Here is a 56,899-nt window from a genome sequence, read left to right as displayed (position 1 = left end):
GAAACTCGATCTCGAACTGTTGAAAACGGCACTGCCGGAAGGTTTCTCGCCGCGTGAGACCTCGCCGGGCTGCTACCTGGTCGAGGGCGAGATCGATCCGCAGGTGCTCGCGACAGTGACCGCGTGGTGCGCCAGGGTCAACGTGCTCGCCACCGATATCCGGATCGACCAGCGCCGCCTCGAAGACGTCTTCCTGGAACTCACCGGACGGGACCTACGCGGATGAACCAGCCCGATCTCGCCGGAAACCGATTCGCGCCCGGCACCTTCACCCCCGACCCGCGCCCCAACGGCTGGGTCTCCATGATGCGTGCGCAGACCAGACTCGAGCTGATCCTGTTGCTGCGCAATGGCGAACAATTGCTGCTGACCATGTTCATCCCGATCACGCTGCTGGTCGGGCTGTCCCTGCTGCCCTTCGGCGACCTCGGCAACGACCGGGTGAACAAGCTCGTGCCCGCGGTCATGATGGTTGCCGTGATGTCCACCGCGTTCACCGGGCAGGCCATCGCGGTCGGCTTCGATCGTCGCTACGGCGCGCTCAAACGTCTCGGCGCGACCGCGCTGCCCCGCTGGGGCATCGTCGGCGGCAAGTGCGCGGCGGTGCTGATCGTGGTGGTGTTGCAGGCCATCCTGCTCGGCGTCATCGGCTTCGCGCTGGGCTGGCGGCCCGATCTCGGCGGACTGGCGCTCGGCGCGCTGGTGATCGCCGTGGGCACCGCGACCTTCGCGGCTATGGGGCTGCTGCTCGGCGGCACCCTCAAGGCGGAAATCGTGCTCGCTCTCGCCAATATCCTGTGGTTCGTGATGCTCGGTGTCGCCAGCATCGTCTTCGCTTCCGACGATCTGCCGACCGTGGTGAACGTGCTGGCCAGGCTTGTCCCCTCGGGTGCGCTGGCGGTCACTCTCGAAGACGCGATGCGCAGCAGCGTCGACTGGTTCGGCATCGCGGTCCTCACCGCGTGGGGCGCGGTGTCCGCGCTCCTGGCAACCCGTTTCTTCCGCTTCGACTGAGCCACACAACGACACCACGTAGTAGACCGGGTGAATCGCCCCGCCCCGCTGCCGCTACCATCGTTCGCGTGCTGTATCGCGCATTTTTGCGACTCGTCGACAAGCTTCCGCTCCCCTCACTGAAGGCGCAGCGTTGGATCGCGGTCGCCGTCATCCTGTCGCAAGCAGGCATTGCGGTCACGGGCGCGATCGTGCGCGTCACCGCTTCCGGTCTCGGCTGCCCGACCTGGCCGCAATGCTTTCCCGGCAGCTTCACCCCGATCGGCGTCTCCGAGGTCCCGGTCCTGCATCAGACCGTCGAGTTCAGCAACCGCCTGCTGTCGTTCGCGGTGACCCTGTGCGCCGGACTCATCGTGCTGGCCGTCACGCGCGCCCGCCGCCGCCGCGAGGTGCTGGTCTACGCGTGGTTGATGCCGGGCGGCACCGTCCTGCAGGCGATCATCGGCGGCATGACCGTCCGCACCGGCCTGCTGTGGTGGACCGTCTCTGTGCACCTGCTCGCGTCGATGCTCATGGTCTGGGTTTCGGTGGTGATGTTCGCGAAGGTCAGCGAACCCGACGACGGCATCGAAGTGATCCAGGCCCCCGCCCCGCTGCGCTGGCTCACCGCACTCAGCGGCGTCGCCCTCGCCGCCGTGCTCGTCGCGGGAACCCTGGTCACCGGTGCCGGTCCGCACGCGGGCGACAAAAGCATCGAGCGCCAGGTCGAACGCCTGCAGGTCGAGATCGTCACCCTGGTGCACCTGCATTCGCAACTGCTTGTCGGTTACCTGGCTCTGCTGATCGGCTTGGCCTTCGGGCTGTTCGCGGTCGGCATCACGCCCGCCGTCCGCTCCCGGCTGTTCGTGCTGCTCGGCCTGGTCGGCGCGCAGTCGCTGATCGGCGTCGTCCAGTACTTCACCGACGTGCCCGCAGCTCTCGTCGCGATCCATGTCGGTGGCGCCGCCGCCTGCACCGCCGCCACGGCCGCCCTCTGGGCATCATTGCGCACCCGCGAACACGTCTCGGCGACACTGCCGGAATCCGCCGCTCGGTCCGCGTAGGACGCCGAGCCGCGAGCTCGCTCGCCGCATCCCTGTTCATCGCTGCTTGCCCGATGAGCTGTGGGCGGTTCGAGCGCATCTCGCCGAGCCATCAGGATTTCGATGTCTCTTATAGTCGATCCTATTGGTGCCCCGATGAATCGCTGCCTACCGTTGTCCTAGCGACGGACTGACGATCTGGATACGAACTGTCAGCACGTCGACAGAATCCCCGATCAGGAGGCAACTGATGTCGAAGATCCTTTTCGTCATGACCGGCGTCGACTATTGGACGCTGGCCGACGGAACCAAACACCCGACCGGCTACTGGGCCGAAGAGGTGGTCGCGCCGTACACAGCGTTCAAGGCCGCCGGCCACGAGATAGTGGTCGCCACCCCGGGCGGTGTGGTGCCGACGGTCGACAAGGGCAGCCTGGCACCCGAGGTGAACGGCGGCCAGGAGGGTGCGGCCGCGATTGCGGCGGTGCTGGACGCGGCGACCGAGCTGCGGCAGCCCATCCGGCTGGCGGAGGTGAAACTCGCCGACTACGACGCCGTCTATTACCCCGGCGGACACGGCCCGATGGAAGACCTGGCCGTGAACGCCGAATCGGGCGAGCTGCTCAACGCGGCGCTGGCCTCGGGCAAGCCACTCGGCGTTGTCTGCCACGCTCCGGCCGCCCTGCTCGCCACGGCCGTCGACGGCAGCTCACCGTTCGCGGGCTACCGGGTCACCGGTTTCACCAATGCCGAAGAGACCCAGGCCGGCTTCGCGGACAAGGCCAAGTGGCTGCTGCAGGATCGGCTCGTCGACCTGGGTGTCGACTTCCGCGAGGGCGCGCCGTGGGCTCCGCACATCGAGGTCGATCGCACCCTCTACACCGGCCAGAACCCGGCATCGTCGGCGCCGCTGGCGGCCGAGCTGGTCAAAGCATTGGGCTGAAGCACGGTGGCCGCCGACCGGACCGACGAGGTGCTCGACGCCACGGCGCGCTGCCTTGCGCGCTACGGCGTTCGACGCACCACGATGGACGACATTGCCGGCGAGATGGGTATGTCGCGGTCGGCGGTCTATCAGTACGTGCACAACAAAGAAGACGCTGTCCGCCGCCTGAGCGCGCGCTTGCACGACCGAGCGCTGCGGCGGGCACGCCAGGCCGCGGCCGAGCACGCGCCCGTCGCCGAACGGGTGCACGAAATCCTCACGGCCAAGCTCGATCTCGCCACCGGACCGTTCGCCGACTCCCCGCACGCCGCCGAATTGCTCGATGAGCACACACGATTGAGCGGCGACATCTGCCGTGGCTTCACCACTGAGCTGCTCGCGTTGCTCAGAGCGGTGTTCGCCGAGGCGGCCGCACCGAGTCCCGACGACGCGGCGCAGATCTGCTTGGCCGTGCTCGTCGGACTGATCGCCGCCGACCGCACCGAACTGCTGCGCCCGGCCGTCGGCGCCGCGGTTTCCGGGCTCGGTGTTCCAGCCGATGTCGAGCTCGCCGCGACCAGCCCGGTCCGATCGCGGGTGCGTGGCTAGCGAGCCGGTGCGCCAGCGTGCTGGAGCCAATGCACTATCCACCCCGTCCGCGGCGATGCCGTCCGCGCAGGCGCGGACGATGCGTGCCCGCCGAAGGCGCCGCCGGGCATATCCGGGGCGGTTGAGGTGTTGCCCGCAATGGTGGAACGCGCCATCCGCGCCGCCCCACACCACGACGTGCGCGCGACATTCGATGAATCAACGACGTGATCAGGGAGTTACCGTATGACCGCACAGACAACGTCTCGCCCGGCCGACGCCTCGGGCACCTTCGCGCTCGGCGGCGACCTGCCGATCAATCGCCTCGGGTACGGCGCCATGCAGATCACCGGTGCCGGCGTCTGGGGCGACCCCGATGACCCGGCCGAAGCCGTTCGCGTCCTGCGCCGCGCGGTCGAGCTCGGCGTCAACTTCATCGACACCGCGGACTCCTATGGACCGTTCGTCAGCGAGAGCCTCATCCGGCTCGCCCTGCATCCCTACACCGACGATCTGGTGATCGCCACCAAGGGCGGTCTGACGCGGTCGGGCCCCGGCGACTGGCGGCCGGTCGGCAGGCCCGAATATCTGCGCCAGCAACTGCATTTGAGCCTGCGCCACCTCGGGCTCGAACAGATCGATCTCTACCAGCTGCACCGTATCGATCCGGCCGTCCCGCTCGCCGATCAGCTCGGTGCGCTCGTCGAACTACAGCGAGAAGGCAAGATCCGCCACATCGGGGTCTCGGAAGTGACCGTCGAACAGCTGAAGCAAGCTCGGGAGATCGCCGACATCGTCTCGGTGCAGAACCTCTACAACCTCGCCAATCGCAAGGCCGAAGATGTGCTGGACTACGCGACGGCCGAAAACATCGCCTTCATTCCCTGGTTCCCCATCGCAACCGGCGAGCTCGCCCGCCCCGGCGGTCCGCTCGACACCTTCGCCGCGGAGCACGGCGCGAGCCCGTCTCAGCTGGCACTGGCCTGGTTGCTGCGCCGCTCCCCTGTCGTGCTGCCGATCCCCGGCACCTCCAGTGTCGGGCACGTCGAGGAGAACACCGCGGCAGCGACGATCACGCTCTCCGATGCGGAATTCGCTGCGCTCACCGACTCGGTCTGACCGACGTTCGCCGGGGCGGCGCCGATCGACGCCGCCCCCGCGAATGGGCGCCCGCTTCCCGCGCGCAGTGCGACCTGCGGTCTACTACCTGGGATCAATCCGCAGCCACCGGGAGCACGCATGGAAATCGGGTTCAGCACGTTCCTGACCGACGAGGGCATCAGCCCGGCCGAATTCGCCACCGGCGTCGAAGAACGTGGTTTCGCGGCACTCTTCCTGGCCGAGCACACCCACATTCCGGTCGCGCGGCGCACACCCTACGGCTCCGGCGAACTGCCGCGCGCCTACTTCCGTTCACTCGACCCCTTCGTCGCACTGTCGGCCATCGCGGCGGTCACCGAACGAGTGCGGATCGGGACTGCGATTGCTCTTGTCACCCAACGTGATCCGATCATCTTGGCCAAAGAGGCCGCCACCCTCGACCGGATCAGCGGCGGCCGATTCGAGCTCGGCGTCGGCGCGGGGTGGAATCTCGAGGAGATCCGCAACCACGGCACCCGTCCGGGATCACGGACACGGCTACTGCGCGAGCGGGTCCTGGCAATCAAGGAACTCTGGACGCGGGAGCAGGCGGAATTCCATGGCGAATTCGTCGATTTCGATCCGGTGTTCCAGTGGCCCAAACCATTACAGCGACCGCACCCGCCCGTCCTCATCGGCGGCATGGGCCCCACCGTGCTCCAGCGCGTGGTCGACTACGCCGACGGCTGGATGCCGTTCGTGTCCTCGGTCGGGGCCATCGATAAGCTGGCGCACCGCATCGCCGAGCTCGACAACCTCGCCGCGCACCTGGGCCGTGCACCCAGAGTGGTTTCCGTGGTCGTGACCACCGCTGTGTCCGCGGATGACGCCGCGCTCGTCGTGGACCGACTGGCCGAACTCGGTGTGCACCGAGTGATCTTCAACCTCGACGCGCTGCCCGCTGCGGAAACCCACGCGCTACTGAACACCTACGCTGCTGCCTGCGCGGATCATCTGCCTCCTGCCGAGTAGCACTCCGCGCGCAGAACTCGTCAGCGCAGACGGCGTACATTCGGCCGTAAGCGAACCGTAAAGACCGAGTGCGGGAAGCGGTTTCGGAGTTCGCGAGGTCTACCGTGAAGAAGTCGAACCGCGGTGGGGTCGGAGGTGTTGGTGGCGACGGACGTGATCGGCAAGATCGCACGCGTGACAACGGTGATCAGGCCGGACCACCTCGGCGAGGTATTGATCGAGGTGCGGGCCGCAGGGGGTGACCTCGGCATTGGCGGAGATCATCCAGCAAGCCGGCGCTCTTACGTCCATCGCCCGCGAATCACTGCTTCCTGCAATGAATCTCAATCGGGCATCCGTCAAGGAAAACGGCCAGGTGGATCTCGACCTGCCAAAGTAGGCGACCACGAAGCGGTCCCGCGCGTGACGTCCGCCCTCCCGGGCATGAAGTCCGGGAGAGACGGATAGACCGGAGCCACCGGCTGAGGACTATCTCTTCCTGGCGCGGTAGGCCGCGACGGCGTTTCGGTTTCCGCACGCGGTGCTGCAATAGCGGCGAGATCTGTTGCGAGACAGGTCGAGAACGAGGCCCGCGCACATACTGTCGGCACAGAGGGACAGTCGGCTCAGCTCGTCGGAACGGATCAGATCTATCATCGCCATCGCGGTCTCGACGGCGATCCGGACGGGCAGCGGAGCCTCCGCGGGCACCGCGTGAATGTGGTAGTCGATATCACCGTGCCGGACGAGTTGCGGAACCGCCCGATGCTTCGCCAAAGTCTCGTTCACCAGCTGGACTGCCGTGCCGCGGTCGCTGGTGAGCATCCGACGTAGTGGCGCCCGCAATGCACGCACCGCCCCCAGCTCCGCGTCGTCGCCGGTGTGCACACCGGTATAGACATGTTTGACGAAAAACTCATCGAGCTGGGCGATCTCAGTCAATGTGTCCGGCTCCTCCGCCGAGTTCACCAACTCCACCGCCGCAAGCAGCGCCGCTTCGGTGTCATGAGCAAATGTCATGTTGACATATTACCAACTCGATTCTAGCGTCATTACTCATGGCGACGATGACTCATGACAGTGCCGCACAGCGGCGACTGCGCTCCGGACTGATCTGCGCGGTGCTGTCGGCATCGTCGTTCGGGCTTTCCGGACCACTGGCACGCGGCTTGATGAACGCGGGATGGAGTTCGGCGTCCGTGGTGGCCGTCCGCGTGCTCGTAGCCGCTGCCGTGCTCGTGCCGATCGCCGCGGTGCAGCTGCGCGGCGACTGGCAGCTGTTGCGCCGCAACGCCGCCCTGATCACCGCCTATGGACTGCTCGCCGTCGCAGGCACCCAACTGGCGTATTTCAACGCGGTCGCCCATATGGAAGTCGGAGTGGCACTGCTCATCGAATACACCGCCCCGATCGCGGTGGTGAGCTGGCTGTGGTTGCGCCATCGCCAACGCCCCGGCGCGGCGACGGTCGCGGGCGCCGTGCTCGGTACCGCCGGTCTCGTCCTGGTCATCGATCTGCGCTCCGGCCTCACCACCAGCTGGGTCGGCATCGCGTGGGCCCTCGCCGCCATGATCGGGGCGGCCGCCTATTTCATTCTCTCCGCCCACGGCGACGGCACGCTTCCTGGCACCGTCCTCGCCGCGGGCGGACTCCTCATCGGCGGACTCGGCCTGCTGGCAGCGGGCGCGATCGGCATCGTCCCCCTGCACGCAACCACGAATCCCGTTGTCTTCCAAGACTTCACCATCGCGTGGTGGCCACCGGTCCTGGCCCTCGGCGTGGTGACCGCCGCCCTCGCCTACGTCTCCGGCATCGCCGCCACCCGCCTTCTCGGCTCCCGCCTGGCGTCCTTCGTCGCCCTCTTCGAAGTCCTGGCCGCCCTCACCTTCGCCTGGGCCCTCCTCGGCGAGGCCCCCCGCCCGATCCAACTCCTCGGCGGCGCGCTCATCCTCACCGGCGTCGTGGTCGTCCGCCGGGGCGAACCCACCGGCGCCTCCGACTCCGGCGACGCGCAATCACTGTCCGTAGGACAAGCGAAGATTCGCGAAGAGCAGGTGATTGAGCCGACGTCGTAAGTGTCCGACCTTGCTCTGGTCCGGCGCTTCGTCCGATGTGAGCACAGTGAACCGGAGCAAGGTCTCACCGTTCCGGACAGCTGTGAGCTCGAAGTGCACCCGGTCGGCGGGCCTGCTGGGCCACAGCGATGACCACACGACGCTGCCGGGTCGCTGCGCCTCGAGGACGCTGGGCTCGACTTCGTCGGGCAGCAGATCCAGCCACGACCGAGTAGCAGGCCGACGCGGCTGCGTGAGCGAGTCCCACACAACGTGCGGAGGCGCGGGCAGCCTGCGCGCCCGCGAACCTAGTGTGATCACCACAGCAGCGTAGGGGGTGGGTGGTCATGAGCAGTGCGAACGAGCGCGTCCGGCTGCGTGTCTGTGGCACACCGAATCGGAGAACGTCACCGCGGGCGTCACCGCAGCTGTGCCGTGGTCGCCGCCGACGCTGCCCTGTTCTCGGATGGCGAGCACTTGGCCATCGCCATACGGCCCACTACTTTCCAAACGCGGGCCGCAGCACCGTCATCGATCAGTAAGCGATGAACAGGATCTCGTCGCGCGAGTACTCGTGGCCCGGGTGGTTCGCGGCCAGATGAGCCTTCGTCTTCTCGACGAGATCGTCCTCGTCGGTTCCGACGATGGCTTCCCCGCAGGGGCAGTTCAGGTTTCGCTTCATCAGCTGTCCTTCCTTCTCGGTCGAGAGTCTAGGCGTGCGGTCCCAGCGCGGCGTTGCGCAACCCCGCCGACCCTGGCCCACCGGCTCGACCGCAGGCAAGCGTTCGGCCAGAAGCCCGCCCGTCCGGGGTCGATCGAGGGTGGCAACAACGTATGCGGCCGCCTCGGCGATGAGGGCCTGGTTGCATTCGGCATCCTCGGTCGTTTGCTGGACATGATCGCAATGACGAGCGGAGCCGAATGATCCCATGAATACCGGAAACACCCGGCCCACCGCACCGCCGATCGAGGACCGACAGCTTTCGGTCACACTGGATCTGTGAAGCGCGTCCTCGCATTCGCCGTCTTGGCGCTGGCCGCCGGGCTGGCCATCGACTACGGGCGCGCCGACGGCCACTCCGGAGTCGCGGTAGCACTCGCGGTAGCCGCAGTGGTACTGCTGCTCGATCAGCTCGCCCGCATGGGCAGCCGCTGACAACGCACCCGACGTGGCATGAGCGTGCGGACCGGCGAGGGCGAGTGCTGCCCGAATTCCGACCCGGTTGATCGGCGAACTCCGGCATCGGATGTACCTGTTCGAATGTCGATGTTCGCAGTGGAAGGCGCGCGTCTCGGCCTTGCCCGAAGCGGGAGCCGGGACCCCTGGTCAGTGGGCCTTCTGGATCCAGTCCCGGTAGTGCGTGGGCGCCAAGTGCGCGTCCGGTCCGGCGGTGAGCACATCGCCGGTGACGGCCCCGAACATGCCGGCCGTGTCGTCGGTGATGACGGTCCGGCTGTCGTGCTGCGCCGCCAGGGTGATCCTGCCGAGTTCGTCGAGGGGGAAGACGTCCGGGCCTGCCACGTTCCAGATCCCTCGCAGCGGAGCGCCGGTAGAGACCTCGACGACCGCGTCGACGACGTCAGCGGCGGCCATCGGCTGGAGGCGGGTGGCGGGCAGGCGCACGGTGGCGCTGTCGGAGGTCCAGGACAAGACCGCGTCCATGAACTCGAAGAACTGGGTGGCACGCACGATGGAGTACGGCGTCGGCCCCTGCCGGAGCAGGTCTTCCTGCAGAGCCTTGGCCCGGTAGTAGTCCAGCTGGGGCACCTGATCCACCCCGACGATCGAGAGGACGACCTGGTGCCGGACACCGGCACTCTCTCCTGCGGCGAGCAGGTTCGTCATGGAGGTGCGGAAGAAGTCGAGGGACGCCTCGTCGAAGGTCGGCGAGTTCGCCAGGTTGATCACGACGTCGGCGCCCTCCAACGCCTTGTCCAGGCCATTCCCCGAGATCAGGTCGACACCGGTGGACGGTGCCGCGGGGACGGCCTCGTGTCCGGCCGCGGTCAGCTTCTGTACCACCTGGGAGCCGATCCGTCCGGTACCGCCGATGACTATGAGCTTCATGGTTCTCACCTTTCACGGCGTGCCACCTGGGCATGCCGGAGGTTCATCGAGGTCGATTGCACTGATATACGAAGTCGTGTTCACTGCGGCGGCCCGACGTCGATCCGACCCTTTCCCACGGCCGTCGGTACGAGTGGTCGACTACCTTGCCACGCTTACAGCATCCCACCAGCAAACAGGTGGCGGAATGTGTTCTGTCAGAAGTCGATGAATTAGAGCCCTGCGACGTCATGTCGGGGTAGACCCCGAGTGCCACGCTGTCGGCGAGCCGAAAGCCGTCCTACGCTGCCCTGAAGGCTGCGGAGGGGAGCGACCGAGCGGCAGGTCGGCGTGTGATACCTGCCGTAGAGCGGGACTCCCGGTACGACTGAGGTTTCCACACCACATTGCCGCCACCGAGAGGCCCTGTGCCGGGTCGCTTACCTGGCTACGGGTGCCATGGAAATGTTCCAGAAATCGGCGTAACGGCCGCCGCGGCGTAGTAGCTCCTCGTGGTTGCCTTCCTCCACGATCCGGCCGCCGTCCAGGAAGGCGACGCGATCGGCGCGTCGGACGGTGCGCAGTCGGTGCGCCACCATGACCACTGTCCGGCCTGCCATCAGACGCTCGATACCCGCGTGGACGGCCGCCTCGTTGACCGGGTCCAGCGCGGAGGTCACCTCGTCCAGCAGCACGATGGGCGCATCCTTCAGCAGCGCTCGCGCGATCGAAACACGTTGGCGCTCACCGCCGGACAGCAGTGCGCCGCCCTCGCCGACATTCGTCGCCCAGCCGCCGGGCAGTCGCTCGATCACTTCCTCCAGCCGCGCCGCGGTCGCCGCCGCCCGCACCTCGGCTTCGCTGGCGTCGGGGCGGCCGAGACGCACGTTCTCCTCGATCGTGCCGTCGAAGAGATAGACATTCTGAAAGACGATGGCGAACTGCGACATCAGCACCTCGGTGCTGATGTCGCGCACGTCCGCACCCCCCACGCGCACCGCGCCCGCGTCCACGTCGTGGAACCGCGCGAGCAGCTGCAGCAATGTGCTCTTACCCGCACCCGACGGTCCGACAACGGCAAGCCGCTGTCCCGCCGATACGGACAACGACAGGCCATCGATCACCGTGCGAGCGTCGTGCCGGAAAGTGACGGACTCGAACTCGAGGTCATAGTGCACCGGCTGGATCAGTTCGCGGGCAGCCGGGAGCGGCTCGGTGCGCAGCACTGTGTCGAGCCTGGCCAGCTCAGAACGCGCGGCGCGCAGTTTGCCACTCATATCCACCAGCGACAACAGCGGATCGGCGCAGCGCGCGGTGAGCACCAGAATCGCCAAAACCTCTGCCGCACCAATGTTCCCGCAGAGCGCGAGGTAGGCGCCCATGCCCAGCAGCGCGGTGAACACTGCCTGCACCGTGAGCGTCAGGCCCACCACGCCGGGCAGCGCGGACAGGGTCGAACGGCGGGACGCACGGTGGAGTCCGGACAGCGCGTCGTCGAGCGACCCGAAGCGTTCGGCAGTCCGCCCGCCCGCCCGCAGCACCGGCTGAGCCTGGATATATTCGATGACTCGCCCGGCGGCCTCATCACCGCGTTCGATGCGCTCGGTATCGGCGGCGGCCATCGCCCGGCCGGTCCAGATCTGGATGGCCGCCACCACGGGTGCGGCGACCAAGGCGGCCGACCCCATCCGCCAATCGAAGGCCAACATCACCACGACAATCGTCAGCGGAGTCACCGCGGCGGAGATGAACGGTGCCAGCAGATGCGCGATCACGCTCATCGCCTGCAGGATTCCCCGGCTCGCCAGCACCGACACCTCGCCGACGCGACCGGCGGTGAACCAACCGATCGGCAATCGGGCCACATGATCACCGAAACGGTGATACACACCCCGCAACATCGCCCCCGCGGCGCGGAAACCGGCCAGATCACTGCTGTAACGCAACACCGCGTAGACCGCGACCGCGCCGCCGAATGCGATCAGCCAGGGCCAGGCGTCCTCGGGCATACTCCCGAACAGTGCCCGTAGCACCGGAACCAGCAGTGCGTAGGACAATCCTTCGACCACGGCGGTGACCGTCATCAACGTCATGGTGCGACGGATAGGCTGGGCGTACTCGTGTCCCAGCACGTGCAGCAGCATTCGAATCATCGGAGCTCATCTCCTCGCAGTACAGGGGCTTCGATCTCATCGGTGATCGCGGATCGGTGCGATCGCCAGAACTCGGCGAACTTTCCATTCCGCGCCACCAGTTCGGCGGGCCTGCCACGCTCGACGATCGACCCGTTCTCCAGCACCACGACGGTGTCGGCGTCCGCGACCGTCTCCAGGCGATGGGCAATGACCAGTACCGTTCGATCGCCGGCCAGCGTCGAAAGAGCCTGGCGCACCGCCTGTTCGGTCTGCGGGTCGGCGAAGGCGGTCGCCTCGTCGAGCACCAGCACGGGCGCGTCGGCCAGCAGGGCGCGGGCGAGCGAAATCCGTTGCGCCTCACCACCCGACAGCTCGATGTCGGCACCGATCACCGAATCGTATCCACGCGGCAACTCGAGAATCCGATCATGGATGTGCGCCATCCGGGCGGCGCGAACTACGTCATCGAGGTCGGCACGGGGCACCGCCAGCGCGATATTGTCCGCGACCGAGGCGCGCAACAGACGAACATCCTGAAAGACGAAGGAAACCATCCGGTAGAGCGCACGGCTGCCGAGCTCGCGCAGATCGACTCCACCCAGGGCGACCGAACCGCTGGACGGATCGAAGAACCGCGGCAACAGCTGAACCAGCGTGGATTTGCCACTTCCCGACGGACCGACGATCGCGGTGACCGTGCCAGGCTCGAGCACCAGGTCGATCCCGCGCAGCACCTCGCGATCGGCTTCGTAGCCGAATCGGACGTCACGCAGTTCCACCCGATGCCCCTGTGGTGCGACCGGGCGCGCGGGCTCCGGCAGCGACGGCACGGCGAGCACGTCCCGAATACGGCCGACCGCGCGCCGGGCGGCCTGCAGATCGTCGAAACCGTGGCCCAGAGCCGCAATCGGGGCAGTCACTCCCAGCCCAAGCAGCAGGAACGGCAGCAGGTCCGCCGGAGCCAGCGAACCATTCGTGATCAGAACCGTGCCGCCGATCAATACCACCAGCAACACGAATGGCGGCGACAGCACCAGCGCGAGCCCTGCGGCGATCGGGGCGAGACCGAACACCCACCGGAGGAAGGAGTCGGTGAAATCGTTGGTGGCCGTGCGGAATTTCCGGTGCGCGCGCTCGCCGCCGCCGAATGCCTTGACCACCGCGATGCCCTGCACGAACTCGATGGCCGCATTCGAAATCCGCCCCATGGCCGCATCGAGATCCACCTGCTCGCTCTGGCGCTTCGGGGTCATCATCAACGGGATCAGCGCAATCGACAGCGCCACCGGAATAATCGTGATCATCGTGAGCCGCCAGTCGATGGTGAACAGGTAGATCAGCGATATCAACGGCACCCCGAACGCGGAGACAAGCTCGCCGGGCGCATGGGCGATGAGCGGGTGCACGGCACTCACGTCCTCCCCGACCACCTTCGCCAATTCGCCGGTGCGGCGACCGGACAGCCAGCCGATCGGTACGCGCCCCAGCCGCGCGGCCAGTTTCCGGCGAAACGACAGTTCCACCCTGCCGTCGAGAAGGTGACCGATTCCGGACGATGCTGCCGTGAACAGCAGTCGGACGAACAAGCCGACCGCACCCGCGATCACGACGATCCAGACATGACCGTGATCGATCGGATTGGGCGACAACAGAGTTCGGCCCAATTCGACGACGGCCAGCAGCGGGGCCAGACCCGCGACAGCGCCGATGACCTGGAGGATCATCACGGTGGCGAAACTCCCCAGGTACGGGCGCAGCAACCCCGCAACGCTCTGTCCCGCCGCGGAATCGGCCCCTGACAATGGTGTGGACTGCGCTCTCGCCTCGGCAAGGTCGGTGGTGGTCATCGCTCTCCCTCTGCGTGAATCTCGGCGCGGTTCTACTGCGTCGGTATGCCCGAGCGCTCCAGTAGATGGCTGCGCAGGTGGGCGAGGATTTCGGCGCGTGCGGGCCGGGCCGCGGAGACCACCGACGGCATGCTCAGGAAGGCGTGCACCGCTTCCGGGTAGCGGGTCAGCGTCACGTCGACTCCCGCCTGTCGCAGGCGTTCGGCGTAGGCCGGAGCCTGATCTTCCAGTGGGTCCAGACCCGCGGCTTGGATGAGAGCCGGGGCGAGTCCCGCGAGGTTGCCGCTATCCAGCGGTGAAATCGAACGGGAGTCGAACGCGTCGGGAAGCGCGATGCGCTGCACCGCGCGGCAATTGGCCGGAGTCGCGGTCGGGGCATCCGCGTTCTCGGTGAACGAGGGATACTCGAAGGCGCGCGCGGTCCAGTCGAGCTGCGGATTGATCAGCACCTGGCTGCGCACCGACAGTCCGAGTTCATTCGCCCTGATCGCGGTGAGAGCCGCGAGGGTGGCTCCCGCGCTCGAACCAAGCAGTGCGATCCGAGCGGGATCGGCTTCCCACATCGGGGCCAGCTCGACGAGGCGGAGTACGGCATCGTAAGCGTCCTCGACCTGTGCGGGCGCGCGATGCTCGGGCGCCAGCCGATAGTCGACCGAGGCGACCACGGCTGGAATACCGGCCGCCAGGTGACTGAGGAGCCAGTCGTCCTGGTCCGGCGCGCCACCGATGAATCCGCCGCCGTGGAACGCGACGATCAGCGGCAGCGCCGACCCTCCCCGCTCGGGCTGGTATACCCGGATATCCAGCCGACGACCAGGGAGATCGAGGGCGTGTGTCGTGATTCGCGCACCACGATCGGGCTTACCGGTGACGAGCCCGCCGACTGCGGACCGGCGCTTGCGGTACTGCGCTTCGCGCAATTCGATGACCTGATCGGGGGTGATCGAATCCCAGTCCGGTGCGGTCGTGAGTGCGGTCAGAATCCGAACTCGCAGTGGAACTTTGCCTCGCATGATGTATCCTCTGGCTCTTCGTGGTGCTCGTCGGCCGCTGTCTTCGGGCGGCGTAGCGCTACCCTGGCAGCTGTGACCGTGGGTGCGCTTTCGGAAATATGCGGTCCGGCGAAATCGCCGGTGGTGTGGATGCGGACGGGTCACACCGGTTACCTCGGGCCGGAGCTCGGCGTCGACCCGCATTCGCCGTCGGTGGCGGTGCTCAGCGTCGGCTTGGAAGGGCCGTTCGTGCTGGAGACCGCCGCACATGGGGACATCCGCACCGGCAGCTCGTTCGCACCCGCCCGCGCGGTACACCGCGTCGTCGCCCCCGAGGCGTGGATCCTGCTGCTGTTCGTCGACACCGCGGGTGCGCCGGCCACCGGCATCGCGGAGGAGATGACCGCGACCGTCGGGCCATACGGACTCGGCCACCGACGGGAACGGGAGCTCATCGAGCTGTGCCGTGCGGATGACGTGGATCCGGACCGAATCTTCGCTCAGGCCACAGCTGGTCACGCACCGGCCGCCGACCCACGGATCGAACGGGTCGCCGCCGCGATCCGCCAGGACCCGAATCGCAGCTTCCGAGCCGAGACGATCGCCGCGAATCTGGGCCTGTCCACCACCCACTTCCTCCGCTTGTTCACCCAGCAGTCCGGTACCACGTTCCGCGGGTATCAGCGGTGGACCCGCGTCATGCACGCGCTCCGGGACGTCGCGACCGGCCGCGATCTCACCTGCTCCGCCGCCGACGCCGGTTTCGCCACCCCGTCCCATTTCAGCGAAACCTTCCACCACATGTTCGGAATGTCCGCCACCGGAGTGCTGCGCTCCGGTATCCGATTTGATCTCGGAACCTCTTCTGCGCCTTGATATTTCGATCAATCGCGGACTCCGCACACCCGCATCGGGCCAGCGCAAGGCGCAGAGCCGCGGCGAGTTCGGCGTGCGGCCGCTTGGACACCTCGGCGGACAAGATCGCCTGCGGTCCGTGGAATGTGCCGGGCCACCGGCGCGACTCGACCGACGCCCCCGCCTCCAGCAGCCGCGCGTAGCCGACGCCTCGTCGCGATCAGGACAGAACTCCACGGTGGCGATGTAGGCGGGTGGCAGGCCGGACAGATCGGCGGCGTGCGCGGGGGCAGCGAATTGCGCGGGAGGCGCGGTGTCCATTCCTTGACAAGAATATTCACTCTAGTGAATACTTTGGCCATGGACCAGATCGCATCAGCACTCGGAGACGGCGCGCGGTGGCGCATTGTCGAGCTCCTCGCCGATCGGCCTCGATCTGTCGGCGAACTGGCCGAGTTGACCGGCTTACGGCAGCCGCAGACCACCAAGCACCTGCAGACCCTCGCCCGCGTCGGTCTCGTCAGGGTCTTTCCCCTCGGGCAACGTCGCGTCTACGCGGTAGAGGCGGCGCCACTGAAGGCACTCGAGCGCCGACTGCGGGAACTGGTCGAGACGACCGAGGCGCACAAGGACGAGCGCAATGTCATCGCGCGTTATCGCGCCGCCATCGAAGCGGAATCCGTTGTCGCGGACCGGGAACGGTGGGCGGACGGACGTGCCTTCTCGTTCGAGCGGGTGCTGGCCGCGCCCCCGGATGTCGTCTGGCGGCATTGGGTCGACCCTGACCTGCTCGCGTCTTGGTGGGCCCCGTCGCCGATGACGGTCGCCGACTGCGCCTTCGAACCGAAGCAGGGTGGCCGCGCCGTCCTCGAGTACCGCGATGCCGAGGGGCGGCGGTACCGCTCCGAGGGACGGGTCGGTGCCGCTGAGGCAGCCGAGCGCCTCGTGTTCGACCTTTCGGTGTTGGACGCGGCGGGGGCGGTCTCGTTCACCGGCCACTACGACCTGACTCTCGCCGCGGTCCCGGGCGGCACGCGGCTACGGCTCGGCATGCGCATCACCGAGACGACCGTCGAGGCCGTCCCCTACATCGCCGGGATCGAAACCGGTTGGGGCCAGGTACTCGACAACCTCGCCGACACCGTCGGCAAATCTCCCCGCACTACCGAGGCAACGCAGACCGAAGGAAAGGAACCACAATGACCAACTCGACCGAACGTAAGGTGACCGCGAACATCAGCCTCACCCTCGACGGGCGTTACAACGGCCCCGGCGGGCCTGGCGATCTGGGCGCGATCCTCCCCTACGCAACCACCGAGGTCGCGCGAGACCACCTCACCCGCATCTGGGAGGGCGCGACGACGGCGCTGCTCGGCCGGCTCAACGCAGAGGGGTTCCTGGGGTATTGGCCGACGGTCGCCGCGGACGAGAACGCCGATCCGCGCGATCGCGGGTACGCGAAGTGGCTGGTCGACACAGAAAAGGTGGTCCTCTCGACCACTTTGACCGAAACGCCGTGGGAACGCACCCGCGTAGTGCACGCCACCGCCGCGGACGTGGTCGCCGAGCTGCGGGCTACCGGCACGGGCGACATCCTCGTCAACAGCAGCGCGAGCGTCATCAAGGCGCTGCTCGCCGCGGACCTGCTCGACCGGCTGTATCTCATGATCTGCCCCGAGATCGCCGGGGGTGGGCAGCGGTTGTTCGACGAGGGCCTGCCGAGTTCGAAGTGGAAGCTCACGCACCAGGAGATCGGCGAGCTGGGCGAGATCGCCATGGTCTACGACCGCGCACGATGATTGCCGCGGTGTGCGACCGTCCGGCACAGCGACTACGTCCGCACGACCGTCAGCTTCTCGGGTTTCGGACGCCGTAGACCACTGCCGAGATCATCGTCCGCATGGCCCAGGTGAACTCGGATGCAACCACCGGAGGTTACTTCGACACCACCGTTGCCCTGATAACCATCGGGATCGGCGATTGACAGCAAATGCCGTACCTGCCAACGTATCGAAGGACATCGAGGTACTGATTCGGCTGGCCTCGGTATCGTCGAATCGGAGAGTGCTCGATGGGGTTTCTCGAACCCGACCTACCCGTGGTCGATATGGCGGAGTGGAGCAAAGGCACTCGGAGTGCGCGAATCCGTCCCATGGCCAGGCATTGGGCCGAGGTGGGTTTCGGGACGCCGGTCGCGCTGCATTTGTTCTACGTCGGCAAGGTCGGGCTCTATATTCTCGGTGGCTGGCTGATCATGCTGTCCACCAAGGGCATCGACGGATTCACCGACGTCGGCGACTGGTGGTCGGAGCCGATCGTCTTCCAGAAGGCTGTGCTTTATACGCTGCTGTTCGAGGTGGTCGGACTCGGTTGCGGGTTCGGTCCGCTGAACAACAGGTTCTTTCCGCCACTCGGCTCGATACTGTATTGGTTGCGACCGAGGACAATTCGGCTGCCGCCGTGGCCCGGTCGTGTTCCGCTGACCACTGGCACCACCCGCACCCCAGTGGATATCGCATTGTATGCGGCGCTGCTGATGACGACGTCGGTCGCATTGCTGTCCGACGGCACCGGTCCGGTACCGTCGCTGGACACGACGGTGGGGTTGCTCCCGGTATGGCAGATCGCAGCAATCCTCGGCCTGCTTGCGGCAATCGGGTTGCGCGACAAAGTGATCTTCCTTGCGGCGCGCGGCGAGGTCTATGCCACCCTGGCAGTCACTTTCCTGTTCACCGGCACCGACATGATCGTCGCCGCGAAGGTCGTTTTCGTGGTGATCTGGATGGGCGCGGCGACCTCGAAGCTGAACAAGCACTTTCCGTTTGTGGTGTCCACGATGATGTCCAACAGCCCGGTGTTCCGGCGAAAGTCGCTCAAGCGCATGTTTTTCGAGAACTTCCCCGATGACTTGAGGCCGGGTCGGTTGTCGCGCATCTTCGCCCACGGCGGCACGGCCGTCGAGATGGGTATTCCGTTGGTGTTGTTCTTCTCGCACGGCGGTCCGCTGACTACGTTGGCCGCGTTCGTGATGGTGGGATTCCACCTGGTGATTCTGACGGCCGTTCCCATGGGGGTGCCGTTGGAATGGAACGTCTTCATGATCTTCGGTGTGCTGGTGTTGTTCGTCGCGCACGCCGACCTCGGTCTGGGCAGCCTGCACGACCCCGCGCCGGTGGCGCTGCTGTTCATCGTGATCGCGGGCATTGTGATCGCCGGAAACCTGTTCCCGCGCAAGATCTCGTTCCTGCCCGGCATGCGGTACTACGCAGGCAACTGGGATACCACGATGTGGTGCATCAAGCCCTCGGCCGCGGAAAAGATCAGCCGCGGCATCGTGGCGATCGCCAGCATGCCGCAGGCCCAGTTGGAGCGGTTCTACGGGAAGGACCGGGCCCAGATCCCGATGTTCATGGGATATGCCTTCCGCGCCATGAACACGCATGGTCGCGCGCTGTTCACCCTGGTTCATCGAGCCATGCCCGCCGGCCGAGAGGACGAGTACACACTCACCGACGGTGAGCGCATCTGCAGCACCGCGGTCGGCTGGAACTTCGGCGACGGACACATGCACAATGAGCAACTCATCGCCGCGATGCAGCAGCGTTGCCACTTCGACCCCGGCGAAGTACGCGTCGTTCTGCTCGACGCCCAGCCGATCCACAAGCAGACCCAGGAATACCGTCTTGTCGACGCCGCGACCGGCGAATTCGAGCGCGGCGTGGTGCATGTCGCGGACATGGTGACCCGCCAGCCGTGGGCCGACGATGTACCTGTGCATGTGCACCGTGGCAACCATACCGACCTCACCTGATGGCGGTCACGATCGCGGCAGCTCGATACTTCTCACACAAAGTGTTCAATGACCGACATTCCAGCGCTTCGAGCGCGAAAAGCTCACCAGCGCAGGAGAACTCGTCCGGACCGGATCGCAGGCCTACCCGGCCTGGCCGAGAACGGTGCCGGGGAACGACCGGCAGGTGTCACCGCAGCCACCGATCTCGACAGCTGTTGACGCCGACGGACGACGGGATACCTTCCGACGCAAGCAATCAGCCGGGTCCTGATCGCCGATAGCCAGGACCGTCGGGCTTGTTTACTGTCGGACCATGGCGACCCCTGACTTCATTCACACCATCCGGGCCGACGCGGGCAAGCAGCTGCTGTGGTTGCCCGGTGTCAGCGCTGTTGTCTTCGATGACGGGGGCAGGGTGCTGTTGGGGCGGCGGGCCGACACCGGCACCTGGGCGGTCATCGCGGGGATGCCGGACCCGGGCGAGCAGCCTGCGGCGTGCGCGGTTCGAGAAGTGTACGAGGAGACCGCCGTTCGCTGCGTCGCCGAGCGCATCGTGATCGTCCGCGCCATGCCGCCGCACACCTACCCGAATGGCGACATCTGTCAGTTCATGGACATCACGATCCGGTGCCGCGCGGTCGACGGCACGGCGCGGGTCAACGACGACGAGTCGCTCGAGGTCGCCTGGTTCAACGTGTCCTCCTTACCGGAACTGCCCGAGCACGATCTGCTGCGCATCGAGCAGGCACTGTCGGATGGGCCGGTGTGGTTCGAGCCTGCACCCTGAACCCGGTCGTCCATCAGTGTGCGGCGGCAGCCCCCTGCAGTACGAGATCGACTGCGCCGCTGAGATAATCCGGCGACACGGGCTGATCACGGAGCAGAATCCGGAACCAGATCGCGCCGGCCAGCAGGTCCATGATCATCGCCGGATCCGCCGTCGTCTGCAGTTCACCACGGGCGATCGCGCGCTGGAACATCGGCTGCTCGCGGGAGAGGCGCTCGGCAAAGAACGTGCGCGCCACGGCAGCCAGCTCCGGCCTGCGTGGCGCCGCGGCGAGAACGGTGGCGACGATCGGTGCGGTCTGTTCTGCGGTCAGCAGTTGGGTGATCGCCCTGGCCAGCGCGAGGAGGTCGCCGCGCAGACTGCCGGTGTCCGGCATCGCGAAGGCGAGTAGGTCGGAGTGGACCAGCGCGGCGGCCAGCACCGCGTCCTTCGCAGGCCACCACCGGTAGATGGTGGTCTTGTTGACGCCCGAGCGGCTCGCGATGGATTCGATGGTCAGACCGTCATAGCCCCGCTCGGCCAGTAGCTCGAGGGTCGCGGCGAAAATCGCCGACGCTTGCCGTGGCCCTCCTCGGGCGCGTTCTTCGCTCACTCCCTCAGAGTACAACGCAACGTTGCGTTGCATACCACGGAGGTATACCTTCAAATACAACGCAACGTTGCGTTGTCAATTGGAGAGTGGAATGAGCCTTCCCCTGGTATTCGTGCACGGCATTCGGCTGAGCGCTACGTCATGGTCAGTAGTACGCGAGCAACTCGGCGAACACCCGTCGGCGGCAGTCGACCTGCCTGGGCACGGTGCGCGGCGCGGCGAACAGTTCACGCTGGCCGCCGCCATCGACGCAGTCGCCGAAGCGGTGGACAACGTAGGCGGCCACGCCGTGGTAGTCGGGCATTCGCTCGGCGGATACGTGAGCATCGCCGCAGCTGCCCGTTATCCAGAGCGAGTGGCCGGGCTGGTGGTCGCCGGGGCGAGCTGTGTGCCGAGCCGCCGCTCGACGGTTCCGTTCACGCTGATGCATCGCGTGCTCTCGCGGCAATCGGACGGCGGCGAACGGGCCAGCGGCCGCATTTTCCACTCGGTACTCCCGCCGCGGGTGGCCGAAGCGATCGAACACGGTGGGATTGCCACCGAAGTCATCCCTGACGTGGTCCGAGAAAGCCGGCATTTCGACCCGCTCACCAATCTCGCCGAGTACCCCGGCCCCCTCTGGCTGATCAACGGCAGTCGCGATCACTTCCGCACCCACGAACGGCGATTCCTGGCCGTGAGCACCGACGGCCGACTACTCATCACGCCGCGGGCAGGCCACTACCTCCCTTTGGCCCACCCGACCGAATTCGCGCGATCCGTCCTCGACATCTCCTACGCGGTGGCCGGACAACATAGGGGTCGGTGAAGCCCGGCGGAAACTCCGAGGTGCGCGCCGATGCGACGGAAGGCGCCGGCGGCTTCGTACGCTTGTTCCGGTCGATCAGGACGTACCGCTTCGATGCAGAAGGGGCTACACATGATGTGCGACAACACCGGCCGGGGGTTCCCAGCGGACAGGTCTCGGCGATCACCGGCCCGTCTCGCGGTCCCCCTACTGTGCGCCTTGCTGCTCGGCGCGCTCGGCGGAGTTCCCGCTTCCGCCGAGGCGCGAGAGGTCAAGGAGTGCACCGACACCGGCTTCGTCCAAGAGATGCTGGACGGACTCAATACAGAACGATCTCACCACGGAGTCCCTCCGCTGAAAATCAGCAAGGAGCTGGCAGACTACGCGAAAACGCGTGCCATGTTCCACGCGGAGAACGGCTCCTTGTCCCACAAAGAACTGGATACCAGGTACGGCGAAAACGTATTCCTGGCCAGCAGCGACGACTCCAGGCCGACTCCCGCCGGCGATGCCGTCACGCATTGGAAAAATGAGCAAGAGCGCTACGCGTACGATGCCGACGGCCCAGCGCCGGGGACCGAGAACTTCACGCAGCTGGTGTGGAAGGCCAGTACCACAGTCGGTGTCGGCCGGGCCTGCGTGCTTGCACCGGAATCCGAGGATCCGGGCTGGACCTACATCGTGGCGATCTATCGGTCACGCGGCAACATCCCCGGCGAATATCGCGACAACGTATTGCGGGGAACCGACTAGCGAGGCCGAGTCGTCATGAACGAATCGCGAAAGTCATGTCGACCGGATCGACCACCACAGCGAACCGATCGCCGACCTCCCAGGCAGGGTCCCGAGTATTGCGCTCGCAGTCGGCGTCGAAGGTGCCGAAGCCCGGCCCACTGATCCGAACGGCTACGGAGTCTCGATGCGGCCGATGGACCTATCCGCCGTAGAACTTCTTGGCGCGCTCCTGGACTTCTTCCATCGACAGGTCCTCTTTGTGGGTGCAGACAATCCAGACGTGGCCGAACGGGTCCACCAGCGTCCCGCTGCGGTCGCCGTAGAACAGATCGCTCACGGCACTGAATTCTCGGGCGCCCAGCTCCAGAGCCTGCGCAAAGTGCTTGTCGACGTCCTCGACGTACAGCCGGAGACCAACTGACGCCTGGGGCTGTGCCGGGCTCGCCAGCGGATGACCCGCAGAAGGCTCGGTGAGAACCAGCGAAGAATCGCCGATCCTCAGCTCCGCATGATCAATGCGACCGCTCGGTGACTCGCCCAGGTAAAGCTCGACGGCACCGAAAGCCTTCTTGTAGAACTCGATTGCCGACCGCGCGTCCGCGACTGCCAAGTACACGGTCATGCTGTGCTGCCCGTGGGGAATCGGACTAACCGCCATGGGGACTCCTACTTCGGTTCCGGTCGTTCGGGTGGAGCTGATGCTTGCTACGATCTTGCCCGCCGGAACCCCCTCCACACCAACCGCTTCCAGCCGCCAGGCACCACGGCGGTCGCTGTGGCCAGTTCGCTGGCGGCAGAGTCCCGGCCCACCATGATTCCTCGCGGATTCGTAGGTGCCGCTGTTCAGGTCGGCCGCGGTCGAGCCACGAGCCGCCGCAAGGCAACTCGTCCGAGATGGCCTCACGCCGCGACCGGACGGCCCAGGCCTCCAGGCCCGCCTGCCGCCTGGCCGACGGTGCCGCAGATCGATTGTTCGCAAATCACCTGTCCCACAATGGAAAACAGGCTGTGAACACGATTTGCCGACGTGGAGCTCGTTGTCTGCGAACATCTCGGCGTGAGGTGTCGGTCGGGGTCGACGATTGTGCTGGCCCGGCGGCGATGAGCACCGGTTCAACACACGTCAACGGCCGTAGTGGTCGCCATGTCCCAACGGGCTACACCTTCAGAGATCCAACGGAGGAGAAGGCGGGAACACAACCGGCAACGCTGTCAATGCTCGGTGAAATGGGCCAGGGCGCCACTCGAGCTCCTCTTCGGCAACCGCTAGTTTCAATTCCGGGAGGACGTCCAGGAGTTGATCGATGACGTCCTGCGCGAGCAGAAGCCCGTACGGTCGGGCGTGAGCAGGACATGCGTGCGGGCCGGTGCTGAACGCCAGATTCCATCCGTTGTCCAGGAATTCGCCTGTGTTCATCTCTGGATCTGTATTGCAAGCGGCCATACTGATGATGACCGGCTGATTCGCCGGCAGCCACACGTTCTCGATCAGAATTGGCTGGCGAGGATAAGTAATGCAATAGTTCGCCATCGGTGGGTCGGTTGCCAGCCGCTCTTCGAGTGCGGTCTTGATTGTCAAGGGACGGCCGTTGTCATCGCTGGCGTAGCGGGGATCGGTCAGCAGCAACAGCAGGGTGTTGGCGATGAGGTTCAGTGGTGGTTCGACACCGGCCGCAAACAGCAGGACCAGCTGATGCACCATCTCCTCATCGGACAGCCCGGTGTGATGCTGGACCATTCTGGTGACCACGTCGTTAGCCGGCCGGGCGCGCTTCAGCGCGGTAAGTTCGAGCAACGCGGGGCCCATAATCGCGTTCACCGTTTCGGTATCCACACCGTCGAACATCGCAGCACTGGCTCTCGCGACCTCTTGACCGATTTCTGGTGGACAGCCGAGCGTCTGGCAGAAGACCGTGAAGACAAGCGGGAGGATGTACTGGTTCAACAGTTCGGCGTTTCCGTCCCTGCAGAACGTGTTGATGATCGGGATGGCGGAACTCGCCACCATGGATCGCAGGGAGTTCAGGTCCATCCCGGCCAAGGCGTCGGTCAGAGACTCGCGGTAGCGAGCATGCTCTGCACCGCTGGTACGTATTGCGTTGGGTCGGTACTCGATCATCGGCATGATCGGGATATCGGCAGGTGCGGTCCTCTGCCAGGCACTCGGATCGGCTGGAAAATGGTCGGGGTCGTTGAGAATGCGCACGGCGGTGCGATATTTGATCACCAGGGTTGCAGGTACTCCGGGCCACATCTCGACCGGCACCAACGGTCCGTAGTCGCTACGCATCTGGCGGTATGCCCCGTGGGGATCGGCCGCAAAATCTGCACTCCAAATCGGGATTCGAGGACCTTTGAACTCGATCGACGACTTCGAGTCGGCGGTAGCACCCTGATGCGTGTGCTGCGGATACACGTAGTCTCCTTGATATCGGTTGCGGCAGCATAGTACCCACGACGAGGGCCGTCAGGTCGCTATGTTGTTCCCTGCCAACAGGATTCCGTCACGGTGTCGGCCTCACATCGCCAGGTCTTGTATACCGTCTGCTGGTTGGCGCTGCTACGGCAGGGATGGTTTTCAACCTGGTGCGGTGTGGCTACTTCGACCAGACGAGGAGCCTCGGCGCGGTCGCTGGTTGGGGCCCGAGTACAAGATGGTGATCGAAACCTCTGTGGTGTCAGGGGGTCGGGGACGGGAAGGCACGAACGTCGGCCGATCAGCCGACGCCCCGGTACACGGCCGAGCCATAGTCGTGCGATTGCGGACCGACGGCTGATCTGTCGTGCTAAACGTATCCCGGAGGCCGCTTGCCGGCAGTGCGACTGGCGGTATTGTCCGCGCGCTACATAGCGTCCAGCGCACCTCGCCTGGCCGACAAGGCCCAATATCGCAGAGTTGCAACCCGACTAGGCAGTCACGCGAACGATGTCGCCATCTTCTGGTGGATCAACGACCCGATGCCATCGCCGTCCGCACCCCCTTACCCTGGACTTCACCGATCCAGCGCAGGCCACGGCAGCACTGGCTTACGAGTTCCGCTACGACGCCCTGGATAGGGCGCCCCCGCCGGGACGCCCTATCTATACCTGTTTGGCAGGATCAGTGACGGCGTGGGTCCTGGCAGCGGGAGTCCCACGCGGCGGGCAGATCCTCGGACAGTACCGGTGCGCCGAGGATCTCGTCATCGAAGCCGAACGCGGCCAGCAGTGCGGGCAGGTGGTCGGCGAGGTTGTCGATGGCCTGCGCGAGCAGCCCACTGCGGAGCTGCTGCTTCACGGCCTGTACGGCAGCGATGTCGAGAAGACCGTGGGTGAGATACCACGCAGACTCTTTGTTGATCTGGTCCAGAGCGAAAACGTCACGCACGGTGGCGATCTCGGGATGATGTTCGGCGTGTTCGTCGAGCAACCGCAAGGCCTGCTCGGCGCAGTAGGCCTCAGCGAGCTCGAGCGCGTCCGGAATGACCTCCAGCCGAGCGTGTAGCGCTGGATTACCGAGCTGCGGTCGAGCCTCTTGCGCGATCGTCAGTGTGCGGGCGCGGAGCAAGCGCGCGCGGTCGCCGGGGTCGGCGGGATCGTGCAGAGTGGGTTCGGGTGGCGGCGTGCCGACGAGCTGCTTGGCCAGTACACGACCGGCGACGGACCCGAGGACGAAGGTGTCACCCTCGCCGGTGATAGCGGCATGACAGACTCCGAGATAGTCGGCGACCCGGTTGGCGCTGAACATGCCTTGCGCAGCCATCTTCTTGCGACAGTCAGTGACTGTCTCCAACGCATGCTCCTGGATGAAATACTTGGCCAACATCACCGACACGACGGTGTCGCGAGCGGTGAGATCTGCGCCCGCGAGGAAGGTCTTGACCGCGTTGCCGTAAATGGTCCGGGCGACAGTGCCGGCCAGGTCGGTGAGCAGGGTGTCGCGCACGTGCGGGATATCGACCATGAATGTGCTGTTGACAGGCGTCAACGGCACTACCCGCTTGGCGGCGTAGCGCAGGGCGATGTAGAGCGACGCGCGGGCCGTGGCGTTCAAGCACGACGAGAGCGCCAAGCGCCCGACAGTCAATTGGCTGATCGCCGAGGCGAACCCCCGCTTCCGGCTGTCCTCGTCATTCCAGGTCAGCACACCCTCATCATCGATGGTGGCCAGGTCGTTGCTCAGCCAGGCAGTGCGCTCGACCCGGAGATTATCGAAGCTGATGACGGAGTTGTCCATAATGACCAGCGGCTGATGGTCGAGTTGGGTGATCGTCACGCCGGGGGCCGGGTCGCCGTTGGCGTCGCGTAGTCGCGCCGTGAACAGGTGCACGCCCTGATCGACGCCCGCCGCGTCGATGAACCGTGCACCGATGACGCAGACTCGAGCAACCGGGATACCAACGGACGGCATGAATTTCCGCGCCAGCGGGTGCGGGGTGTTGAGCACGAACCCCTCACCATCCCAGCTCGCGGTGGTCTGCATGAATCCGATGTTGGAGCCACACCCGTACTCGGTCAGTAGCATGACGCCGACGCTGGTGGCGTCATCCAGGTCCTGTAGGTACGGCTCGGCGGAGTCGGAGTCGGTCAGGGTGGCCAGGCTGCCCGACGCCAGGTTGTAGTGGCCGGAGATCAGCGGGATCAGATCCGTCGCCAGCACTGCGGACCAGTCGAACACCGCGAACAGCTTGGGCAGATCAGTCGCGACATCGCGAGTACCGATCTCCTCGACCAGATTCCGCAACTGGTGATACGCGTTCTCCCGCCGCTGATTCTGGCTCTGCTCGTCCGTGACGGCGAAGTCCGGGTTGCTCAGAACCTTCTGCAGCTGCTGGTGGAACTCCAAGTCGCCGTGCCGAAGAAGCTCGCCAAGCGATGTGCGTTCCCGATACCCGTGCGTAACCATAACCGCCTCCTACTCATTTCCGTTCCCAGCGGCTACTCGCACCGTTGGGCATACCTGAGGCTATCGCTGCCGAACTTCGATGCACCGGAGCCAGCGGTTACCGCACGTTCACGCGGACACAGCCGGGCACCGAGACAAGGGAGCCGGACGATCACCTCTCAAAAGCTCAATGCACCACACACCTTCACGTGAGGTTTCGTTCCACCAGCTGGTCACGAAGTTTCGCGCACGACACCGCGCCGCGGAGTCGGCGCGCGGACCAAGCTAGATTTGCTGTCTCCGAGTGTATAGATCGTTCGTGAGTTCTCAACTGGGAGAACGCATTTCGGCGTTCACGAGGAACATGACGAAAGATCGCCGAATTGCCCGCATCTGAGTCGCGCGGCGAACGGTCGTCACCCGAAAACGTTGGACGCCAATGGGTATGGTCACCGACAGCGCAGAACCTGGTGCAGGGGAGAATATTTAGCCATCCAGGCATGCCACAGCGAAGAAAGTGGGCCTCGCCCAGGGGGTGCGGGCAGCAATCGTCGGTATCGTCTGTTCATCACCAACCTCTCCGAGCAGATCCAGAGTACGGCCACCCATCGAGCCGAATGATGGGTTCAGGTTGAATCTGTCCAACATTCAACCACTTTGCAGGCGCTGAGGCGCCTGCCAAGCATCAGCATCAGCGTCCGCACGGACAGCTCCTTCACACGAGATTCAAAGGTGGGGATGGCGGGAAGATCACTGGCAGCGCCTCTAATGCACGGTGGAAACCACCTGGGCGCCACTGCAACTGCTCGGCGGGCACCGCCAACTGGATATCGGGCAACGCATCGAGCAACTGGTCGAGCGCTTCCTGAACGATGACCATCGCCAGTGGCTTGGCCGGGCATACGTGGGGACCGGCGCCCCACGCCAGATGCGAACGGTTCCCGATGCGATCACCGTTCACCGTCGCAGGATCGTTGTTACACGCCGCGAGGCTGATCACGACCGGTTCGTGAATCGGCAACAGCACATCGCCGAGTATTTGGGGCTGCGGCGGATAGCTGAAGCAGGAGTTCGCCATTGGTGGATCGGTGAACAACACCTCATCGATCGCGTCCCGAGTGGACAGGGCTCCCGCAAGCAGCTCACTGCCGAACCGGTCATCGGTCGCCATCAACAGCAGCGTGTTCACGATCAAGTTGGATGCGGGTTCGGTACCTGTGGCATACAACATCGCCATCTGCTGCACCACCTCCGCTTCGTCCAAGCCGGAGGGATGCTCCAGCAGCCAGGACGTCAGGTCCGCGGCCGGGGCTTCCCGCTTGGCCGAAATCACCTCCAGCATCGCCGAGGTGAACCGCCGATTGCCCGCCTCGGCCGCTGCGGCGTCACTCACGGTGCGCAGCGCCGCCAGCGCAGCGAACGCTTCCTCCCCCGCCTCCGGCGAGAACCCCAGCAAATCGTTGAGCACCTGCACGGTGAGCGGGACCGCGTACTGGCCGAGCAGGTCGGCCGAACCGGACTCGCAGAAGCTGTCGATCAGCGCCGCAGCGGCGCGTTCGACCGCACCGCGCAGCGCATACAGATCGATTTTGTCGAGACTATCGGTGCTGGCGCGCCGGTACCGGGCATGATCCTTCCCTGCGGACCGCGACGCGTTGGGCTGCCACTCCATCGTCGGCAACACCGGGCAATCCGCCGGAACCGCGGACTGCCAGACCCGCGGATCGGCCGGAAAACGCAGGGGGTCGCTGAGTATGTGTAGCGCCTCGCGATAACCGATCACCAACGTCGCAGGCACACCAGGCGCTAGCTCGACCGGCACCAGCGAACCGTGGCGGCGGCGCATGTCCTGATACGCGCCGTGCGGATCAGCCGCGAACTCGCCCGAGTAGAGCGTCACCCGCGTGGGCCGACGAGGTCAGCCGACGCTGAGTGGTGAACAATCCGGCAGCCCTGCTGTGTCGTTGAACGCGCCAGGGACGATGACATAGTCAAAAGATGGCTCCTCACAACGATTAGAAAACTGACGACGAAATCCGCTTATCGCATGATCTTTCGCACGCGGATGCGACCGCGTCGGACGCAGACGCGGGTTGCCGCCGGAACGCTGCGGAGTTGCCATGAACCCCAACAGCTTCCGTGCGGTTGTACGACCTGGTACCCCTTGAACCCCTGTGCTCATGCGGCCCCTTGTGGTCGGCATGGCTTCGAACTCATGTCCGAAACCAGCCGGTTAGTCAAATCTGTTCGACCGCAGCGTGTTTCGATTCAACCGCTCGATAATACCCATCTATCCTCGAAGCCGCAGCCAAAGACCGGCCGAACGGTCAATGACCGTCACACACAATGCGACCTTTGCCTAGCTCGGCGGTTGCGCCGGAGAGACAGGCGGAACGAAGCCCCCGAGACCGGGACACCTACTTGTACCGGCCACAGAGGCCGTTCGCGGTCTCGATGTTTCAGGTGGCTACTACGGATTCGGCGTCCACCGCGCGACGCCTCCTCAGGCCACACGACATCGCCGCAGCAGCGATGAACCGCCGACCTGACCTGCCCACCGACGGCGACGTTCACACCGCCGTCAACCGCCGCATCGAGACCACCGGCAAGCCGCCAGTACGGACCCTCGCCGAACGGGTGCGCACTTCAGTCCCGCTTCCGGGCAAGGCGGACGTCATTGTCTCGATGGTCGCCGAGGTGCAAGATCTCCTCGCCGCTCCTGGCGCGAACTTCGCGACTCGGCCGAAGCGGGCTTGATCAGGCTCGAATACACCCCACGAGCCTGGTCATCACCGAAGTTACGTGGCACCCATTCGCCACGGCTGAGTATCCGATCGGTAAAGCTCAGGATTCGTTGCGCGCCTTGGGGAAACGGGTCTGGCGAGCGACCCAGCCTGCCATCTTCGCCCAGTGACCCTTGCGGGGCGTCACGATGGAGGTGAGTTCGCGGTTCCATTCATCGGCTTCGGTAAGGCCGTCGATGGTGGCGATCAGGTTCTTGGCGGCGTCGAGGTCGGGGACGACCTGGTCGCCGAGGATGCCGTCGGAGCCGACGAGGGTCACTCGGACGCCGAGGCGGCCGATCGGCTGGAGGACGGCGGTTGCGGAGCCGCCGTGCTCGGCGACGAATCCCTTGACGGAGTCCACTAGGGAACCCGACAGCTGCACTGGGGCCGGGGCGGCAGGAGCACTCATGGGCGTTAGTTTACTGACCGGTACGTTCAGGTCCAGAGGCTATGGGTGTAGAACGGATCTCATGCGCGCGATTCAGGTTTCCGAGCACGGCGGTCCCGAGGTCCTGGAGTTCGTCGAGGTTCCGGATCCGCAGATCGGTCCGGATCAGCTGCTGGTCGATACCACGGCCATCGGGATCAACTTCATCGACACCTATATCCGGACCGGACGATACCCGCAGGCAGTGCCCTATATCCCGGGGGCCGAGGGCACCGGGATCGTGGCCGAGGTCGGCGCTGATGTGACCGAATTCGCGGTCGGCGACCGGGTCGCCTGGGCGGCGGCGCCGGGTAGCTATGCCCAGCGGGTCGCGGTGAACGCCGCGGTCGCGGTCGCGGTACCCGACGGGGTGAACCCGCCGGTCGCCGCGTCGGCCCTGCTGCAAGGGATGACCGCCCACTACCTGATCGAATCGATCTACAAGCCCGAACCCGGTGAGACGGTGCTGGTACACGCCGGTGCGGGTGGTGTCGGCCTGATCCTCACCCAGCTCGCGGCCAACCGCGGAGTGCGAGTCATCACCACGGTGTCGTCGGATGCGAAGGAAAAACTGTCCAGGGAAGCCGGCGCGGTGGAGGTGCTGCGCTACAGCGACGATCTCGCCGAACAGGTGCGGGCGCTCACCGGCGGTGCCGGTGTCGCCGCCGCGTACGACGGGGTGGGCGCCGCGACCTTCGAAGCCAGTCTGGCCTCATTGCGTATTCGCGGCACGCTCGCGCTGTTCGGCGCTGCCAGCGGGCCGGTGCCGCCATTCGATCTGCAACGTCTCAATCCCGCGGGCTCATTGTTCGTCACCCGCCCGACGCTGGTCCACTACACCCGTGATCGCGCCGAATTGTTGTGGCGCGCAGACGATATCCTGTCCGCCATCGCCGACGGCTCGCTGCACGTCAGAATCGGTGCGACCTACCCGCTTGCCGAGGCCGCGCAGGCGCACCGCGATCTCGAAGGCCGTAAGACCACCGGCTCTATCGTGCTGCTGCCATAGCACGCACGTGCACTACGTGTCGCCTCACCACCCGGCGGTCACGAGTCTTCACGCACTACGGTTACGCCGGCCGCAGCGGCGGGCTGGCGAGACCACAGAGCGCCAGGCTCGCGAGCCGAATCATGGCTATCTGGAACGCTTCGCTCTCCGGCGCGAACGCGCCTTCGGTCACGGATATCACCACACTGGCGCGACCGTCCGGGCTACTGAGCATCTCGGACGAATAGCCGAGCATGCGGCCGTTGTGCCCTAGACCGACACAGTCCGCGGGGAAGTCCCGCTCGAACAGTCCGAGTCCATACCCCAGGGCCGAACCCAGCCGATGGATATCGCGCATCTCCTCCATCAGGGCAAGCGACAACAGCCGTCCGCCCGCCAGGGCCGTCACAAAGGTCGTGAGATCCTCTGTCGTGGAGATGATTTCGCCGGCAGCACCAGCCCAGGAGGGGTTGAGCCGGGTGATGTCGAAGAGCTTGCTTTCACCGTCTTCGGTATAACGCAGGTAGCCATGCGCGTGCGGCCCGAGAATCTCCATTCCCTGCCCCGGCAGCTCGGTGCGCCACAGTCCGAGGGGCAACACAATGCGGAGATTGACCTGCCAGGCGTAGGGCGTCCCGGTGAGTTTCTCGATCAGCAGGCCCGCGAGCACGTAATTGGTATTGGAATACGACCAACCCGTCCCCGGATCGAACTTCAGCGGTTCGGCGGCAACGAATCGCACGATCTCGTCAGGGAGGTAGGTGCGGAATACGTCGTCGACCAGGAGCGGGTCGGCGGCATCCGCCGGGTCCGAGCCGCGGGTGTGACTACGCAGACCGCTGGTGTGCTGCAAGATCATTCGCACCGTGATGCGGTGATCCACACCGAATTGCGGCAGGTACCGGCCGACCGGGTCATCCAGGCCGAGCTTTCCCTCATCGACGAGCTGCAACAGCACCGTCGCGATGAACGTCTTGGTAATGCTGCCCGCCCGGAATCGCCCATCCACCGGAACACCTTCCGGGCGGCCGATTTCCGCGACACCAGCGCTGCCGGTCCATTCACCGGACCGATCGCGCACTCGGAGTTGGACCCCGGTTGCTCCGGCCGCGACGAAGTCGTTCATCGCCTGTTGCAGAGCGGCTCGATCCGCTCCGCCGGATTCGGCAACGGCATTCGTGCCCGCCGATCCGGTCAAGGCCACGATCGCCGCCACCACGACGATCCCCGCGCGAATCCTCATGCACCCCCCTCGAAGACATCGGTAGCGTTGACCCTGCCATCCCCGCCGCTGTTGCGGCAAGCGACTTCTCGGCTGCACGCGAGCGCCATCCGGCCGTCACCTCCCGGGGGCACCTCTGCTATCAGCTGAAGTCATAGAACAGACGCTGCACGAGATTCGTTCCTGCAATTATGCCGCGCGCAACCCAGGTTTCGAGTCGATCCAGAAATAGAACGCCGATCGTAGCGGCGACGATAGCGGTGCCAAGGTGGAACACAGCGCCGGCCACGAACAGCATTCGCCGCACCGGCCCCAGAGCCGCCGATTCTGCTATGCACGCCAACCACACTCAGTAGTCGCGCCCGGTGAGGCCGCGGTAGATGAACTTGGTCAACCCCTCGATGGCCTGCTCGTCGGTCAGCGTGACGGTGCCGTCCTCGACCGCCTGCAGCAGCGCTTGCATCACCAGGAACCCCATCGCCAGACTGGCATCGGTCGTGCTCGGCAGCTGTAAACCCTTGTCGGCGAACCCATCCACGTGGTCGGCGACATCCGCGCGCTGCTCGACGCCGAACCGGCCGATCATCCGCGCGAAGTCCTCGCTGACGATCGCCGCCTGGCTCATCGCGCGCAGCACCGGCTCATGCTCGCGAGCGAATTTCCAGTACCCGGCGACGTGGTAGCGCACGCCGTCCGGATCACTGAAGTCCGGATTGTGGTCCGGCCCTTCCGCCCGCACGTCCCCGGCGTCGGCCATGTCCTTCAGCAGCGACTGGAGGAGTTCTTCCTTGCTCGCGAAGTGGTTGTAGAACGACCCGGCCGCGCGACCCGCCGCGGTGGTGATGTCGGAGATTTTCGCGTTCAGATAGCCGCGTTCGGCGAAAACTCGCAGCGCAGCGGCCTTCAGCGCCTGCTCGGTTTCCGCGGACTTCTCTCGGCGACTCGTCGACACCGACATCACCTCCTTGACAGCGAAACGTACCAACTCTAATACTGAATTGATATTCAGTGAATATCAATTCAGTTCAGGAGACATCGTGCAGACCCAGGTACTCATCGCAGGCGCCGGACCCACCGGCCTGACGCTCGCCCTCGAACTGGCTCGCCGCAACGTCCCGGTGCGCATCGTGGAGCAGGCGAGCGAGTTCTTCGCCGGCTCCCGCGGGGACGGCATCCAGCCGCGCACCCTGGAGGTGTTCGACGATCTCGGCGTGCTGGACGCGGTGCTGGCCGCAGGTACCCCGACGCCGGTCATGCGCGCCTACTTCGGCGGCGAGTTCGTCGGCGAGCGGCGGATGAGTGAACCGACCGACCCGACACCCGCGATCCCCCACCCGAATCTCTGGGTGCTCGGACAATCCAGGACCGAGGGCATCCTGCGGGATCGGTTGGCGGAGTTCGGCGTTCACGTCGAGCTGAGCACCACGCTGGTGTCGTTCGATCAGCACGACGCGAGAGTCACCGTCACGCTCGCGCACGACGGCGCCGACGAAACCGTTCGCGTCGCCTATCTTGTCGGGGCCGATGGCGGCCGGAGCACCGTACGCAAGACGCTGAACATCCCCTTCGAGGGCTCCACCGACGACTCGATTCGAATGCTGCTCGGCGACGTCCGCGCCGATGCGCTCGACCACGAGTACGGCTACTGGTTCGCTGGCGCCGAGCGGCCGATGGAAGGAATCGCCATGTCCCCCTTGCCCGGCGGACGGCATTTCCAGTGCGCCGCACCGCTCGGCGCCGATGTCGAACCCACCCTCGAAGTCCTGCAAGGGTTCGTCGACCGATACTCCGGACGCACCGACATCGTCCTGAGCGACCTCACCTGGGCCACCGTGTGGCGGCCGAATATCCGCCTGGCGCAGCGCTTCCGCGAGGGCCGGGTATTGCTGGCCGGCGACGCCGCGCACGTGCATCCGCCGACCGGCGGACAGGGCTTGAACACCGGCATCCAGGATGCCTGCAACCTCGGATGGAAGCTCGCCGCGGCGGTGCACGGCGATGAATCACTACTGGACAGCTACGAATCCGAGCGCAGGACGGTGGCCGCACGGGTACTCGGCATCAGCAGCGAACTGCTCGACAAGCTGGTCGACGGCGACGAGGACGCCATGCACCGTGGCGAGGAAACGCGGCAGCTGGATATCAGTTACCGCGATCCGGCCGATCACGGTCCGCTCGTCGCGGGTGATCGCGCGCCCGACGCGCCGCTGAAGGACGCGACCGGGCTGCCGATCCGACTGTTCGACCTATTCCGCGGACCGCACTCGACGCTGCTGTGTTTCGGAAAGACCGCAGCGCATTCGGACGAGCCTGGTGTGCACACCTACCGGGTGATACGTCCGGGAGACGGCGTACCGGCAAGCGCTGCCCTGGATGCAGATCATGCGTCCGGTGAGACGGCGCTGCGCTACGTCGTGGACGTCGAAGGGTACGCGTTCGAGGCGTACCACGCCGGCGAGGGCACCTCGGTGCTGGTCCGGCCCGATGGATATCTCGGTCGACGCAGCTGAACCCGTGGACTCGGTGTCCAGGTGTCGTGGCGGATCCGGCGCTAGCCGAAGAAGCTGCCGATGGTGTCCCAGCCGAGCACCGAGTCCACCGCAAGACCACAGAACACCACGGCCAAATAGTTGTTCGACTGCAGGAACAGTCGCAGCGGCTTCACCGACTCGCCCCGGCGAACACCGGAGTACAGCTGGTGGGCCATGAGCAGGAACCACGCCCCGGCCACCAGCGCGACGGCGGTGTAGATCACTCCGGTCGCGGGTGCGAGGGCAAGGGTCGTGAGCACGGTGAGCCAGGTGTAGATGACGATCTGCTTGGTCACCACCTGCTCGGTCGCGACCACCGGCAGCATCGGCACACCGGCCGCGCGGTAGTCCTCCTTGTAGCGCATGGCCAGCGCCCAGGTGTGCGGCGGCGTCCAGAAGAAGATGACTCCGAACAGGGCGATCGCGGGCCAGCCGATGCCGCCGGTGACCGCGGACCAGCCGACCAGGGCGGGCATGCAGCCCGCCGCGCCGCCCCACACCACATTCTGTGAGGTGCGGCGCTTGAGGCCGAGGGTGTAGACGAAAACGTAGAACAGGATGGTCGCGACGACCAGCACACCGCTGAGCAGATTCGCCTGCCACCACAACCAGGCGAACGATCCGAGGCCGAGCACCACACCGAACACGAAGGCGTGCGAGGTGGGCACCGCCTCCCTGGCGAGCGGTCGCTTGGCGGTCCGCTTCATTACCTTGTCGATGTCGGCGTCGGCCACGCAGTTCAACGTGTTCGCGCTCGCCGCGCCCATCCAGCCGCCGAACAATGTCGCGAGGATCAGGCGGATATCGATGGCGCCCCGGTCGGCGAGCAGCATCGTCGGGATGGTCGCGACGAGCAGCAATTCGATGACGCGCGGCTTGGTGAGCGCAATGTAGGCGAGTGGTTTCCGCACCGTTCGCGACAGCAAACCATCACCCGTGAACCGGTCGGCCAGCGCCGTCGCGGAGGAGCCGTGCGCACCATTGCCACCCGGCTGTTGGCCAATCCGCACTGTCTCTCCTCGCACGCTGTGCATCGCATCCGGCAATGGAACCGAGCAGCGCGCGACCTGCACGGCGCGGCTACTACTACAGAGGATGGTAGACCCACGCCGGTGGCGTTCTCGCCATCGCCCCTCGCGCGGCCGCGCGCAAAGACAGGCGCGACCGGTCGGTACCCGGCCGCGAAACAACCCGTTCGACGGTGCGAAACGACGCCCGCCGCGACCGGAACGCCCGACTCGGGACCCGGTAAGCCGGGTTCCCGCCCAGCCGGTCACCGGGCACATCTAGGGTGGTTGGGGTACACCGGTGCGAGCGCATTCGCCGCTGCCGCGCGTCAACGCCGCCAGTAACCACCACAGTCGACGAAACCAATGTCAGGAGAACCTCGGTCGTGTCAGTCACAGACGACATCCGCGCCCTCACTCAGCCGAACTACCCGGACGACTGGACGGATCTGGACACCAAGGCCGTCGACACAGTACGGGTGCTCGCCGCGGACGCGGTGCAAAACGCCGGAAACGGTCACCCGGGCACCGCGATGAGCCTGGCGCCGTTGGCCTACACCCTCTACCAGCGCACGATGCGCCTGGACCCGAGCGATCCGAGCTGGGTCGGCCGGGACCGTTTCGTGCTGTCCTGCGGACACTCCAGCGTCACCCAGTACATCCAGCTCTACCTGGCCGGCTTCGGTCTGGAACTGGACGATCTGAAGCACCTGCGCAAGTGGGGCTCGCTCACCCCGGGCCACCCCGAATTCCGCCACACCGACGGTGTCGAGATCACCACCGGCCCGCTGGGCCAGGGTCTGGCCTCCGCTGTCGGCATGGCGATGGCCGCGCGCCGCGAACGCGGCCTGTTCGATCCGGATGCCGCGCCGGGCGCGAGCCCGTTCGACCACTTCATCTACGCGATCGCCTCCGACGGTGACTTCGAGGAAGGCGTCACCTCCGAAGCGTCGTCGCTCGCGGGTACCCAGCAGCTCGGCAACCTCGTGGTGGTCTACGACGACAACAAGATCTCCATCGAGGACGACACCACGATCGCGTTCACCGAAGACGTCGCCCTGCGCTACGAGGCGTACGGCTGGCACGTCCAGACCGTCGAGGGCGGCGAGGACGTCGTCGCGCTCGAGGCCGCGCTCGAGGCCGCCAAGGCGGAGACCGGCAAACCGTCGATCATCGTGTTGCGCACGATCATCGGCTACCCGGCCCCCACCAAGATGAACACCGGCGCCGCGCACGGTGCCGCACTCGGCGCCGACGAGGTGGCCGCCACCAAGAAGATTCTCGGCTTCGACCCGGAGCAGAACTTCGAGGTCGCCCCCGAGGTCATCGCACACACCCGTGCGGTCCTCGCGCGCGGCAAGGAGGCCCACCAGGCCTGGCAGCAGCGGTTCGACGCGTGGGCGCAGGCCAACCCCGAGAACAAGGCGCTGTTCGACCGGCTCGCCGAGCGCAGGCTGCCTGCGGGCTGGGCCGCGAATCTGCCGACCTATGAGGCGGATCCGAAGGGCATGGCCACCCGCAAGGCGTCCGGCAAGGTGCTCGCCGCGCTGGCCCCGGTGCTGCCCGAACTGTGGGGCGGCTCGGCCGACCTCGCCGAGTCCAACAACACCACCATGCCCGACACTCCGAGTTTCGGCCCCGAGTCGATCTCGACCGGGATGTGGAAGGCCAACCCGTACGGCCGCACGCTGCACTTCGGTGTTCGTGAGCACGCGATGGGCTCGATCCTCAACGGCATCGCGCTGCACGGCCCGACCCGTCCGTACGGCGGCACCTTCCTGGTGTTCAGCGACTACATGCGCCCCGCGGTGCGGCTGGCCGCGCTGATGCGGGTGCCGGTCACCTACGTGTGGACCCACGACTCCATCGGTCTCGGCGAGGACGGCCCGACGCACCAGCCGATCGAGCACCTCGCCGCGCTGCGCGCCATCCCCGGCCTGAACGTGGTCCGCCCCGGCGACGCCAACGAGACCACCTACGCCTGGCGCACCATCCTCGAGCGCGACAGCAGCGAGCACACCTCGCACTTCTCGGTGTCCGAGCTGCCGCACCAGGACGGCCCGTCCGCACTGGCGCTGACCCGCCAGGACCTGCCGATCCAGGAGGGCACCAGCTACGAGGGCGTCCGCAAGGGCGGCTACATCCTCGCCGAGGCTTCCACCGGAACACCGCAGGTGATCCTGATCGCCACGGGTTCGGAGCTGCACCTCGCCGTCGAGGCCCGCACTACGCTGGAGGCGCAGGGCGTCGGAACCCGCGTGGTCTCCATGCCGTGTGTGGAGTGGTTCGACGCGCAGGACAAGGCCTACCGGGACGAGGTGCTCCCGCCCGCGGTCACCGCTCGAGTCGCCGTCGAGGCCGGTATCGCGATGCCGTGGTACCGGTTCACCGGTGACGCGGGTGAGATCGTGTCGATCGAGCACTTCGGCGCCTCGGCCGATCACAAGACCCTGTTCCGCGAGTTCGGCTTCACCACCGACAATGTCGTTGCCGCCGCGCAGCGCACACTCGAGAACGTGAAGGGATAAGCGCTCATGGCACAGAACGAAAACACCGCAGCTCTTTCTGCGGCCGGTGTCTCGGTGTGGCTCGACGATCTGTCCAGGGACCGGATCCAGTCCGGCAACCTTGCCGAATTGATCGCCACCCGCAATGTCGTCGGCGTCACCACCAACCCGACGATCTTCCAGGGTGCGCTCAGCCAGGGCCACTCCTACGACGGTCAGCTCAAAGAGCTTGCCGCCCAAGGCGCGGACGCGGACGCCGCGATCCGCACCATCACCACCGATGACGTTCGCGCCGCCTGCGACGTGTTCGCGGATGTGTTCGCGGCATCCGGCGGTGTCGACGGACGGGTCTCCATCGAGGTCGACCCCCGGTTGGCGTTCGACGCGGAGAAGACGACGGCTCAGGCCGTCGAGCTGTGGAAGATCGTCGACCGGCCGAATCTGTTCATCAAGATCCCGGCGACCGAAGAGGGCCTGCCCGCCATCTCCGCGGTGATCGCGGAAGGCATCAGCGTGAACGTGACGCTGATCTTCTCCGTTCAGCGCTACCGGGCGGTGATGGGCGCCTATCTCGACGGCCTGGGCAAGGCCAAGGTCGCGGGCCACGACCCGGCCAAGGTCCATTCGGTCGCTTCGTTCTTCGTGTCCCGGGTGGACACCGAGATCGACAAGCGCCTCGAAGCGATCGGCACTCCGGAGGCACTGGCGCTGCGCGGGAAAGCAGGCATCGCCAATGCCCGCCTCGCCTACGCCGAATATCAGGACGTGTTCGACGGCGGCGCGCACACCTCGACCTACCTGCACTTGGCCGCGTCGGCAGGCGCGAATCGGCAACGGCCACTGTGGGCATCGACCGGTGTGAAGAACCCCGAGTACTCCGACACCATGTACGTCACCGAGCTGGTGGGACCGAACACGGTGAACACACTGCCGGAGAAGACCCTCGAGGCGGTCGCCGACCACGGCCAGATCCGCGGCGACACCCTCAGCGGGACCGCCGCGGCAGCCAAGGAGGTCTTCGACAAGCTCGTCGCGGCCGGCATCGACCTCGACGACGTCTTCGCGGTGCTGGAGCGTGAAGGCGTCGACAAGTTCGAAAAGTCTTGGGCGGAGCTGCTTTCCGCCACTGCCGAGGAGTTGAAGGCCGCTGTGGCTGATTCGGCCGGCACCGGAAGCAACTGATCGGGATGGCCGGCACAGCGGCAGGAAAAACGGCGGCGGCGGTCTGGCAGAACCCGCTTCGCGATGAACGGGACAAACGCGTCCCCCGCATCGCGGGACCGTGCAGCATGGTCATCTTCGGTGTCACCGGTGACCTGTCCCGCAAGAAACTGATGCCGGCCATCTACGACCTCGCGAACCGGGGGCTGCTGCCCCCGGGTTTCGCGCTCGTCGGCTTCGCGCGGCGGGACTACGCGGACGAGGATTTCGCCCAGATCGTCCTCGAATCGGTGAAAGCGCACGCGCGCACGCCCTTCCGCCAGGAGGTCTGGGACCACCTGGCCGAGGGAATCCGGTTCGTGCGGGGCACCTTCGACGACGACACGGCCTTCGCCACACTCGCCGACACCCTCGCCAAGCTGGACAAGGATCGTGGCACCGGCGGCAATCACGCCTTCTACCTCTCGATTCCGCCGAACATGTTCCCCGTCGTGCTGGATCAGCTGTCCGAACACGGGCTTGCCAAGCCGTCCACCACCGACGCCACCGGCCGCAAGCCATGGCGTCGAGTGGTGATCGAGAAGCCCTTCGGGCACGACCTGGAAAGTGCTCAGGAACTCAACGCCCTGGTGAACGGAGTCTTCCCGGAAGAGACCGTGTTCCGGATCGACCACTACCTCGGTAAGGAGACGGTCCAGAACATCCTGGCACTGCGCTTCGCCAACCAGCTCTACGACCCGATCTGGAACGCCAACTACGTCGACCATGTCCAGATCACCATGGCCGAGGACATCGGCTTGGGTGGCCGCGCAGGCTATTACGACGGCATCGGCGCCGCGCGCGACGTGATCCAGAACCATCTGCTCCAACTGCTCGCGCTCACCGCGATGGAGGAGCCGATCAGCTTCCAGCCCGACCAGTTGCAGACCGAGAAGATCAAGGTGCTCTCGGCCACGAAGCTGGTCGAGCCGCTGGACGAGACCACGGCGCGCGGGCAGTACGCCGAGGGCTGGCAGGGCGGCGAGCAGGTCGTCGGTCTGCTCGACGAGGAGGGTTTCGACCCGCAGTCGCGTACCGAGACCTACGCCGCGATCACCCTGGAGGTCGACACCCGCCGCTGGGCGGGCGTGCCGTTCTATCTGCGCACCGGAAAACGCTTGGGCCGCAGGGTCACCGAGATCGCGGTGGTGTTCAAGCGGGCGCCGCACCTGCCGTTCGACCAGACGATGACCGCGGAGCTCGGTCAGAACGCCCTGGTCATCCGGGTGCAGCCGGATGAGGGCATCACCACCCGATTCGGTTCGAAGGTGCCCGGGTCGGGGATGGAAGTGCGCGACGTCAATATGGATTTCAGCTACGGCGAGGCGTTCACCGAGTCCTCACCCGAGGCCTACGAACGTCTGATCCTCGACGTGCTGCTCGGGGTGCCGTCGTTGTTCCCGGTCAACGCGGAGGTCGAATTGTCCTGGCGCATTCTGGATCCGGTGCTCGAGCACTGGGCCACCGATGGCAAGCCGGAACCGTACGAGGCGGGCACCTGGGGTCCATCGTCGGCCGACGAGATACTCGCCCGCACCGGGCGCGAATGGCGGCGGCCATGATCGTCGACATGCCGGAGACCACGACCGCCGAAGTCACCAAACGCCTGGTGCGCCTGCGGGAAAGCAACGGCGTGATCACCATGGGCCGAGTGCTGACCCTGGTCGTGTGCACGCTGGACAGCTCGGAAGCCGAAGACGCCATCGACGCCGCCAATGACGCCAGCCGCGAGCACCCCTGCCGGGTGGTCGTTCTGGCCCGTGGCGATCGCGAAGCCGCGACCCGCCTCGACGCCCAGATCCGCGTGGGCGGTGACGCGGGCGCTGCCGAGGTGATCGTGCTGCGACTGCAGGGCGAGCTGATCAATCACGAGAGCAGCGTCGTGATCCCGTTCCTGCTCCCGGACACCCCCGTGGTCGCCTGGTGGCCGCGCGGCGCGCCGGAGTTCCCGTCCAAGGATTCGGTGGGGCGCTTGGCGACCCGTCGCATCACCGATGCCACCTTCGCGCCCGACCCGCAGGAGACGATCAAGAAGCGGCGCGGTTCCTACGCCCGTGGCGATACCGATCTGGCGTGGAGCCGGATCACCTACTGGCGGGCGCTGCTGGCGGCCACCATGGACGAACCGCCCTACGAGCCGGTCGAATCGGTGACGGTGTCCGGTCTGCGCGAAGAGCCCGCACTGGACATGCTCGCCGGCTGGCTGGCCGCGCGTTTGGGCTGCCCGGTGCGTCGCCGCACGGGTGAGCTGCGGGTGGAGGTGTATCGGCCGTCGATGTCGATCGCCATCGCACGGCCGCAGACCGGCCGGACCGCGACGCTCACCCGCACCGGCGATCCGGTGCAGCGAATCGCTCTGGCCCGCAGAGAAACTCGCGACTGTCTCGCGGAGGAACTGCGTCGGCTCGATGCCGACGAGATTTATGCCGAGGCGCTCGCCGGAATCGAGAAGGTGACCTATGAGTGAGCGTATCCCGGCCGAGTCTCCTGCCGACGCCGTCGAAGTCCATCCCGACACCGACGCGCTGGTGACCGCGGCGGCGACCAGGTTCGTCGACATCGTGACGGCCGCTCAGGCCGCGCGTGGATCGGCGTCGGTGGTGCTGACCGGCGGCGGTACCGGCATCGCGCTGCTGGAACTGGTGCGTAAGTCGCCCGGTGCCATCGACTGGTCGAAGCTCGATGTGTTCTGGGGCGACGAACGCTTCGTCCCGGCAGGCGACCAGGAACGCAACGACCTGCAGGCCCGCCAAGCCCTGCTCGACCACGTGCCGGTCGATCCGGCCCGCGTCCATCCGGTCGCCACCTCCGACGGCGAATACCCCGACCCGATCGAGGCCGCCGCCGAGTACTCCGCCGCGGTGCACGCCCATCTGACCGAACACGGCGCGTTCGACCTGCACCTGCTCGGCATGGGCGGCGAGGGCCACGTCAACTCCCTCTTCCCTGACACCGACGCGGTCCGTGAACAGCACGAACTCGTTGTCGCCGTGACGAATTCGCCGAAACCACCGCCGGTCCGGGTCACCCTCACGCTGCCCGCGGTCCGCCGCACTCGACATGTGGTGCTGGTCGTCGGCGGCGCGGCAAAGGCGGAAGCGGTCGCGGCAGCGCTGGCGGGCGCCGATCCGGTGGACATTCCCTCCGCCGGCGCCAAGGGCCTCGATTCGACCACCTGGCTGCTCGACACGGATGCGGCAGCGGGGTTGCAGTAGCCCACAGGCTCGAACCGCCGCATACGAGTTGCCCCCGAACTTCTCCATAGTGTTCGGTCCATTCCCGGAAAAATACCGGCGAATGAGTCGACCGAGCGGCTCTGAGTCCGGGATGATCGTTCGATGACCGAGCAGGGAGTCGACCTCGACAAGCGGTTTCGCACCGAGATCGCGGCGCTGACATCGAGTCCGAGCCGCCCGGCCGGGGAGCCCATCGACCCCGGCGGCCGGATTTCCGGTGCGCGGTGCCTGGAGCTGTTCGAATCGCAGGCGACGAGTAGGCAGCTCGATCTCGCGGCGCGCAGGCTCGGCAGTGTGCGACGCGGCTACTACAGCATCGGATCGTCCGGGCACGAGGGCAATGCGGCGGTCGCGGCGGCGTTGCGCGCGACCGATCCCGCGCTGCTGCACTATCGTTCCGGAGCCTTCTTCGTGCACCGCGCACGGCAGGTGGCGGGGCTCGACCCGATCCGTGACGTGCTGCTCGGCGTCGTCGCGGCGGCCGCCGATCCGATATCGGGTGGCAGGCACAAGGTGTTCGGCAGCAAGGCGGCCTGCGTGATTCCGCAGACCTCGACGATCGCGTCTCAGCTACCGCGCGCGGTCGGGCTCGGGTTCGCGATCGATCGTGCGGCCCGGCTCGGGGTCGCCAGCGAATGGCCGTCGGATGCTGTCGTGCTGTGCAGTTTCGGTGACGCGTCGGCCAACCACTCCACTGCGACGGGCGCAATCAATTCCGCGATTCACACTGCCCACCAAGGGATTCCGATGCCCGTCCTGTTCGTCTGCGAGGACAACGGGATCGGTATCAGCGTGCCGACCCCGCCGGACTGGATCGAACACGCCTACGGCCTGCGTCCCGGCCTCGAGTACTTCTGCGCGGACGGCTGGGACGCGCTCGACGCGCTGACAACCGCGCAGTCCGCCGCCGACTGGGTACGCGAAACCCGCAAGCCCGCCTTACTGCGCCTGCGCACGGTGCGGCTGCTCGGCCACGCCGGATCCGATGTCGAATCCGCCTACCGCCGTCCCACCGACATCGCCGCCGACCTGCTGCGCGATCCTGTCATCGAAACCGCCCGACTGCTCGTCACGGTCGGCGTGGCGACACCCGATGAAGTCATCGACCGCTACGACGACGTCCGCACCCGCGTAGCGGCGATGGCCGAATCGGTGTGGCACGAACCCAAACTGAGCTCGGCGGCCGCGGTCATGGCGCCGCTGGCACCATCGCACCCGGATGCGGTACGAGCCGATGTGCTTCGCGAGGAAGCAATCAACACGTCGAACCAGCCTGCCGAGGTGCCCGGCCAGGAGTCGAATCGAGCTGCGGTGGTCAGCGATTCGATGACGCTCGCGCAGGCCGTCAACCACACCCTCGGTGCGCTACTCGCGCGTGATCACGATGTGCTGGTCTTCGGTGAGGATGTCGGCAGGAAGGGTGGCGTGTACGGCGTCACCAAGGGATTGCAGAAGGCCTTCGGTGCGCGGCGGGTTTTCGACACGTTGCTCGACGAACAGAGTGTGCTCGGCACCGCGCTCGGCACCGCGCTGGCAGGCTTTCTCCCGATACCGGAGATCCAGTATCTGGCATATCTGCACAACGCGGCCGATCAGCTGCGCGGCGAGGCTGCCACGTTGCAGTTCTTCTCCCAAGGGCAATACCGCAACCCGATGGTGATCCGGATAGCCGGCTACGCCTACCAGAAGGGTTTCGGCGGGCACTTCCACAATGACAACTCCATCGCCGCGCTGCGTGACATTCCCGGCGTCGTCCTGGCGTCCCCGTCCCGCGCGGACGACGCCGCGGCAATGCTGCGTACCTGTGTCTCCACTGGGCGGATCGACGGGAGGGTATCGGTCTTCTTGGAACCCATCGCGCTATACCACACCCGTGACCTGCACGAGCCCGGCGACGGCGCCTGGCTCGCGCCGCCCTCGGCCGATCATGTCGCGATCGGCCGTGCTCGCGTCTATGGCGATGGCACCGACCTCACCATCGTCAGCTTCGCCAACGGCGTACCGATGAGTCTGCGCGTTGCTCGGCGACTCGCCGAAAGCGGTATCTCCGCCCGGGTTCTCGACCTGCGGTGGCTGGCCCCGCTACCGCTCGAAGACCTCCTCCACCATGCCCGTGCCACCGGCCGTGTCCTCATCGCCGATGAAACCCGCCACTCGGGAGGCGTCTCCGAGGCGCTCTGCGCCGCGCTCGTCGATGCCCGTTTCGACGGTCGCATCGCCCGTGTCACCAGCGAGGACAGCTTCGTCCCCCTCGGCCCGGCCGCCGACACGGTGCTGCTGGACGAGGACCGCATCGAAGCCGCCGCCGGAAAACTCCTTGCCGAGCCATAACGCCCTCTCGCTAGGCTGAATCGCGTGCCACTTGTCGAGGTCACCTACGCCCCCCACGTCCCCGAGTCCGTTCTGCGCGACCTCGGAAAGCAGCTGCCCCACATCGTGTCGGTGGCCGTGGAATGCCCGGAAGAGCCCTACGACGGCGACCTGCGGCCCGGCGATATCGAAATTCGCTTCCGCCAACTCGGCCCCTTCGACCAGAGTGGCCTCGACGCCGTCATCGAGGTCCGCTCCAAATGGTTCCAGAGCCGAGCCGACAACCGCCAGGACCGCTGCGACCTGCTCCACGATCTGGTTTCGCAAGCAACCGCCCTCGAAGACTTCGGCGTCTACCTCACCTTCCCCGTCGCCGCCTGGACTCAAACCGACGACTGACGGCCCGTTCGCACCCTCTTGTCGGGACCCTGCCCCTTGCGGGCACCACGGGCGGTCCGGACCCGGCGGAGTGCGGCTGACGCGCAACCCGGCGCAACCCGCGAAGCCCCGAAAAAGCCGCGATCAGCTCGCAACACGATTGCGATTGGGCGATTCGGATTCGGTTGGTGAGGACTGGAAATACAGTGGGCAGAACGGTAACCGGCAGTGGAAGGGCACGGCGATGACCACGATGTCCATGCTCGGCGAGGTTCGCCCCGAGCACGATCGCGAGACCGACGGCGACTTGGTATTGCTGCACTACCTACGGTCTTTTCGTAATCCGGTGCTGGAGGTGTGGTCGGCGTGCACGGAGCGACGGCAGTTGGGGCGCTGGTTCGGGACGGTGTCGGGGGCGGGCGGGGAGCTGACGATCGAGCCGATCGACGGGCCCGCGATCGGGCCGATCACGGTGCGGGTGGAAGAGTGCAGAGCGCCGCACGAATTGGTCGCGCAGATCGACGGCTGTGTGCTGGAGTTGCGCATGACCCAGGTCGGCGTTGTCACGAATGTCGAACTCATCCGCAGGCATGTGTGCCCCGCCGACGCGAGCACGATCGGCCCGCGCTGGCAGTACCTGCTGGATCGCCTTACCGCCTACCTGGACCGCCAGCCGCTCCCTCAGTGGCCCGAGTATCCGGAACTGGCCTGCGAATACAAGTAGGCGAGAATCTCTCGACGCCGAGTGCGTTGCTCGGCCTCGAGCTACACACACGTCCACCGGGCGTCAGAGCACCGCTGATGTCGCCCACGCCTGGCAGCCTCCAAGGCGTATGACCTGTCGGGCCGGATTCATTCGCCGGGACAGGTCATCGCGGCGCGCTCGGACTCCGACCGCTGATCGCTTTCCGGATCGTCAGTCGGGGACCGGTACCGCTGCGAGCTCGCGCAGATGAGCGGTAATCACGTCGTTGACCTCCGTCGTCCGCTCCCACTGAACCAGGTGACCCGCGCCGGCGATCTTGGTGACCTCGCGCAGGTTCGGGACGTTTTCCCGCAGCGTGGCCAAGGGGTCGCGGCCGCTGAAGCCCTCCATGTCGGGGTCGCGGTCGCCGTAGAGGAAGTAGGTCGGCGGGGTCACTGTGGCGTCCGCGTAGTCGGCGGTGAGTTCCCAGTTGCGGTCGAGTGCGCGGTACCAGTTCAGGCCGCCGGTGAAGCCGGTGCGCTCGAAATCCTGGGCCAGGACATCTAGTTCGTCATCCGAGAGCCAGCGCCATGGCAGCGGCGGGGCCTCGGGCAGCACATCGAGGTAGCCGGTGCCTTCCGCCGGGAAACGCCAGGTGTCCAGGTAGTGGTAGTCGGCGCTGAGGGAGTAGTAGACGCGGGCCAGGAAACCCCGAGGGTCGGCGCCGAGTTCGGCGTCGGCGACGCCGGGTTTCTGGAAGTAGTCCAGATGCAGGAAGTGTCGCTGCGCGGCTTTGGCCCACAGTTGCGACGGCGGACGCGGCGGACGCGGTGCGAACGGGTTGTTCAGCACGATGATGCCGCGCACTCTTTCCGGCGCGCGCAATGCCAGCTCCCAGACCAGTGCGGCGCCGAAATCCAAGCCGACGAACACAGCTTGTTCGGCGTCGATGTCGTCGAGCAGGCCGAGGAGATCGCCGATAACCTCACGATTGGTATGCGCCGCCGCGTCGGCGGGGGCTTCGGTGCGGCCGTAGCCGCGCAGATCGGGTGCGATGGCCCGGTAGCCTGCCGCAGCGACAGCCGCTAGCTGGCGATTCCAGATGAACCATGTGTGCGGGAAGCCGTGGCAGAAGATCACCGGATGCCCATCGCCCTGTTCGGCGACGTGCATTCGAATGCCATTGGTCGCCACGAACCGATGGGTCAACTCCACTGCAGCCTCCAAAGCATAGAACGTGTTCTCGTTTCAAGGTAATGTCCCGAGATCGTGAACGGAATACCTCACCTACTCGGCGGCCGCGTAGCCGTCGTCACCGGCGCCAGCCGTGGAATCGGCAAAGGCGTCGCGCTGGAACTGGGCGCGGCAGGCGCGACGGTGTTTGTCACCGGGCGCTCGGCCGCGGCCGGACGGCTGCCGGGGACGGTGCACGAGACGGCCGCGGAGATCGATGCCCTCGGCGGCCACGGGATACCGTTCGTATGCGACCACCGCGACGACGATGCGGTCCAGCGCCTGTTCACCCGCGTGCTCGATGAGCGAGGCAGGCTGGACGTGCTGGTGAACAATGTCTACAACTCCCCCGCCGCCGCCCGCTGGCTCGGCAAACCGTTCTGGGAGGTGCCGCCGACCGCTTGGGACGAGACGTTCGATGTCGGCGTCCGATCCCACTACACGGCAAGCGCATTCGCCGCGCCATTGCTGATCGAGTCGGCGGGCCTGATCGCCAATATCTCCTCGCCGGGTGCACAGCGCTACATGCACAACGCCGTGTACGGCGTGGCGAAGACCGCGCTGGACCGACTCACCGCCGATATGGCCCACGACCTCACCGACACCGGCGTCACCGTGGTCTCCCTATGGCCCGGAATCGTGAATACCGAACTCCTGCAGCTGGTCCCGGCAAACGAGCAGGGCAGGCGCCTGGTCACCCTCCCAGGCGAGGGCACCTTCGACCTGGACGCCGCCGAATCCCCCCGCTTCCCCGGCCGGGCGGTCGTGGCCCTCGCCACCGACCCCGACCGCCGCGCCAGGACCGGCCGAGCCTGGCGGATCGCCGATCTGGCCGAGCAATACGGCTTCACCGACGTCGACGGCCGCATCCCGCGCGCCGACTAGCCCAGCCGATCCTGACACAGTGCGCCGACCACACCAGCGACTCGCGGCGTGGGCGACGGGTCATCCATTGATATCGGCGCCGCGAGCGATTCCGAGAAAGCGCTGTACCGAGCGCGCTGGGGCGGGCTTGGCACGCCAGGTGAGGTAGACGTGCGAAGGCGGGGCGTCCGGAATGTCGCGGTAGACCACGCCGGGATGCGGTGCGCGGGTCCGCGCCAGCGTGGGGACGCCGCCGATGCCACGGTCCGCCGCGACAAGTTCGATCCATTCGTCGAAATTCGTGCAGGTGATGATGGTGCGATCCGGGCGCGGCGGATCCCATGATCCGGCGTGGATGGTGCCGGACACCACGTTGACGACCAATGGGTAGCCCGCGAGGTCAGCCCAACGTAGGTCCTCGGCATGGGCGAGTGGAGAGTCCACCGAGACCGCGAGCATCCGATCCTCGGTCCCGATCACCCGGGACGCGAGATGGCGTGGAAGTCGAATCTCGTTGCGGTGGATCGCGATATCGATGGTCCGGTCTGCCAGCGCGGCCATCGGGTCTTCGACGCGGTGCAGCGAGATGCGGCCGCCGAGCGCCTCGTAGCGGGTGCGAGTCTGCGCGAACCAGGTATCGGGGAGCAACCAGGAGAAACCGACGTCGAGGGTGGCGCGCGAGCGGAGTTCGTCACCGACGGTGTCGATGTCGGCGATGATGCGCCTACTGTGCGCCAGCAGTTGCTCACCTTCTTCGGTCAGTTCGAAGCGGCGCGACGAGCGCTCGATCAAGCGGCATTCGACCAGGCGTTCCAACTGCTGGATGGTCCGGGTGAGCGCGGGCTGGCTGAGGTGCGGGCGTGCTGCGGCACGGGTGTAGTTGGCCTCCTCGCACAATGCGAGGTACGCCCGGAGATGCCGCAACTCGATATCCATGCATCGAGCGTATACATCGTGCGTAGAAAGCATTTCACGCACCTGCCCGGCGGTCCGTACGGTCAGCAGGTGACCGATACTGCCGTAACCTCCACCGGGCGCAGCGCCATCGCACCGGCACTCGCCGCGGGCGCTGGACTGGCCGCGGCCGTGGGAGTGGGCCGCTTCGCCTACACCCCGCTGATGCCCGCTATGGTCGATGCGCACCGGATCAGTGCACACGACGGCGCGTTGATCGCCGCCGCCAATTACGCGGGTTATCTCGTGGGTGCCGTCCTCTTGGCTCGACGGCCGGACCTGAACAGTCGCGTGTCTTTTCGCCTCGCCGCCGTGACGCTCGTGATGAGCCAAGCGCTGCTGGCGATACCGGGACCGGTGGTGTTCCCCGCCGTGCTGCGACTGATCGCCGGGGTGGCGAGCGCGGTGATCTTCGTCGGCTGCGCCGGGGCGATCGCCCGACTCGGCGGGCATGGACACGCGGCGGGCATCGCGTTCGGCGGTGTCGGCTTCGGCATCGCGCTGACCGGCCTGCTGGCTCTTGCCGCGCGACCGGTACTGCCCTGGCAGTCACTCTGGTTCGGTGCGGCGGTATTGACAGCGCTGCTGTTGCTACCCGCGCTCCGGCTCGACATCCATTCGGGCAGTCGGTCCACCGAGATAGCAGGCAGACGCCGCTCGACTCCGGCTTGGCGTGCGTTGCTTGTCGCCTACTCCCTCGAAGGCGTCGGCTACATCGTGATCGGCACCTTCCTGGTCGCCGCCGTCAGCGCCCACAGCAGCCCGACCGTCGGCGCGGCGATGTGGGTGATCGCCGGCGCGGCCGCGGCGCCTGCGGTGTGGTGGGGCATGGCCGCCCGGCACTGGAAACCCGCAGCGGTGTTGGTCGCAGCACTACTCGCACAGTGTGTGTCGGCAGCGCTGCTCACCCTGTCCACCGCGCTCTGGTCCGCCATCATCTCCGCGGCACTGTTCGGCGGCACCTTCATGGGTATCACCATGCTCGCGATCCGAGTGGGCATCGAACTGTCGGACCACCGAGCAGCGGCGACGCTCACCGCGGGTTACGGATCCGGGCAGCTGCTCGGCCCGCTCGTGGTGGCGCCGGTAATCAGCGACGGCTACGCCCCGGCGTTCGTGATCGCCACGGCGGTGCTGATAACGGCGACGGCGGCGGCCGCTATCGTCGTCCGGAAGTCCGAACCCTCGGTACCACCGACCCCCGTGACGATCGATCCACCTCGAGATCTCCGTCGCAGCACAAATCGCCGCAGCTCACTCGAATCGTGAGCTGCGGCGGTTGGGCCCGAAGGACCGTCAGGCGAACTTGATCTCCAGGCCGATACCGAGGATGGCGATGAGCCAGACCAGGCCGGTGAAGATGGTGACGCGGTCGAGGTTCTTCTCGACGACAGTGGATCCCGACAGGCTGGACTGGACACCGCCGCCGAACAGGCTGGACAGACCTCCACCCTTGGCGCGGTGCAGCAGCACCAGCAGCACCAGCAGCACGCTGGTGACGATCAGGAGGATATCCAGGAACATCCGCATGTCGGACAGTCTATGGGGTAGTCCCTGCCGGACCTAATGCGGCTCCACCGCGACCAGATGAGTGATCTTGTCGTCGCCGTTGGTGAACGCCGTCACGGCCTGTTCCCGCAGTTGATCTTGGGCGGTGAGCCGCACCTGATGCTGATGCATATGTTCGGCCCAGGAACGCACCACGAACGCCTCCACATAGCGATCGAGCACACCGACGTCGCGATACAACCGCCACTCCATCGCGCCGGTGCGCTGCCGCGAACGCCCGACGAAGGCCATCGCGGCCATGAACTCTTCGACGTTCTCGGCGGGCACGTCGTAGTGACGCAACACAAGCACCGGGCCGTCGGCCGGATCCGGCTCGACCACGAGCTGCGGTTCCGGCCAGAACGCCGACGGTCGCAGGTCCAACTCCTCGGCGTTGTGCCGGATCGGCAGCCACAGCGTGCTCACCGCGCAAAAGGCGAGCAAGGCGGCGGAAATGTGCATGGTCGACGCCGTGCCGACCGCACCGGCGACCAGACCCCACACCAGCGACCCGATCGCCTGACCACCCATGAACACGAGCATGTACACCGACAGCCCGCGCGCCCGCACCCACGCGGGCAAGAGCAGCTGCATGGTCGAGTTCAGCGTGGACATCGCCAGCAGCCACGCCAGACCCGCACCGACCAGGAGGACCAGCACCACCGGCACCGAGTGCAGCAGCACCGTGCCCGCCGTCGCGACGCCGAACAGCACCGCGGCCACGGACAGTCGGTGCGTCGGAGTCAGCACCGAGCGCAATCGCGACAACGCGAGCGCGCCGAACACCGCACCGAGGCCGAGCGCGCCGAGCATGAGGCCGTAGCCGGAGGAAGACAGCCCGAATTCGTCGCGGGCGATGACCGGCAGCAGCGCCCACAACGCGCTGGCCGGCGCGATGAAAAGGATCGCGCGCAACAGCACGCGACGAATCGCGGGAGCCGCACGAATGAAGCGGGTGCCTGCCTGCAGGGCAGCGAGCGGACGCTCGGTCGGCAGATTCCGGTCGGTTCGCGGCCGCCGCCACAGCGCAAGGACCGCGACGATCCCGCCGAACGACAGCGCATTGAGCGCGAACACCAGGGTCGGCCCCGAGACGGACACCAGCACACCGGCCACCGCGGGTCCTACTGCTCGACCGATGTTGATATTCATGCTGCCCAGCGCGGCGACGGAGACAATCTGTTCGCGCGGAACCAGTTCCGGTTGAATCGCCTGCCAGGCGGGTGCGGTGAGCGCCTGCCCGCAACCCAGCAGGAACAGCAGCGTCAGCAGCACCGCCGGGGTGGTGTGCCCGGTCGCCGTCGACACCGCGAGCAACGCGGCGAGCAAGGCCATCGCCGACTGCGCACCGAGCAACAGCCTGCGCCGATCGACCAGATCGGCGATCACCCCCGACGGGATGGACAACAACATCACCGGCAGCGTGATCGCGGTCTGCACGAAGGAGACCAACGTCGCGGCATTCGGCTCGTCGACCAGAATCCACTGCGCACCGACGGTCTGCATCCAGGTGCCCAGGTTCGACACCAGCTGTGCGATCCACAGCGCCCGATAGACCGGCGATCGCAGCGGTGCCCAGGTGGATAGCGGGATCGTCGCATCGGCGGTGGTCACGGGGCTGAGCTTAGCGGCGCTTGTCAGACGCTTGCCTCGGCGCTGGAAATGCCCTCCTGATTGCGAACATTCGGGGCGGATCACGGTCGGCCCGCCGACCCATCAGTCAACGGGCGGTCCGGAACGCGAATGCCGGTTTCGGTTCCACACCGTCGGTACGATCGCAACATGTCGGCTGACTTCGTGCGCCTGGGTCCGATCGTCCTGCTCGCCTTGTGGGCAGCTGCTGCCTGCACGAACGACTCGGAAAACGCCCCAGGGCCCGTGCCGACCCCGATGGGCCACACCTACGTCTCCACCGGCGTCGACGGCACGCCGATACCCGGTGGCGGGCCGCTGACACTGACATTCGCCGACGACCGTATCTCCGCCGCCGCCGGCTGCAACACCTTCAACGGCGCAGTCGCCCTCGACGATCACAAGCTGAAGGTGTCGGCGCTGGCAGGCACGCTGATGGCCTGCCCAGGTGACCGCGCGGGCACCGACGAATGGCTCACGACCCTCTTGAGCTCGACGCCGGGCTGGCAGCTCGACGATACGAAACTCACCCTGAACGGCACCAACTCCACCGTGCACCTGCTCGACAAGAAGGTCGCCCAGCCCGACAAACCACTGACCGGCACCACCTGGGTCGTCACCGAGATCATCACCCCGGACGCCAGGACCCGTTCCCAGACCATCGACGAGGTGAAACCGACCCTCACCATCGCCGCCGATGGCGCGGTCTCGGGCAGCGGCGGCTGCAATCGCCTGACCGGCCGAGCCACCATCGCGGGATCCGACGTCACCTTCCAGGTCGGCAGCACCAGGATGCTGTGCCCGCCCGAGGTGATGGACGTCGAGAACGCTGTCCTCGAGGCCCTCGACGGCAGGACCACCGCCACCATCGACGCGAACACCCTCACCCTGCGCAACGACCGCGGCAACGGCCTGAGCCTGCGCGCCGAGTGAGGTGACGCGCCCAATCGGGCACCCGGAACCGAACTGATCCCTGCCGAAAACGAAGAGCCGGACATCGTGTCGATGTCCGGCTCTTCGTCACGAAAACGCTTACGGAAGTGGGCCGCCCGCGGCGATCGCCGACAGGGTGGCGAATTCGTCACCCTTGAGCGAAGCGCCGCCGACCAGTGCGCCGTCGATATCCGTCTGCGAGACGAGCTCGCCGACATTCTTGGCGTTCACCGAACCTCCGTAGAGCACCCGCACGCCCGCGGCGACCTCCGGGTTCGCCAGCTCGGCCAGCTCGGCACGGATCGCGCCGCACACTTGCTGCGCGTCGGCAGGCGTGGCGACCTTGCCGGTCCCGATGGCCCAGACGGGCTCGTAGGCGATGACGACCTTCGAGATCTCAGCGGCCGACAGACCTTTCAGCGATCCACGCAGCTGCTCGAGGTTGTACTCGACGTGCGTGCCCGCCTCGCGGATGTTCAGTCCCTCACCGATGCAGACGATCGGCGTGATCCCGTACTTCAGCGCCTGCTTCGCCTTGGCGAGCACGGTGGCGTCGTCCTCCAGGTGGTACTGCCGACGCTCCGAGTGCCCGACGACCACGTAGGTGCACCCCAGCTTGGCCAACATGGATCCGCTGATCTCGCCGGTGTACGCGCCCGCGTCGCGCGTGGACACGTCCTGCGCACCGTAGGTGAGCAGCAGCTTGTCGCCCTCCACCAGGGTCTGCACACTGCGCAGATCGGTGAACGGCGGGACCACGGTGACGTCGACCTTGGCGAAGTACTTCTCCGGCAACGCGAATGCGATCTTCTGCACCAGAGCGATGGCCTCGAGGTGATTGAGGTTCATCTTCCAGTTGCCCGCGATGAGCGGCTTGCGTGCCATGGTCAGTCCTCCAGAACCGCGATGCCCGGAAGTTCCTTACCCTCCAGGTATTCCAGCGACGCGCCGCCGCCGGTGGAGATATGCGAGAAACCGTCCTCGGGCAGTCCGAGCGCCCGCACGGCCGCAGCCGAATCACCGCCGCCGACAACAGTGAACGCGCCCTTGCCGGTCGCGGTCACGATCGACTCGGCGACACCACGGGTGCCAGCCTCGAACTTCTCGAACTCGAACACGCCCATCGGGCCGTTCCAGAAGACGGTGCGCGCCTCGGTCAGCAGTGCCGCGAACCGGTCCACCGACTCGGGGCCGATGTCCAGACCCAGCCAACCCTCCGGAATCTCGTGGGCCGCAACGACCTTCGAGTCCGCGTCGGCGGCGAACTTGTTCGCGACGACGATGTCACGTGGCAGATGGATCACATCGGCGTAGCGCTCGAGCAGACCCTTGCAGGTATCGATCATCTCCTCCTGCAACAGCGAGGCCCCCACCGGGAGTCCTTGTGCGGCAAGGAAGGTGAAGCACATACCGCCACCGATGACCAGCGTGTCGACCTTCGGCGCGAGCGCCTCGATGACGGCGAGCTTGTCGGAGACCTTCGAGCCACCGAGCACAACCGCGTACGGACGCTCGACGTTCTCGGTCAGCTTCGCGAGCACCTCGACCTCGGCGGCGACCAGCGTGCCCGCGTAATGCGGAAGCAGCTTCGCGACGTCGTAGACCGAGGCCTGCTTGCGATGCACGACACCGAAACCGTCGGAGACGAACGCACCGTCGTCGCCGACCAGCTCGACCAGCGCAGCGGCGAGCTTGGCCCGCTCGGCGTCGTCCTTACTGGTCTCCCGCGGATCGAAGCGCACGTTCTCCAGCAGCAGCACATCACCGTCGGTGAGGCCCTCCGAGCGCGACAGCGCGTCGTAGCCGACGACGTCACCGGCGAGCTGGACATTGCGGCCGAGCAACTCCGCCAGCTGCACCGCGACCGGAGCCAGCGAGAACTTCGGATCCGGCTCGCCCTTGGGGCGGCCGAGGTGCGCCGTGACGACCACCTTGGCGCCGGCCTCGACCAGCGCCTTGATGGTGGGCACCGAGGCGATGATGCGGCCGAGATCAGTGATCCGGCCGTTGTCGTCGAGGGGGACGTTCAGGTCGGAGCGCACGAGCACGCCCCGACCCTCGACACCCTCGCTCAGGAGATCCTGGAGTGTCTGGACTGCCATCGCGTCAGAGCGACTTGCCGACGAGACCGATGAGGTCGGCGAGGCGGTTGGAGTAGCCCCACTCATTGTCGTACCAGCCGACGACCTTCACCTGATCGTCGATGACCTTGGTCAGCGGCGCGTCGTAGATGCAGGAGTGCGGGTCGGTGACGATGTCGCTGGACACGATCGGGTCCACGTTGTACTTGAGGAAGCCCTTGAGCGCACCTTCGGCGGCCGCCTGGTACGCGGCGTTGATCTCATCGATGGAGGCCGACTTGGTCAGCTTCACGGTGAGGTCGGTGACCGAGCCCGTCGGGACCGGAACACGCAGCGCGTAGCCGTCGAGCTTGCCGTTGAGCTCCGGGAGCACCAGGCCGATGGCCTTGGCCGCGCCGGTGCCGGTGGGCACGATGTTCAGCGCGGCGGCGCGAGCGCGGCGCAGATCGCTGTGCGGGCCGTCCTGCAGGTTCTGATCCTGCGTGTACGCGTGGATGGTGGTCATCAGACCACGCTCGATGCCGAAGCTGTCGTTCAGCACCTTCGCCAGCGGGCCGAGGCAGTTGGTGGTGCACGAGGCGTTCGAGATGATGTTCTGGCTGCCGTCGTACTTGTCGTCGTTGACGCCCATGACCACGGTCAGGTCCTCGCCCTTGGCGGGCGCGGAGATGATGACCTTCTTGGCGCCCGCGGCGATATGGCCCTTGGCCTTGGTCGCGTCGGTGAAGATGCCGGTGGACTCGACGACGACGTCGACGCCCAGGTCACCCCACGGCAGGGCCGCCGGGCCCTCCTTGATGGCCAGTGCCTTGATCCGCTGCTCACCGACCACGATGGTGTCGTCGCCGTCCAGCGAGACGTCCTGCGGCAGACGGCCGAGGATCGAGTCGTACTTGAGCAGGGTCGCGAGGGTCGCGTTGTCGGTGAGGTCGTTGACCGCGACGATCTCGATGTCGGTGGTGCCGAGCGCCTTCTGCGCCTCCACCGCCCGGAAGAAGTTACGTCCGATACGACCGAAGCCGTTGATGCCTACCCGGACAGTCACGTTATCGCTCCTCAGCTTTCAAGCGGATTCATTCCGATGCCATAACCACACTAATGCCCGGGCTGTGCGGGATTTGCAGCGCCTACGGCACTGCGTGTTCGCGGCCCCCCTTGGTGGGCGGGGGGGGGCCGGCGGCCGGGGGCCCCCGCCGCGGGCGCGAGAGACCCCCCCCCACCGCGCAGGCGGGCGGCCCCGGCGGGGGGC

The 56,899-nt window shown here is 66.4% G+C and carries 55 protein-coding genes (1 of these 55 cut by a window edge); 31 read left to right on the top strand and 24 right to left on the bottom strand.

Features of this window, described 5'->3' with window-relative positions; translation table 11 throughout:
- The 8 genes from ACFU4Z_RS24960 to ACFU4Z_RS24925 form a co-directional block, all read left to right on the top strand.
- Positions 1-226, top strand: partial view of an ABC transporter ATP-binding protein gene (locus ACFU4Z_RS24960; protein WP_379067025.1) — the final stretch only. 707 nt of this gene lie to the left of the window's left edge; only the last 226 of its 933 coding nucleotides appear in the window; its start codon lies beyond the left edge, outside the window; the stop codon is at positions 224-226.
- Positions 223-1,014: an ABC transporter permease gene (locus ACFU4Z_RS24955; protein WP_379067023.1), complete on the top strand. Its 792-nt coding sequence runs from the start codon at positions 223-225 to the stop codon at positions 1,012-1,014. The genes ACFU4Z_RS24960 and ACFU4Z_RS24955 overlap by 4 nt, the downstream gene beginning before the upstream one ends.
- A gap of 68 nt (positions 1,015-1,082) precedes the next feature.
- The gene (locus tag ACFU4Z_RS24950; RefSeq protein WP_379067021.1) at positions 1,083-2,057 is read left to right on the top strand and encodes a heme A synthase; all 975 of its coding nucleotides are present in this window, start codon (positions 1,083-1,085) and stop codon (positions 2,055-2,057) included.
- Between the two features lie 229 nt (positions 2,058-2,286).
- A complete protein-coding gene (locus ACFU4Z_RS24945; RefSeq protein ID WP_379067019.1) occupies positions 2,287-2,979 on the top strand; it encodes a type 1 glutamine amidotransferase domain-containing protein in 693 nt (230 codons plus the stop codon).
- 6 nt (positions 2,980-2,985) lie between these two features.
- The gene (locus ACFU4Z_RS24940; protein WP_379067017.1) at positions 2,986-3,570 is read left to right on the top strand and encodes a TetR/AcrR family transcriptional regulator; all 585 of its coding nucleotides are present in this window, start codon (positions 2,986-2,988) and stop codon (positions 3,568-3,570) included.
- A gap of 225 nt (positions 3,571-3,795) precedes the next feature.
- A complete protein-coding gene (locus tag ACFU4Z_RS24935) occupies positions 3,796-4,668 on the top strand; it encodes an aldo/keto reductase (RefSeq protein WP_379067014.1) in 873 nt (290 codons plus the stop codon).
- 120 nt (positions 4,669-4,788) lie between these two features.
- Positions 4,789-5,661 (top strand): LLM class F420-dependent oxidoreductase, encoded by an 873-nt coding sequence (locus ACFU4Z_RS24930; protein WP_379067012.1) that lies wholly within the window; start codon positions 4,789-4,791, stop codon positions 5,659-5,661.
- Positions 5,662-5,899: 238 nt separating this feature from the next.
- The gene (locus tag ACFU4Z_RS24925) at positions 5,900-6,040 is read left to right on the top strand and encodes a hypothetical protein (protein WP_379067010.1); all 141 of its coding nucleotides are present in this window, start codon (positions 5,900-5,902) and stop codon (positions 6,038-6,040) included.
- 89 nt (positions 6,041-6,129) lie between these two features.
- Here ACFU4Z_RS24925 and ACFU4Z_RS24920 read toward each other — a convergent pair whose 3' ends face one another.
- Positions 6,130-6,660: a CGNR zinc finger domain-containing protein gene (locus ACFU4Z_RS24920; protein WP_379067008.1), complete on the bottom strand. Its 531-nt coding sequence runs from the start codon at positions 6,658-6,660 to the stop codon at positions 6,130-6,132.
- A gap of 38 nt (positions 6,661-6,698) precedes the next feature.
- Here ACFU4Z_RS24920 and ACFU4Z_RS24915 point away from each other — a divergent pair, with 38 nt between their 5' ends.
- Positions 6,699-7,715, top strand: a complete 1,017-nt coding sequence (locus tag ACFU4Z_RS24915) for a DMT family transporter (protein WP_379067006.1) — start codon at positions 6,699-6,701, stop codon at positions 7,713-7,715.
- Here ACFU4Z_RS24915 and ACFU4Z_RS24910 read toward each other — a convergent pair.
- Together ACFU4Z_RS24910 and ACFU4Z_RS24905 are read right to left on the bottom strand one after the other, a co-directional pair.
- Positions 7,656-8,015, bottom strand: a complete 360-nt coding sequence (locus ACFU4Z_RS24910) for a hypothetical protein (protein ID WP_379067004.1) — start codon at positions 8,013-8,015, stop codon at positions 7,656-7,658. The genes ACFU4Z_RS24915 and ACFU4Z_RS24910 overlap by 60 nt on opposite strands.
- Positions 8,016-8,229: 214 nt before the next feature.
- On the bottom strand, positions 8,230-8,376 hold the full coding sequence (locus ACFU4Z_RS24905) for a DUF1059 domain-containing protein (protein ID WP_328402905.1): 147 nt from the start codon (positions 8,374-8,376) through the stop codon (positions 8,230-8,232).
- 318 nt (positions 8,377-8,694) lie between these two features.
- On the opposite strand from ACFU4Z_RS24905, the gene ACFU4Z_RS24900 reads away from it, so the two are divergent.
- Entirely contained in the window at positions 8,695-8,850 is a 156-nt protein-coding gene (locus ACFU4Z_RS24900) for a hypothetical protein (RefSeq protein WP_379067002.1), read from the top strand.
- Positions 8,851-9,021: 171 nt separating this feature from the next.
- On the opposite strand, the gene ACFU4Z_RS24895 is transcribed toward ACFU4Z_RS24900, so the two are convergent.
- The 4 genes from ACFU4Z_RS24895 to ACFU4Z_RS24880 all read right to left on the bottom strand — a co-directional run bounded on the left by ACFU4Z_RS24895 (position 9,022) and on the right by ACFU4Z_RS24880 (position 14,736).
- The gene (locus tag ACFU4Z_RS24895) at positions 9,022-9,762 is read right to left on the bottom strand and encodes an SDR family oxidoreductase (RefSeq protein WP_379067000.1); all 741 of its coding nucleotides are present in this window, start codon (positions 9,760-9,762) and stop codon (positions 9,022-9,024) included.
- 419 nt (positions 9,763-10,181) lie between these two features.
- Positions 10,182-11,894, bottom strand: coding sequence for an ABC transporter ATP-binding protein (locus ACFU4Z_RS24890; RefSeq protein ID WP_379066998.1), 1,713 nt, complete (start codon positions 11,892-11,894; stop codon positions 10,182-10,184).
- Entirely contained in the window at positions 11,891-13,723 is a 1,833-nt protein-coding gene (locus ACFU4Z_RS24885; RefSeq protein WP_379066996.1) for an ABC transporter ATP-binding protein, read from the bottom strand. Before ACFU4Z_RS24885 ends, ACFU4Z_RS24890 begins: the two co-directional genes overlap by 4 nt.
- A gap of 32 nt (positions 13,724-13,755) precedes the next feature.
- Positions 13,756-14,736, bottom strand: a complete 981-nt coding sequence (locus tag ACFU4Z_RS24880; RefSeq protein WP_379066994.1) for an alpha/beta hydrolase — start codon at positions 14,734-14,736, stop codon at positions 13,756-13,758.
- Between the two features lie 72 nt (positions 14,737-14,808).
- Between ACFU4Z_RS24880 and ACFU4Z_RS24875 the strand changes: the two genes are divergently transcribed.
- From ACFU4Z_RS24875 to ACFU4Z_RS24855, 5 genes are all read left to right on the top strand, one after another.
- Positions 14,809-15,591, top strand: coding sequence for a helix-turn-helix domain-containing protein (locus ACFU4Z_RS24875; protein ID WP_379066992.1), 783 nt, complete (start codon positions 14,809-14,811; stop codon positions 15,589-15,591).
- Between the two features lie 339 nt (positions 15,592-15,930).
- Positions 15,931-16,773 (top strand): metalloregulator ArsR/SmtB family transcription factor, encoded by an 843-nt coding sequence (locus ACFU4Z_RS24870; RefSeq protein ID WP_379066990.1) that lies wholly within the window; start codon positions 15,931-15,933, stop codon positions 16,771-16,773.
- Entirely contained in the window at positions 16,770-17,369 is a 600-nt protein-coding gene (locus ACFU4Z_RS24865; RefSeq protein ID WP_379066987.1) for a dihydrofolate reductase family protein, read from the top strand. The genes ACFU4Z_RS24870 and ACFU4Z_RS24865 overlap by 4 nt, the downstream gene beginning before the upstream one ends.
- Before the next feature lie 272 nt (positions 17,370-17,641).
- Entirely contained in the window at positions 17,642-19,381 is a 1,740-nt protein-coding gene (locus ACFU4Z_RS24860; RefSeq protein ID WP_379066985.1) for a DUF3556 domain-containing protein, read from the top strand.
- A gap of 295 nt (positions 19,382-19,676) precedes the next feature.
- Positions 19,677-20,150, top strand: a complete 474-nt coding sequence (locus ACFU4Z_RS24855) for an NUDIX domain-containing protein (RefSeq protein WP_379066983.1) — start codon at positions 19,677-19,679, stop codon at positions 20,148-20,150.
- A gap of 13 nt (positions 20,151-20,163) precedes the next feature.
- On the opposite strand, the gene ACFU4Z_RS24850 is transcribed toward ACFU4Z_RS24855, so the two are convergent.
- Positions 20,164-20,742: a TetR/AcrR family transcriptional regulator gene (locus ACFU4Z_RS24850; RefSeq protein ID WP_379066981.1), complete on the bottom strand. Its 579-nt coding sequence runs from the start codon at positions 20,740-20,742 to the stop codon at positions 20,164-20,166.
- Between the two features lie 91 nt (positions 20,743-20,833).
- Between ACFU4Z_RS24850 and ACFU4Z_RS24845 the strand changes: the two genes are divergently transcribed.
- Positions 20,834-21,550, top strand: a complete 717-nt coding sequence (locus ACFU4Z_RS24845; RefSeq protein WP_379066979.1) for an alpha/beta fold hydrolase — start codon at positions 20,834-20,836, stop codon at positions 21,548-21,550.
- A gap of 198 nt (positions 21,551-21,748) precedes the next feature.
- Positions 21,749-22,282 (top strand): CAP family protein, encoded by a 534-nt coding sequence (locus tag ACFU4Z_RS24840; RefSeq protein ID WP_379066977.1) that lies wholly within the window; start codon positions 21,749-21,751, stop codon positions 22,280-22,282.
- A 181-nt stretch (positions 22,283-22,463) separates the two neighbouring features.
- On the opposite strand, the gene ACFU4Z_RS24835 is transcribed toward ACFU4Z_RS24840, so the two are convergent.
- The 4 genes from ACFU4Z_RS24835 to ACFU4Z_RS24820 form a co-directional block, all read right to left on the bottom strand.
- A complete protein-coding gene (locus tag ACFU4Z_RS24835) occupies positions 22,464-22,922 on the bottom strand; it encodes a VOC family protein (RefSeq protein WP_379066975.1) in 459 nt (152 codons plus the stop codon).
- Positions 22,923-23,429: 507 nt separating this feature from the next.
- Positions 23,430-24,680 (bottom strand): cytochrome P450, encoded by a 1,251-nt coding sequence (locus tag ACFU4Z_RS24830; RefSeq protein WP_379066973.1) that lies wholly within the window; start codon positions 24,678-24,680, stop codon positions 23,430-23,432.
- A 684-nt stretch (positions 24,681-25,364) separates the two neighbouring features.
- Complete coding sequence (locus ACFU4Z_RS24825; RefSeq protein WP_379066971.1) at positions 25,365-27,149, bottom strand: acyl-CoA dehydrogenase family protein; 1,785 nt, start codon at positions 27,147-27,149, stop codon at positions 25,365-25,367.
- A gap of 694 nt (positions 27,150-27,843) precedes the next feature.
- Positions 27,844-29,028 (bottom strand): cytochrome P450, encoded by a 1,185-nt coding sequence (locus ACFU4Z_RS24820; protein ID WP_379066969.1) that lies wholly within the window; start codon positions 29,026-29,028, stop codon positions 27,844-27,846.
- A 632-nt stretch (positions 29,029-29,660) separates the two neighbouring features.
- Here ACFU4Z_RS24820 and ACFU4Z_RS24815 point away from each other — a divergent pair.
- The gene (locus ACFU4Z_RS24815; RefSeq protein WP_379066967.1) at positions 29,661-29,885 is read left to right on the top strand and encodes a hypothetical protein; all 225 of its coding nucleotides are present in this window, start codon (positions 29,661-29,663) and stop codon (positions 29,883-29,885) included.
- Positions 29,886-29,972: 87 nt separating this feature from the next.
- On the opposite strand, the gene ACFU4Z_RS24810 is transcribed toward ACFU4Z_RS24815, so the two are convergent.
- Complete coding sequence (locus tag ACFU4Z_RS24810) at positions 29,973-30,323, bottom strand: hypothetical protein (protein ID WP_379066965.1); 351 nt, start codon at positions 30,321-30,323, stop codon at positions 29,973-29,975.
- 61 nt (positions 30,324-30,384) lie between these two features.
- Between ACFU4Z_RS24810 and ACFU4Z_RS24805 the strand changes: the two genes are divergently transcribed.
- Positions 30,385-31,350, top strand: a complete 966-nt coding sequence (locus tag ACFU4Z_RS24805) for a quinone oxidoreductase family protein (RefSeq protein WP_379066963.1) — start codon at positions 30,385-30,387, stop codon at positions 31,348-31,350.
- Positions 31,351-31,411: 61 nt separating this feature from the next.
- Here the strand turns inward: ACFU4Z_RS24805 and ACFU4Z_RS24800 are convergent, their stop codons facing one another.
- The 3 genes from ACFU4Z_RS24800 to ACFU4Z_RS24790 all read right to left on the bottom strand — a co-directional run bounded on the left by ACFU4Z_RS24800 (position 31,412) and on the right by ACFU4Z_RS24790 (position 33,509).
- The gene (locus tag ACFU4Z_RS24800) at positions 31,412-32,572 is read right to left on the bottom strand and encodes a serine hydrolase domain-containing protein (RefSeq protein ID WP_379066962.1); all 1,161 of its coding nucleotides are present in this window, start codon (positions 32,570-32,572) and stop codon (positions 31,412-31,414) included.
- 121 nt (positions 32,573-32,693) lie between these two features.
- Positions 32,694-32,849 (bottom strand): hypothetical protein, encoded by a 156-nt coding sequence (locus ACFU4Z_RS24795; RefSeq protein WP_379066960.1) that lies wholly within the window; start codon positions 32,847-32,849, stop codon positions 32,694-32,696.
- Between the two features lie 51 nt (positions 32,850-32,900).
- Positions 32,901-33,509 carry a TetR/AcrR family transcriptional regulator gene (locus ACFU4Z_RS24790; protein WP_379066958.1) on the bottom strand — a complete coding sequence of 203 codons (609 nt, stop codon included), beginning with the start codon at positions 33,507-33,509 and terminating at the stop codon, positions 32,901-32,903.
- A 79-nt stretch (positions 33,510-33,588) separates the two neighbouring features.
- On the opposite strand from ACFU4Z_RS24790, the gene ACFU4Z_RS24785 reads away from it, so the two are divergent.
- Positions 33,589-35,061 (top strand): FAD-dependent monooxygenase, encoded by a 1,473-nt coding sequence (locus tag ACFU4Z_RS24785; RefSeq protein WP_379066956.1) that lies wholly within the window; start codon positions 33,589-33,591, stop codon positions 35,059-35,061.
- A gap of 41 nt (positions 35,062-35,102) precedes the next feature.
- On the opposite strand, the gene ACFU4Z_RS24780 is transcribed toward ACFU4Z_RS24785, so the two are convergent.
- On the bottom strand, positions 35,103-36,092 hold the full coding sequence (locus ACFU4Z_RS24780) for a heme o synthase (RefSeq protein ID WP_379066953.1): 990 nt from the start codon (positions 36,090-36,092) through the stop codon (positions 35,103-35,105).
- Positions 36,093-36,475: 383 nt separating this feature from the next.
- On the opposite strand from ACFU4Z_RS24780, the gene tkt reads away from it, so the two are divergent.
- From tkt to ACFU4Z_RS24740, 8 genes are all read left to right on the top strand, one after another.
- On the top strand, positions 36,476-38,617 hold the full coding sequence (tkt, locus tag ACFU4Z_RS24775) for a transketolase (RefSeq protein ID WP_379066951.1): 2,142 nt from the start codon (positions 36,476-36,478) through the stop codon (positions 38,615-38,617).
- A gap of 6 nt (positions 38,618-38,623) precedes the next feature.
- Positions 38,624-39,778, top strand: coding sequence for a transaldolase (tal, locus tag ACFU4Z_RS24770; protein ID WP_379066949.1), 1,155 nt, complete (start codon positions 38,624-38,626; stop codon positions 39,776-39,778).
- Between the two features lie 5 nt (positions 39,779-39,783).
- The gene (gene zwf / locus ACFU4Z_RS24765; RefSeq protein ID WP_379066947.1) at positions 39,784-41,358 is read left to right on the top strand and encodes a glucose-6-phosphate dehydrogenase; all 1,575 of its coding nucleotides are present in this window, start codon (positions 39,784-39,786) and stop codon (positions 41,356-41,358) included.
- Positions 41,355-42,263: a glucose-6-phosphate dehydrogenase assembly protein OpcA gene (gene opcA / locus ACFU4Z_RS24760; protein WP_379066945.1), complete on the top strand. Its 909-nt coding sequence runs from the start codon at positions 41,355-41,357 to the stop codon at positions 42,261-42,263. Before zwf ends, opcA begins: the two co-directional genes overlap by 4 nt.
- Positions 42,256-43,011, top strand: coding sequence for a 6-phosphogluconolactonase (gene pgl, locus ACFU4Z_RS24755; RefSeq protein WP_379066943.1), 756 nt, complete (start codon positions 42,256-42,258; stop codon positions 43,009-43,011). Before opcA ends, pgl begins: the two co-directional genes overlap by 8 nt.
- Before the next feature lie 123 nt (positions 43,012-43,134).
- Positions 43,135-45,363 carry a thiamine pyrophosphate-dependent enzyme gene (locus ACFU4Z_RS24750; protein ID WP_379066941.1) on the top strand — a complete coding sequence of 743 codons (2,229 nt, stop codon included), beginning with the start codon at positions 43,135-43,137 and terminating at the stop codon, positions 45,361-45,363.
- Between the two features lie 24 nt (positions 45,364-45,387).
- The gene (locus tag ACFU4Z_RS24745; protein WP_379066939.1) at positions 45,388-45,741 is read left to right on the top strand and encodes a hypothetical protein; all 354 of its coding nucleotides are present in this window, start codon (positions 45,388-45,390) and stop codon (positions 45,739-45,741) included.
- A 223-nt stretch (positions 45,742-45,964) separates the two neighbouring features.
- A complete protein-coding gene (locus tag ACFU4Z_RS24740; RefSeq protein ID WP_379066937.1) occupies positions 45,965-46,444 on the top strand; it encodes a hypothetical protein in 480 nt (159 codons plus the stop codon).
- Positions 46,445-46,636: 192 nt separating this feature from the next.
- On the opposite strand, the gene ACFU4Z_RS24735 is transcribed toward ACFU4Z_RS24740, so the two are convergent.
- Positions 46,637-47,620 (bottom strand): alpha/beta fold hydrolase, encoded by a 984-nt coding sequence (locus ACFU4Z_RS24735; protein WP_379066935.1) that lies wholly within the window; start codon positions 47,618-47,620, stop codon positions 46,637-46,639.
- Between the two features lie 54 nt (positions 47,621-47,674).
- Here ACFU4Z_RS24735 and ACFU4Z_RS24730 point away from each other — a divergent pair, with 54 nt between their 5' ends.
- On the top strand, positions 47,675-48,523 hold the full coding sequence (locus tag ACFU4Z_RS24730; RefSeq protein ID WP_379066933.1) for an SDR family NAD(P)-dependent oxidoreductase: 849 nt from the start codon (positions 47,675-47,677) through the stop codon (positions 48,521-48,523).
- Positions 48,524-48,583: 60 nt separating this feature from the next.
- Here ACFU4Z_RS24730 and ACFU4Z_RS24725 read toward each other — a convergent pair whose 3' ends face one another.
- Positions 48,584-49,438 (bottom strand): LysR family transcriptional regulator, encoded by an 855-nt coding sequence (locus ACFU4Z_RS24725; protein WP_379066931.1) that lies wholly within the window; start codon positions 49,436-49,438, stop codon positions 48,584-48,586.
- 69 nt (positions 49,439-49,507) lie between these two features.
- Here ACFU4Z_RS24725 and ACFU4Z_RS24720 point away from each other — a divergent pair, with 69 nt between their 5' ends.
- Positions 49,508-50,725, top strand: coding sequence for a YbfB/YjiJ family MFS transporter (locus ACFU4Z_RS24720; protein WP_379066929.1), 1,218 nt, complete (start codon positions 49,508-49,510; stop codon positions 50,723-50,725).
- A gap of 27 nt (positions 50,726-50,752) precedes the next feature.
- On the opposite strand, the gene secG is transcribed toward ACFU4Z_RS24720, so the two are convergent.
- Together secG and ACFU4Z_RS24710 are read right to left on the bottom strand one after the other, a co-directional pair.
- Positions 50,753-50,986 carry a preprotein translocase subunit SecG gene (gene secG, locus ACFU4Z_RS24715; protein ID WP_328402986.1) on the bottom strand — a complete coding sequence of 78 codons (234 nt, stop codon included), beginning with the start codon at positions 50,984-50,986 and terminating at the stop codon, positions 50,753-50,755.
- Positions 50,987-51,019: 33 nt separating this feature from the next.
- Positions 51,020-52,618, bottom strand: coding sequence for an MFS transporter (locus tag ACFU4Z_RS24710; RefSeq protein ID WP_379066927.1), 1,599 nt, complete (start codon positions 52,616-52,618; stop codon positions 51,020-51,022).
- Positions 52,619-52,786: 168 nt separating this feature from the next.
- Here ACFU4Z_RS24710 and ACFU4Z_RS24705 point away from each other — a divergent pair, with 168 nt between their 5' ends.
- Positions 52,787-53,569, top strand: coding sequence for an META domain-containing protein (locus ACFU4Z_RS24705; protein ID WP_379066925.1), 783 nt, complete (start codon positions 52,787-52,789; stop codon positions 53,567-53,569).
- Between the two features lie 99 nt (positions 53,570-53,668).
- On the opposite strand, the gene tpiA is transcribed toward ACFU4Z_RS24705, so the two are convergent.
- From tpiA to gap, 3 genes are read right to left on the bottom strand one after another with little or no spacing between them, the layout of a single operon-like run.
- The gene (tpiA, locus tag ACFU4Z_RS24700) at positions 53,669-54,454 is read right to left on the bottom strand and encodes a triose-phosphate isomerase (RefSeq protein WP_379066923.1); all 786 of its coding nucleotides are present in this window, start codon (positions 54,452-54,454) and stop codon (positions 53,669-53,671) included.
- Between the two features lie 2 nt (positions 54,455-54,456).
- Positions 54,457-55,671 (bottom strand): phosphoglycerate kinase, encoded by a 1,215-nt coding sequence (locus ACFU4Z_RS24695; RefSeq protein WP_379066921.1) that lies wholly within the window; start codon positions 55,669-55,671, stop codon positions 54,457-54,459.
- 4 nt (positions 55,672-55,675) lie between these two features.
- Positions 55,676-56,695, bottom strand: a complete 1,020-nt coding sequence (gap, locus tag ACFU4Z_RS24690; RefSeq protein ID WP_364901409.1) for a type I glyceraldehyde-3-phosphate dehydrogenase — start codon at positions 56,693-56,695, stop codon at positions 55,676-55,678.
- Positions 56,696-56,899: the final 204 nt, after the last annotated feature.

It is taken from the genome of Nocardia sp. NPDC057440 (assembly GCF_042802915.1).
Lineage (GTDB): Bacteria > Actinomycetota > Actinomycetes > Mycobacteriales > Mycobacteriaceae > Nocardia.
This window is presented reverse-complemented; position numbering and strand designations above follow the sequence as displayed.

Bases quoted from the DNA above. Each gene is read 5' to 3' on its own strand.
- ACFU4Z_RS24955 (WP_379067023.1), top strand. From the start codon at position 223: ATGAACCAGCCCGATCTCGCCGGAAACCGATTCGCGCCCGGCACCTTC.
- ACFU4Z_RS24945 (WP_379067019.1), top strand. From the start codon at position 2,287: ATGTCGAAGATCCTTTTCGTCATGACCGGCGTCGACTATTGGACGCTG.
- ACFU4Z_RS24935 (WP_379067014.1), top strand. From the start codon at position 3,796: ATGACCGCACAGACAACGTCTCGCCCGGCCGACGCCTCGGGCACCTTC.
- ACFU4Z_RS24930 (WP_379067012.1), top strand. From the start codon at position 4,789: ATGGAAATCGGGTTCAGCACGTTCCTGACCGACGAGGGCATCAGCCCG.
- ACFU4Z_RS24920 (WP_379067008.1), bottom strand. From the start codon at position 6,660: ATGACATTTGCTCATGACACCGAAGCGGCGCTGCTTGCGGCGGTGGAG.
- ACFU4Z_RS24915 (WP_379067006.1), top strand. From the start codon at position 6,699: ATGGCGACGATGACTCATGACAGTGCCGCACAGCGGCGACTGCGCTCC.
- ACFU4Z_RS24905 (WP_328402905.1), bottom strand. From the start codon at position 8,376: ATGAAGCGAAACCTGAACTGCCCCTGCGGGGAAGCCATCGTCGGAACC.
- ACFU4Z_RS24895 (WP_379067000.1), bottom strand. From the start codon at position 9,762: ATGAAGCTCATAGTCATCGGCGGTACCGGACGGATCGGCTCCCAGGTG.
- ACFU4Z_RS24890 (WP_379066998.1), bottom strand. From the start codon at position 11,894: ATGATTCGAATGCTGCTGCACGTGCTGGGACACGAGTACGCCCAGCCT.
- ACFU4Z_RS24885 (WP_379066996.1), bottom strand. From the start codon at position 13,723: ATGACCACCACCGACCTTGCCGAGGCGAGAGCGCAGTCCACACCATTG.
- ACFU4Z_RS24880 (WP_379066994.1), bottom strand. From the start codon at position 14,736: ATGCGAGGCAAAGTTCCACTGCGAGTTCGGATTCTGACCGCACTCACG.
- ACFU4Z_RS24870 (WP_379066990.1), top strand. From the start codon at position 15,931: ATGGACCAGATCGCATCAGCACTCGGAGACGGCGCGCGGTGGCGCATT.
- ACFU4Z_RS24865 (WP_379066987.1), top strand. From the start codon at position 16,770: ATGACCAACTCGACCGAACGTAAGGTGACCGCGAACATCAGCCTCACC.
- ACFU4Z_RS24860 (WP_379066985.1), top strand. From the start codon at position 17,642: ATGGGGTTTCTCGAACCCGACCTACCCGTGGTCGATATGGCGGAGTGG.
- ACFU4Z_RS24855 (WP_379066983.1), top strand. From the start codon at position 19,677: ATGGCGACCCCTGACTTCATTCACACCATCCGGGCCGACGCGGGCAAG.
- ACFU4Z_RS24845 (WP_379066979.1), top strand. From the start codon at position 20,834: ATGAGCCTTCCCCTGGTATTCGTGCACGGCATTCGGCTGAGCGCTACG.
- ACFU4Z_RS24835 (WP_379066975.1), bottom strand. From the start codon at position 22,922: ATGGCGGTTAGTCCGATTCCCCACGGGCAGCACAGCATGACCGTGTAC.
- ACFU4Z_RS24825 (WP_379066971.1), bottom strand. From the start codon at position 27,149: ATGGTTACGCACGGGTATCGGGAACGCACATCGCTTGGCGAGCTTCTT.
- ACFU4Z_RS24815 (WP_379066967.1), top strand. From the start codon at position 29,661: ATGAACCGCCGACCTGACCTGCCCACCGACGGCGACGTTCACACCGCC.
- ACFU4Z_RS24810 (WP_379066965.1), bottom strand. From the start codon at position 30,323: ATGAGTGCTCCTGCCGCCCCGGCCCCAGTGCAGCTGTCGGGTTCCCTA.
- ACFU4Z_RS24805 (WP_379066963.1), top strand. From the start codon at position 30,385: ATGCGCGCGATTCAGGTTTCCGAGCACGGCGGTCCCGAGGTCCTGGAG.
- ACFU4Z_RS24800 (WP_379066962.1), bottom strand. From the start codon at position 32,572: ATGAGGATTCGCGCGGGGATCGTCGTGGTGGCGGCGATCGTGGCCTTG.
- ACFU4Z_RS24795 (WP_379066960.1), bottom strand. From the start codon at position 32,849: ATGCTGTTCGTGGCCGGCGCTGTGTTCCACCTTGGCACCGCTATCGTC.
- ACFU4Z_RS24790 (WP_379066958.1), bottom strand. From the start codon at position 33,509: ATGTCGGTGTCGACGAGTCGCCGAGAGAAGTCCGCGGAAACCGAGCAG.
- tal (WP_379066949.1), top strand. From the start codon at position 38,624: ATGGCACAGAACGAAAACACCGCAGCTCTTTCTGCGGCCGGTGTCTCG.
- zwf (WP_379066947.1), top strand. From the start codon at position 39,784: ATGGCCGGCACAGCGGCAGGAAAAACGGCGGCGGCGGTCTGGCAGAAC.
- opcA (WP_379066945.1), top strand. From the start codon at position 41,355: ATGATCGTCGACATGCCGGAGACCACGACCGCCGAAGTCACCAAACGC.
- pgl (WP_379066943.1), top strand. From the start codon at position 42,256: ATGAGTGAGCGTATCCCGGCCGAGTCTCCTGCCGACGCCGTCGAAGTC.
- ACFU4Z_RS24750 (WP_379066941.1), top strand. From the start codon at position 43,135: ATGACCGAGCAGGGAGTCGACCTCGACAAGCGGTTTCGCACCGAGATC.
- ACFU4Z_RS24740 (WP_379066937.1), top strand. From the start codon at position 45,965: ATGACCACGATGTCCATGCTCGGCGAGGTTCGCCCCGAGCACGATCGC.
- ACFU4Z_RS24725 (WP_379066931.1), bottom strand. From the start codon at position 49,438: ATGGATATCGAGTTGCGGCATCTCCGGGCGTACCTCGCATTGTGCGAG.
- secG (WP_328402986.1), bottom strand. From the start codon at position 50,986: ATGCGGATGTTCCTGGATATCCTCCTGATCGTCACCAGCGTGCTGCTG.
- ACFU4Z_RS24705 (WP_379066925.1), top strand. From the start codon at position 52,787: ATGTCGGCTGACTTCGTGCGCCTGGGTCCGATCGTCCTGCTCGCCTTG.
- tpiA (WP_379066923.1), bottom strand. From the start codon at position 54,454: ATGGCACGCAAGCCGCTCATCGCGGGCAACTGGAAGATGAACCTCAAT.
- ACFU4Z_RS24695 (WP_379066921.1), bottom strand. From the start codon at position 55,671: ATGGCAGTCCAGACACTCCAGGATCTCCTGAGCGAGGGTGTCGAGGGT.